The sequence below is a fragment of the Agromyces sp. NPDC056523 genome (assembly GCF_042794545.1).
Taxonomy (GTDB): domain Bacteria; phylum Actinomycetota; class Actinomycetes; order Actinomycetales; family Microbacteriaceae; genus Agromyces.
Window position 1 is genome coordinate 1 of the sequence record NZ_JBHTTM010000002.1, and the last position, 54647, is coordinate 54647.

At 71.9% G+C, this 54647-nt stretch carries 58 protein-coding genes, 1 tRNA gene and 1 rRNA gene (1 of these 60 running past the window's edge); 38 read left to right on the plus strand and 22 right to left on the minus strand.

Annotation, left to right across the window (positions count from 1 at the left end):
* Positions 1–124 precede the first annotated feature (124 nt).
* The 18 genes from rrf (at position 125) to ACFQ58_RS07015 (ending at position 17132) form a co-directional block, all read left to right on the plus strand.
* Positions 125–241 (plus strand): 5S ribosomal RNA (gene rrf, locus ACFQ58_RS06930).
* A gap of 935 nt (positions 242–1176) precedes the next feature.
* On the plus strand, positions 1177–2007 hold the full coding sequence (locus tag ACFQ58_RS06935) for a hypothetical protein (RefSeq protein WP_376950351.1): 831 nt from the start codon (positions 1177–1179) through the stop codon (positions 2005–2007).
* Positions 2007–3038: an HAD-IIA family hydrolase gene (locus ACFQ58_RS06940; RefSeq protein ID WP_376950352.1), complete on the plus strand. Its 1032-nt coding sequence runs from the start codon at positions 2007–2009 to the stop codon at positions 3036–3038. Before ACFQ58_RS06935 ends, ACFQ58_RS06940 begins: the two co-directional genes overlap by 1 nt.
* A 62-nt stretch (positions 3039–3100) precedes the next feature.
* The gene (locus ACFQ58_RS06945) at positions 3101–3289 is read left to right on the plus strand and encodes a hypothetical protein (protein WP_376950353.1); all 189 of its coding nucleotides are present in this window, start codon (positions 3101–3103) and stop codon (positions 3287–3289) included.
* Positions 3286–4101 (plus strand): TlyA family RNA methyltransferase, encoded by an 816-nt coding sequence (locus ACFQ58_RS06950; protein WP_376950354.1) that lies wholly within the window; start codon positions 3286–3288, stop codon positions 4099–4101. The genes ACFQ58_RS06945 and ACFQ58_RS06950 overlap by 4 nt, the downstream gene beginning before the upstream one ends.
* On the plus strand, positions 4056–5012 hold the full coding sequence (locus ACFQ58_RS06955; RefSeq protein WP_376950355.1) for an NAD kinase: 957 nt from the start codon (positions 4056–4058) through the stop codon (positions 5010–5012). Before ACFQ58_RS06950 ends, ACFQ58_RS06955 begins: the two co-directional genes overlap by 46 nt.
* Complete coding sequence (gene recN / locus ACFQ58_RS06960; protein ID WP_376950356.1) at positions 5005–6702, plus strand: DNA repair protein RecN; 1698 nt, start codon at positions 5005–5007, stop codon at positions 6700–6702. Before ACFQ58_RS06955 ends, recN begins: the two co-directional genes overlap by 8 nt.
* A gap of 154 nt (positions 6703–6856) precedes the next feature.
* Positions 6857–8515, plus strand: coding sequence for a CTP synthase (locus ACFQ58_RS06965; RefSeq protein ID WP_376950357.1), 1659 nt, complete (start codon positions 6857–6859; stop codon positions 8513–8515).
* Complete coding sequence (locus tag ACFQ58_RS06970) at positions 8508–9155, plus strand: NUDIX domain-containing protein (RefSeq protein WP_376950358.1); 648 nt, start codon at positions 8508–8510, stop codon at positions 9153–9155. The genes ACFQ58_RS06965 and ACFQ58_RS06970 overlap by 8 nt, the downstream gene beginning before the upstream one ends.
* Positions 9152–10057 carry a site-specific tyrosine recombinase XerD gene (gene xerD, locus ACFQ58_RS06975; RefSeq protein ID WP_376950359.1) on the plus strand — a complete coding sequence of 302 codons (906 nt, stop codon included), beginning with the start codon at positions 9152–9154 and terminating at the stop codon, positions 10055–10057. Before ACFQ58_RS06970 ends, xerD begins: the two co-directional genes overlap by 4 nt.
* A gap of 57 nt (positions 10058–10114) precedes the next feature.
* Complete coding sequence (locus ACFQ58_RS06980; RefSeq protein WP_376951098.1) at positions 10115–10990, plus strand: ParA family protein; 876 nt, start codon at positions 10115–10117, stop codon at positions 10988–10990.
* Positions 10991–11018: 28 nt separating this feature from the next.
* Positions 11019–11894: a segregation and condensation protein A gene (locus ACFQ58_RS06985; protein WP_376950360.1), complete on the plus strand. Its 876-nt coding sequence runs from the start codon at positions 11019–11021 to the stop codon at positions 11892–11894.
* A complete protein-coding gene (locus ACFQ58_RS06990) occupies positions 11884–12558 on the plus strand; it encodes an SMC-Scp complex subunit ScpB (protein ID WP_376950361.1) in 675 nt (224 codons plus the stop codon). Before ACFQ58_RS06985 ends, ACFQ58_RS06990 begins: the two co-directional genes overlap by 11 nt.
* On the plus strand, positions 12545–13354 hold the full coding sequence (locus tag ACFQ58_RS06995; protein WP_376950362.1) for a pseudouridine synthase: 810 nt from the start codon (positions 12545–12547) through the stop codon (positions 13352–13354). The genes ACFQ58_RS06990 and ACFQ58_RS06995 overlap by 14 nt, the downstream gene beginning before the upstream one ends.
* Position 13355: 1 nt before the next feature.
* Entirely contained in the window at positions 13356–14438 is a 1083-nt protein-coding gene (locus ACFQ58_RS07000) for a prephenate dehydrogenase (RefSeq protein ID WP_376950363.1), read from the plus strand.
* The gene (cmk, locus tag ACFQ58_RS07005; RefSeq protein ID WP_376950364.1) at positions 14435–15133 is read left to right on the plus strand and encodes a (d)CMP kinase; all 699 of its coding nucleotides are present in this window, start codon (positions 14435–14437) and stop codon (positions 15131–15133) included. The genes ACFQ58_RS07000 and cmk overlap by 4 nt, the downstream gene beginning before the upstream one ends.
* Before the next feature lie 215 nt (positions 15134–15348).
* Entirely contained in the window at positions 15349–16857 is a 1509-nt protein-coding gene (gene der / locus ACFQ58_RS07010; RefSeq protein WP_376950365.1) for a ribosome biogenesis GTPase Der, read from the plus strand.
* 38 nt (positions 16858–16895) lie between these two features.
* A complete protein-coding gene (locus tag ACFQ58_RS07015; protein ID WP_376950366.1) occupies positions 16896–17132 on the plus strand; it encodes a DUF167 domain-containing protein in 237 nt (78 codons plus the stop codon).
* Here ACFQ58_RS07015 and ACFQ58_RS07020 read toward each other — a convergent pair.
* Complete coding sequence (locus tag ACFQ58_RS07020) at positions 17104–17901, minus strand: YqjF family protein (protein WP_376950367.1); 798 nt, start codon at positions 17899–17901, stop codon at positions 17104–17106. The two genes, ACFQ58_RS07015 and ACFQ58_RS07020, sit on opposite strands and share 29 nt — an antisense overlap.
* A gap of 83 nt (positions 17902–17984) precedes the next feature.
* Between ACFQ58_RS07020 and ACFQ58_RS07025 the strand changes: the two genes are divergently transcribed.
* The gene (locus tag ACFQ58_RS07025; RefSeq protein ID WP_376950368.1) at positions 17985–18428 is read left to right on the plus strand and encodes a nitroreductase/quinone reductase family protein; all 444 of its coding nucleotides are present in this window, start codon (positions 17985–17987) and stop codon (positions 18426–18428) included.
* A gap of 29 nt (positions 18429–18457) precedes the next feature.
* A complete protein-coding gene (locus ACFQ58_RS07030; protein ID WP_376950369.1) occupies positions 18458–19414 on the plus strand; it encodes a CHAD domain-containing protein in 957 nt (318 codons plus the stop codon).
* A gap of 28 nt (positions 19415–19442) precedes the next feature.
* On the opposite strand, the gene ACFQ58_RS07035 is transcribed toward ACFQ58_RS07030, so the two are convergent.
* Positions 19443–20060, minus strand: coding sequence for a GNAT family N-acetyltransferase (locus tag ACFQ58_RS07035; protein WP_376950370.1), 618 nt, complete (start codon positions 20058–20060; stop codon positions 19443–19445).
* A 99-nt stretch (positions 20061–20159) separates the two neighbouring features.
* Between ACFQ58_RS07035 and ACFQ58_RS07040 the strand changes: the two genes are divergently transcribed.
* The 3 genes from ACFQ58_RS07040 (at position 20160) to ACFQ58_RS07050 (ending at position 21483) form a co-directional block, all read left to right on the plus strand.
* The gene (locus ACFQ58_RS07040) at positions 20160–20645 is read left to right on the plus strand and encodes a MarR family winged helix-turn-helix transcriptional regulator (protein WP_376950371.1); all 486 of its coding nucleotides are present in this window, start codon (positions 20160–20162) and stop codon (positions 20643–20645) included.
* Positions 20642–21298, plus strand: coding sequence for a hypothetical protein (locus ACFQ58_RS07045; RefSeq protein ID WP_376950372.1), 657 nt, complete (start codon positions 20642–20644; stop codon positions 21296–21298). The genes ACFQ58_RS07040 and ACFQ58_RS07045 overlap by 4 nt, the downstream gene beginning before the upstream one ends.
* A 108-nt stretch (positions 21299–21406) precedes the next feature.
* Positions 21407–21483 (plus strand) — tRNA-Pro (locus ACFQ58_RS07050).
* 211 nt (positions 21484–21694) lie between these two features.
* Here ACFQ58_RS07050 and ACFQ58_RS07055 read toward each other — a convergent pair.
* The 14 genes from ACFQ58_RS07055 to ACFQ58_RS07120 form a co-directional block, all read right to left on the minus strand.
* A complete protein-coding gene (locus tag ACFQ58_RS07055; protein WP_376950373.1) occupies positions 21695–24286 on the minus strand; it encodes a PEP/pyruvate-binding domain-containing protein in 2592 nt (863 codons plus the stop codon).
* A gap of 3 nt (positions 24287–24289) precedes the next feature.
* Positions 24290–24514 (minus strand): 2-oxo acid dehydrogenase subunit E2, encoded by a 225-nt coding sequence (locus ACFQ58_RS07060; protein WP_376951100.1) that lies wholly within the window; start codon positions 24512–24514, stop codon positions 24290–24292.
* A gap of 472 nt (positions 24515–24986) precedes the next feature.
* Positions 24987–27044 (minus strand): hypothetical protein, encoded by a 2058-nt coding sequence (locus ACFQ58_RS07065; protein ID WP_376950374.1) that lies wholly within the window; start codon positions 27042–27044, stop codon positions 24987–24989.
* A complete protein-coding gene (locus ACFQ58_RS07070) occupies positions 27041–28117 on the minus strand; it encodes a glycosidase (RefSeq protein WP_376950375.1) in 1077 nt (358 codons plus the stop codon). Before ACFQ58_RS07070 ends, ACFQ58_RS07065 begins: the two co-directional genes overlap by 4 nt.
* A gap of 2 nt (positions 28118–28119) precedes the next feature.
* Positions 28120–28929, minus strand: coding sequence for a carbohydrate ABC transporter permease (locus ACFQ58_RS07075; protein ID WP_376951101.1), 810 nt, complete (start codon positions 28927–28929; stop codon positions 28120–28122).
* Between the two features lie 113 nt (positions 28930–29042).
* Entirely contained in the window at positions 29043–29999 is a 957-nt protein-coding gene (locus ACFQ58_RS07080; RefSeq protein WP_376950376.1) for a carbohydrate ABC transporter permease, read from the minus strand.
* 10 nt (positions 30000–30009) lie between these two features.
* A complete protein-coding gene (locus tag ACFQ58_RS07085; RefSeq protein ID WP_376950377.1) occupies positions 30010–31293 on the minus strand; it encodes an extracellular solute-binding protein in 1284 nt (427 codons plus the stop codon).
* 41 nt (positions 31294–31334) lie between these two features.
* Positions 31335–32396 (minus strand): LacI family DNA-binding transcriptional regulator, encoded by a 1062-nt coding sequence (locus tag ACFQ58_RS07090; protein WP_376950378.1) that lies wholly within the window; start codon positions 32394–32396, stop codon positions 31335–31337.
* A 223-nt stretch (positions 32397–32619) separates the two neighbouring features.
* Positions 32620–33309 (minus strand): RibD family protein, encoded by a 690-nt coding sequence (locus ACFQ58_RS07095; protein WP_376950379.1) that lies wholly within the window; start codon positions 33307–33309, stop codon positions 32620–32622.
* Positions 33306–34310, minus strand: a complete 1005-nt coding sequence (locus ACFQ58_RS07100) for a YbhN family protein (protein WP_376950380.1) — start codon at positions 34308–34310, stop codon at positions 33306–33308. Before ACFQ58_RS07100 ends, ACFQ58_RS07095 begins: the two co-directional genes overlap by 4 nt.
* Complete coding sequence (locus ACFQ58_RS07105; RefSeq protein WP_376950381.1) at positions 34310–35125, minus strand: SAM-dependent methyltransferase; 816 nt, start codon at positions 35123–35125, stop codon at positions 34310–34312. Before ACFQ58_RS07105 ends, ACFQ58_RS07100 begins: the two co-directional genes overlap by 1 nt.
* On the minus strand, positions 35122–36201 hold the full coding sequence (locus ACFQ58_RS07110; protein WP_376950382.1) for a glycosyltransferase family 4 protein: 1080 nt from the start codon (positions 36199–36201) through the stop codon (positions 35122–35124). Before ACFQ58_RS07110 ends, ACFQ58_RS07105 begins: the two co-directional genes overlap by 4 nt.
* A gap of 5 nt (positions 36202–36206) precedes the next feature.
* Positions 36207–36608, minus strand: coding sequence for a 6-pyruvoyl tetrahydropterin synthase family protein (locus tag ACFQ58_RS07115; RefSeq protein WP_376950383.1), 402 nt, complete (start codon positions 36606–36608; stop codon positions 36207–36209).
* Complete coding sequence (locus ACFQ58_RS07120; protein WP_376950384.1) at positions 36605–37585, minus strand: zinc-binding alcohol dehydrogenase; 981 nt, start codon at positions 37583–37585, stop codon at positions 36605–36607. The genes ACFQ58_RS07115 and ACFQ58_RS07120 overlap by 4 nt, the downstream gene beginning before the upstream one ends.
* A gap of 87 nt (positions 37586–37672) precedes the next feature.
* Between ACFQ58_RS07120 and ACFQ58_RS07125 the strand changes: the two genes are divergently transcribed.
* A complete protein-coding gene (locus tag ACFQ58_RS07125) occupies positions 37673–38425 on the plus strand; it encodes a CDP-alcohol phosphatidyltransferase family protein (protein WP_376950385.1) in 753 nt (250 codons plus the stop codon).
* Positions 38426–38463: 38 nt separating this feature from the next.
* Here the strand turns inward: ACFQ58_RS07125 and ACFQ58_RS07130 are convergent, their stop codons facing one another.
* The gene (locus ACFQ58_RS07130) at positions 38464–38883 is read right to left on the minus strand and encodes a hypothetical protein (RefSeq protein ID WP_376950386.1); all 420 of its coding nucleotides are present in this window, start codon (positions 38881–38883) and stop codon (positions 38464–38466) included.
* A 93-nt stretch (positions 38884–38976) separates the two neighbouring features.
* On the opposite strand from ACFQ58_RS07130, the gene ACFQ58_RS07135 reads away from it, so the two are divergent.
* The 4 genes from ACFQ58_RS07135 to ACFQ58_RS07150 all read left to right on the plus strand — a co-directional run bounded on the left by ACFQ58_RS07135 (position 38977) and on the right by ACFQ58_RS07150 (position 42607).
* Entirely contained in the window at positions 38977–40572 is a 1596-nt protein-coding gene (locus tag ACFQ58_RS07135) for a sulfatase-like hydrolase/transferase (protein ID WP_376950387.1), read from the plus strand.
* Between the two features lie 91 nt (positions 40573–40663).
* The gene (gene lepB / locus ACFQ58_RS07140; protein ID WP_376950388.1) at positions 40664–41119 is read left to right on the plus strand and encodes a signal peptidase I; all 456 of its coding nucleotides are present in this window, start codon (positions 40664–40666) and stop codon (positions 41117–41119) included.
* 31 nt (positions 41120–41150) lie between these two features.
* Positions 41151–41990 (plus strand): NUDIX domain-containing protein, encoded by an 840-nt coding sequence (locus ACFQ58_RS07145; RefSeq protein WP_376950389.1) that lies wholly within the window; start codon positions 41151–41153, stop codon positions 41988–41990.
* A gap of 8 nt (positions 41991–41998) precedes the next feature.
* Positions 41999–42607, plus strand: coding sequence for a mismatch-specific DNA-glycosylase (locus tag ACFQ58_RS07150; protein WP_376950390.1), 609 nt, complete (start codon positions 41999–42001; stop codon positions 42605–42607).
* Here the strand turns inward: ACFQ58_RS07150 and ACFQ58_RS07155 are convergent.
* Complete coding sequence (locus ACFQ58_RS07155) at positions 42561–43283, minus strand: alpha/beta fold hydrolase (RefSeq protein WP_376950391.1); 723 nt, start codon at positions 43281–43283, stop codon at positions 42561–42563. The two genes, ACFQ58_RS07150 and ACFQ58_RS07155, sit on opposite strands and share 47 nt — an antisense overlap.
* Before the next feature lie 145 nt (positions 43284–43428).
* Positions 43429–44388 (minus strand): helix-turn-helix transcriptional regulator, encoded by a 960-nt coding sequence (locus ACFQ58_RS07160; protein WP_376950392.1) that lies wholly within the window; start codon positions 44386–44388, stop codon positions 43429–43431.
* A gap of 81 nt (positions 44389–44469) precedes the next feature.
* Between ACFQ58_RS07160 and ACFQ58_RS07165 the strand changes: the two genes are divergently transcribed.
* The 5 genes from ACFQ58_RS07165 (at position 44470) to ACFQ58_RS07185 (ending at position 48888) form a co-directional block, all read left to right on the plus strand.
* Entirely contained in the window at positions 44470–44886 is a 417-nt protein-coding gene (locus ACFQ58_RS07165; protein ID WP_376950393.1) for an ArsR/SmtB family transcription factor, read from the plus strand.
* Complete coding sequence (locus ACFQ58_RS07170; protein ID WP_376950394.1) at positions 44883–46568, plus strand: SulP family inorganic anion transporter; 1686 nt, start codon at positions 44883–44885, stop codon at positions 46566–46568. Before ACFQ58_RS07165 ends, ACFQ58_RS07170 begins: the two co-directional genes overlap by 4 nt.
* A gap of 86 nt (positions 46569–46654) precedes the next feature.
* Positions 46655–47446: a glycosyltransferase family A protein gene (locus tag ACFQ58_RS07175; protein ID WP_376950395.1), complete on the plus strand. Its 792-nt coding sequence runs from the start codon at positions 46655–46657 to the stop codon at positions 47444–47446.
* 16 nt (positions 47447–47462) lie between these two features.
* On the plus strand, positions 47463–47768 hold the full coding sequence (locus tag ACFQ58_RS07180; protein WP_376950396.1) for a hypothetical protein: 306 nt from the start codon (positions 47463–47465) through the stop codon (positions 47766–47768).
* A 277-nt stretch (positions 47769–48045) separates the two neighbouring features.
* Complete coding sequence (locus tag ACFQ58_RS07185) at positions 48046–48888, plus strand: hypothetical protein (protein WP_376950397.1); 843 nt, start codon at positions 48046–48048, stop codon at positions 48886–48888.
* Between the two features lie 25 nt (positions 48889–48913).
* On the opposite strand, the gene ACFQ58_RS07190 is transcribed toward ACFQ58_RS07185, so the two are convergent.
* Entirely contained in the window at positions 48914–49435 is a 522-nt protein-coding gene (locus ACFQ58_RS07190) for a MarR family winged helix-turn-helix transcriptional regulator (RefSeq protein ID WP_376950398.1), read from the minus strand.
* A 40-nt stretch (positions 49436–49475) separates the two neighbouring features.
* On the opposite strand from ACFQ58_RS07190, the gene ACFQ58_RS07195 reads away from it, so the two are divergent.
* From ACFQ58_RS07195 to ACFQ58_RS07205, 3 genes are read left to right on the plus strand one after another with little or no spacing between them, the layout of a single operon-like run.
* A complete protein-coding gene (locus tag ACFQ58_RS07195) occupies positions 49476–50483 on the plus strand; it encodes a DMT family transporter (RefSeq protein ID WP_376950399.1) in 1008 nt (335 codons plus the stop codon).
* A gap of 28 nt (positions 50484–50511) precedes the next feature.
* Positions 50512–51687, plus strand: a complete 1176-nt coding sequence (locus tag ACFQ58_RS07200; protein WP_376950400.1) for an AI-2E family transporter — start codon at positions 50512–50514, stop codon at positions 51685–51687.
* Positions 51688–51743: 56 nt separating this feature from the next.
* A complete protein-coding gene (locus tag ACFQ58_RS07205) occupies positions 51744–52865 on the plus strand; it encodes a YihY/virulence factor BrkB family protein (RefSeq protein WP_376950401.1) in 1122 nt (373 codons plus the stop codon).
* Here the strand turns inward: ACFQ58_RS07205 and ACFQ58_RS07210 are convergent.
* Entirely contained in the window at positions 52831–53028 is a 198-nt protein-coding gene (locus tag ACFQ58_RS07210) for a hypothetical protein (RefSeq protein WP_376950402.1), read from the minus strand. The two genes, ACFQ58_RS07205 and ACFQ58_RS07210, sit on opposite strands and share 35 nt — an antisense overlap.
* A gap of 171 nt (positions 53029–53199) precedes the next feature.
* On the opposite strand from ACFQ58_RS07210, the gene ACFQ58_RS07215 reads away from it, so the two are divergent.
* The gene (locus ACFQ58_RS07215) at positions 53200–53478 is read left to right on the plus strand and encodes a DUF2277 domain-containing protein (protein WP_376950403.1); all 279 of its coding nucleotides are present in this window, start codon (positions 53200–53202) and stop codon (positions 53476–53478) included.
* 36 nt (positions 53479–53514) lie between these two features.
* Positions 53515–54543, plus strand: coding sequence for a non-homologous end-joining DNA ligase (gene ligD / locus ACFQ58_RS07220; RefSeq protein WP_376950404.1), 1029 nt, complete (start codon positions 53515–53517; stop codon positions 54541–54543).
* 7 nt (positions 54544–54550) lie between these two features.
* On the opposite strand, the gene ACFQ58_RS07225 is transcribed toward ligD, so the two are convergent.
* A protein-coding gene (locus ACFQ58_RS07225) for a GTP pyrophosphokinase family protein (RefSeq protein ID WP_376951102.1) crosses the window boundary here: on the minus strand, positions 54551–54647 show its final stretch. It continues 545 nt past the right edge of the window; only the last 97 of its 642 coding nucleotides appear in the window; its start codon lies off the right edge, out of view; the stop codon is at positions 54551–54553.

Below are 54647 nucleotides of genomic sequence, written 5' to 3' on the forward strand. Positions count from 1 at the left end.
AACAGACGGAAACCCAACCACAACAGAACAGAGCAACACACCCACCACCCCGACCCACACGGGCGGGCCTGGTGGGCACCGAGACCACCAACCCCGAACCCCGTTCGGCCGTTGGTTCTAGAGTTTCGGCGGCCATAGCGCGAGGGAAACGCCCGGACACATTCCGAACCCGGAAGCTAAGACTCGCAGCGCCGATGGTACTGCAGGGGCGACCCTGTGGGAGAGTAGGACACCGCCGGACATTCATTGAGGAGTGGCCACCCGAGGACGGGTGGCCATTTCTCGTTAACGGGTTCGCCACGACGGCCCGACGGTACGGTTGAGTCCACGAGGACTCCCAGACGACACGACAGGAACACCGTGAGCGATTCGACGCAGGAGCCGACGGGCGAGGACCGCCCCAAGCGCAGCCAGGGAGCTCGGCGGGATGGCGACGGCAAAGCGCGCGGTGGAGCGCCGCGACGCGACGGTGAGCGGCGCGCGAGCGCGGACCGCGGCGCGTACGGGCGGTCCGATCGAGACCGTGGCACCGGTGATCGGAAGCCGTACGGCGGCGCATCTCGCGACGGCGAGCGGCGATCGTACGGCAGCGGCCCGCGCGACAGCGACCGCAAGCCCTACGGCGACCGTCCGCGCGACGGTGAGCGTCGATCGTACGGTGCGCCGAAGCGCGATGGTGAGCGGAAGCCGTACGGCGACCGGTCCCGCGATGGCGAGCGTCGGTCGTACGGTGCGCCGAAACGCGATGGTGAGCGGCCGTATGGCGACCGTCCCCGCGATGGTGAGCGGCGGCCGTATGGCGACCGGTCCCGCGACGGTGAGCGGAAGCCGTATGGCGACCGTCCCCGCGATGGTGAGCGGAAGCCGTATGGCGACCGTTCCCGCGACGGTGAGCGTCGGTCGTACGGTGCGCCGAAGCGCGAGGGCGAGCGGCGGCCGTATGGCGATCGTTCCCGCGATGGTGAGCGGAAGCCGTATGGCGACCGTTCCCGCGATGGTGAGCGGCGGCCGTATGGTGACCGTTCGCGCGATGGTGAGCGGAAGACCTACGGCCGTCCGCAGCGCGAGGGCGATCGACGGGGTCGCGACGCAGGTCGGGGAACCGAACGACCGCCGCGCATCGCCGGCCATGGCGCGGCCGACCTGCGGGTCCGTCCGCGGCACGACGACCCCGAGGTGCCCGAGCGCATCACCCCGCGCGACCTCGATTCGGCAGCGCGTTCCGAACTGAAGACGCTCTCCAAGGAGAACGCCGACTGGGTCGCGCGCCACCTCGTCGCCGCGGCCGAGGCCCTCGAAGACGACCCGCAGCTCGCGCATCGTCATGCGCTGTCTGCAGCGCGTCGGGCCGGCCGCATCGGCGTCGTCCGCGAGACGCTCGCGATCACCGCCTATGCGACCGGTGACTTCGCGCTCGCCCTGCGCGAGCTCCGGACGTACCGCCGCCTGACCGGTAGCGACGACCAGCTGCCGCTCATGGTCGACAGCGAGCGCGGTGTGGGCCGTGCCGATCGCGCGCTCGAGCTCGGCCGGTCCGTCGAGCGCTCGAGCCTGCCCGCGTCCGTCCAGGCCGCCCTGGCGATCGCGATGTCGGGCGCCCGGCTCGACCTCGGCCAGCCCGAGCTCGCGCTCGCGGAGCTCGAGGTGCCGCAACTGGATCCCGACCGTGCGTTCTCGTACAGTCCGGCGCTCTTCGCCGCGTATGCCGAGGTGCTCGAGGAGCTCGGTCGCGCTGACGAGGCCGGCCGGTGGCGCGGCCTCGCCGAGCGCGCGGAAGCCGCGCTTGAGGGAGCCCGGCCCGACTTCGTCGAGGTGTTCGAGCTGGAGGAGGACGACGCCCCGATCCAGCCGATCGCATCGGAGGTCGCTGAGATCGACGTCGTGCTCGTCGAGGCCGAGGGCGATCCCGCGGATGCGATCGAGCCCGAGGTGGCGGCGATCCTCGAGGAGACGGCGGGTCTCGACGACGCGCCCGCGCCGTCCGCCGACGGCGACGCCGAGCGCTGATGAGCCCGATCTTCGGTGCGCGAGGGCGCGCCTCGACGCCGCTCGACGGTGTCGACGCCGTGTTCGCGGACCTCGACGGAGTCGTCTACGCGGGCCCGCACGCCATCCCGCACGCGGTCGAGAGCCTGAACCGCGTGGCCGCCGATCGGCCGGTCGCGTACATCACCAACAACGCCTCCCGCAGCGACCAGCAGGTCGCGACCCACCTGACCTCACTCGGGCTGCGCGTGACGGCACGCGAGGTCGTCACCTCGCCGCAGGCCGCGATGCGGCTGCTCGCGGCATCCGTCGCCCCGGGCTCGCTCGTGCTGGTGGTGGGCGGGGACGGCATCGTGACCGAGCTCGAGCGCGGGGGCTACCGCGTCACCCGTTCCGCGGACGATGCGCCCGACGCGGTGATGCAGGGCTTCCACCCCGACGTCGGATGGCGCCAGCTCGCCGAGGCGGCATTCGCGCTCAACGCGCACGGCGGACCGGGCGAGCCGGGCGGCATCCCGTGGATCGCCACCAACATGGACTGGACGATCCCGGTCGAGCGCGGCATCGCGCCGGGCAACGGGACGCTCGTGTCGGCCGTGCACACGGCCGCGGGGCGATTCCCCGAGGTCGCGGGCAAGCCCGAGACGCCGATCTTCGACGAGGCACGTGACCGGTTCGGCGCGCAGCATCCGCTCATGGTGGGCGACCGCCTCGACACCGACATCCGAGGGGCCAACCGCGCCGGCATCGCCTCGGCCGTCGTGCTCACCGGCATCGACCGGGCCAAGCAGGTGCTGGCAGCGGATGTCGCGAGTCGCCCGAAGTTCATCCTGGGAGACCTGCGCGAACTGCACGGCCCGTATCCCGAGGCCCAGCGCAAGCGCGGCGCCGTGCACGTGGGTCGCGCGGCGGTGCGGGTCGACGGACGGACCGTCGTGATCGAACGCGACGGCGACGAGCCGCTCGACCTGCTGCGTGCGGCGTGCCTGGCGATCTGGGAGTGCGGCACCGCGATCCACTCCCTCGACGTGCCGGAACGGCTCTACCGCTGAGCCGAGCATCCGAGAAGGGCGCGTCCGCGGGCGATATCGGCGGCAGCCGGTACCGTGGAGTGGTGAGCACAGGAGACCTCGACGTGGACGACCCGGGTGAGATCACGACCGACCTGAGGGCGGCCGCGGCCGACGGGCTCGCGGCGATCGAGGCCGCACCGATCGAGCAGCGGGCAGCGGGGTACGACGGCCTGGCCGAGCAGCTCCGCGCCGAGCTCGAACGGTCGGATCCCGCCCGCGCCACGGGGTGACCGTGGCCGACCAGCGCCTCGACGCCGCGCTTGCGGCGCGCGGCCTCGCGCGATCGCGCACCCACGCCGCCTCGCTCATCGCCGACGGCCGCGTCACGGTCGACGGGCGTCCGGTCGTGAAGCCCTCGCATCGCGTGACCGAGGCCGCGGCGATCGAGGTCGCCGGGGCCGATCACTACGTCAGCCGTGCCGCGCACAAGCTCATCGCGGCGCTCGACGCGTTCGGCGTCGACCCGGTAGGGCGCGTCGTGCTCGATGCCGGGGCCTCCACCGGAGGCTTCACGCAGGTGCTGCTCGAGCGCGGCGCCCGCACGGTCCTCGCCGTCGACGTCGGGCACGGCCAGCTCGCCCCGCAGCTCGCCGGCGCCCCGGGGCTCGTGCTGGTCGAGGGCTGCAACGTCCGTCACCTCGATGCCGCCGGTCTCGCGCGCCTGAGCGGCGTCGACGAGCAGCCCACGCTCGTCGCCGCCGACCTGTCGTTCATCTCGCTGACCACCGTGCTCCCGGCGCTCCGGGCGACCGCGACGTCCGATGCCGAGTTCGTGCTGCTCGTCAAGCCGCAGTTCGAGCTCGGGCGCAGCGGCACGCGCGAGGGCGTCGTGCGCGACCCGGCGGCGCGAGCCGACGCGGTCATGAACGTGCTCTGGGCGGGCCACGACCTGGGACTGCGCGTGGCGGGCGTCCTGTCCTCCCCAATCGCGGGTACGCACGGGAATCGCGAGGCACTGGTCCTGCTCAGCGCGGGCCGGGGCGCCGATCCGTCAGAATGGTCGGGTCGGGTCCGAGAAGCGACGGGAGGCGTCACGGCGTGAGCGAAGCACGGCATTTCCTCGTGGTCTCCCACACCGGTCGCGCCGCCGCCCTCGAGGCGACGGCCGATGTCTGCGGCCAGCTCGTCGAGGCCGGTGCGGTGCCCGTCGTCGCGCACGAGCAGTGGCATGACGTGCTGACGGCGCTGCCCGAGCTCGAGAACGTCGTCAAGCGCTTCGAAGAGGTCCCGCCCCAGCACCTCGAGCTCGCAATCGTGCTCGGCGGCGACGGCACGATCCTCCGGGCCGCCGAGCTCACGCGCGAGCATCCCGTGCCGCTCCTCGGCGTGAACCTGGGGCACGTGGGCTTCCTCGCCGAGAGCGAGCGCGACGACCTCGGCTACACGGTGGGCCGCGCGCTCGCGCGCGACTACACGGTCGAAGAGCGCATGACGCTCTCGGTGCGCGCCAAGGTGGGTGACGAGGTCGTCTACGAGAGCTGGGCCCTCAACGAGGCCACCGTCGAGAAGGCCGAGCGCGAGCGCATGCTCGAAGTCGTCGTCGAGGTCGACCGTCGGCCGCTGTCGTCGTTCGGCTGCGACGGCATCGTCATGTCCACGCCCACCGGGTCGACCGCCTACTCCTTCTCCGCAGGCGGGCCGGTCGTGTGGCCCGCGGTCGAGGCGCTCCTGCTCGTGCCGCTGAGCGCGCACGCGCTGTTCGCGCGTCCGCTCGTCGTCGGGCCCGACTCCTCGCTCGCCATCGAGGTGCTGCAGCGCACCGAGGCGGCGGCGGTGATCTGGTGCGACGGGCGACGCATGTTCGAACTGCCTCCGGGCGCGCGAGTCATCGTGCGCCGCTCGCCGACCCCGGTGCGCCTCGCGCGCCTGCACCAGGCGCCGTTCACCGATCGGCTCGTGAACAAGTTCCAGCTGCCCGTCACGGGCTGGAGGGGGCCGGTCGCCGGTGATTGAGGAGCTCGGAATCCGCGACCTCGGCGTGATCGCCGAGGCGAGCCTGCCACTCGGTCCCGGCTTCACCGCCGTGACCGGTGAGACCGGCGCCGGCAAGACGATGGTCGTCACCGCGCTCGGGCTGCTGCTCGGAGCACGCGCCGACGCCGGCACCGTTCGCTCCGGGGCGAAGCAGGCCTGGGTCGAAGGCCGTTGGCTGCTCGACGACGTCGAGCCCGTCGCCGAACGCGTCGCCGACGCGGGCGGCGAGATCGACGGCGGCGAGCTGCTGCTCGGGCGGTCGGTCTCGACCGAGGGCCGCAGTCGTGCGATCGTCGGCGGCCGCAGCGCGCCCGTCGGGGTGCTCGCCGAGCTCGCCGACCACCTCGTCGTCGTGCACGGGCAGGCCGACCAGCAGCGACTGCGTTCCAGCACGGCGCAGCGCGAGGCGCTCGACCGGTTCGGCGGGGCCCAGCTGGCCGCTGCGTTGGGGGAGTACCGCACCGCCTACCGTGCCTGGCGCGCCGAGGCCGATGAACTCCGCCGGCTCCGCGAGCATCACGACGAGCGCGCTCGCGAGGCCGAGGAACTCCGGCTCGCTCTCGACGAGGTCGAGGCCGCCGACCCGCAGCCGGGCGAGGATGCCGCACTGCAGGAGCGCGCCGAGCGTCTGACCAACCTGGAAGACCTGCGGCTCGCGGCCGCGCAGGCGCGTGAGCTGATCTCGGCCGAGACGGCCGCCGACGACGCTCCCGACGCCATCACCCTGGTCGAGGCGGCGCGTCGGCACGTCGACCGCGTCGTCGCGCACGATCCGGCGCTCGCGCCGATCGCGGAGTCCGTCGCGGGCGCGGGATTCGCCCTCGCGGATGCCGCGGCCGAGCTCTCGAGCTACCTGGCCGGTCTCGACGCCGACGGCGCGGCCGAGCTCGAAGGCGTCCAGGAGCGGCTCGCCGTCATCGGGCAGCTCGTCCGGCGCCACGGAAGCCTCGACGACGCCCTCGCCTTCCGTCACGACGGCGGGCTCCGGCTCGTCGAGCTCGACGGCGACGACGACCGGATCGTCGAACTCGAGGCCGACGTCGAGCGGCTCGGCGCCGAGGTCGCCGAGCTCGCCGACCGACTGAGCGGGCTCCGCGCCACAGCAGCGGAGCGCCTCGCGCGCGAGGTGACCGCAGAGCTCGCCGTCCTCGCGATGCCCGACGCCGAGCTCACGGTCCTCGTCGAACGGGCGGCCGAGCCCGGATCCCATGGACAGGATCACGTGGGCATCCTGCTGCGTCCGCATCCCGGCGCCGAGCCGCGCCCGGTCTCCAAGGGCGCCTCCGGCGGCGAGCTCTCACGCGTCATGCTCGCGATCGAGGTCGTCATCGCCGGCGCCGACCCCGTGCCCACCTTCGTGTTCGACGAGGTCGACGCCGGCGTCGGCGGCGCGGCCGCGATCGAGATCGGGCGCCGGCTCGCGCGGCTCGCCGAACGTTCGCAGGTCATCGTCGTCACGCACCTCGCCCAGGTCGCTGCGTTCGCGTCGAACCACCTGAGCGTCGTGAAGGGCACCGATGGCCGGGTCACGGCGTCCAGCGTCCGGCAGCTCACGGGCGCCGACCGCGAGGCCGAGATGGCGCGCCTGCTCTCAGGGCTCGCCGACTCCGAGAGCGGACTCGCGCACGCCCGCGAACTGCTCGAGATCGCCGACTCCGCGGCGGCATGACCGCCGTCCGACCTGCGCGGCCCCGCGACATCCGCTCGGCCGTTCGACATGCCCGCCGAGTGTCGGGGTGTTCCCAGCCGAGAGTCGGATAGACTACAAGCCCGTGGTGGATGATCGCGGAGCTCACATTTCGAACACTGAACTGACCAACGGCGTGACCAAGCACATCTTCGTGACTGGTGGCGTCGTTTCCTCGTTGGGCAAGGGGCTCACGGCGGCCAGCCTGGGCAACCTCCTCACGGCCCGGGGCCTGCGGGTGGTGATGCAGAAGCTCGACCCGTACCTCAACGTCGACCCCGGCACGATGAACCCGTTCCAGCACGGCGAGGTCTTCGTCACCGACGACGGCGCCGAGACCGACCTCGACATCGGCCACTACGAGCGGTTTCTCGACATCAACCTGTCGCAGGCCGCGAACGTCACGACCGGCCAGATCTACTCCACCGTCATCGCCAAGGAGCGTCGCGGCGAGTACCTCGGCGACACGGTCCAGGTCATCCCGCACATCACCGACGAGATCAAGCGCCGCATGCGGCTGCAGGCCTCCGAGTCGCCCAAGCCCGACGTGATCATCACCGAGATCGGCGGCACCGTCGGTGACATCGAGTCGCAGCCCTTCATCGAGTCGGCCCGCCAGGTGCGCCACGAGCTCGGCCGCAAGAACGTCTTCTTCGTGCACGTCTCGCTCGTGCCGTACATGGGTGCGTCGGGCGAGCAGAAGACGAAGCCGACGCAGCACTCCGTCGCCGCGCTCCGCTCCATCGGCATCCAGCCCGACGCGCTCGTGCTGCGCAGCGATCGTCCGGTGACGGACGCGAACAAGCGCAAGATCGCGCTCATGTGCGACGTCGACGAGGCCGCCGTCGTGAACGCGGTCGACGTGCCGTCGATCTACGACATCCCCACGATGCTGCACGACCAGGGCCTCGACGCCTACCTCATCGAGGCGCTCGGTCTCGACGCCAAGGCGAGCGACGTCGACTGGTCGGGATGGTCCGACCTGCTCCGCGTCGTCCACGAGCCCAAGCACGAGGTGACCATCGGGCTCGTCGGCAAGTACATCGACCTGCCCGACGCCTACCTCTCGGTCACCGAGGCGCTTCGCGCCGGCGGCTTCGCCAACGACACCAAAGTCAACATCGAGTGGATCGCCTCCGACGAGGCCCGCACGCCCGAGGGGGCGAAGGAGAAGCTCGCGCACCTCGACGGCATCCTGGTGCCCGGCGGCTTCGGCGTCCGCGGCATCGAGGGCAAGCTCGGCGCGCTGCACTTCGCGCGCGAGAACGGCATCCCGACGCTCGGCCTCTGCCTCGGCCTGCAGTGCATGGTCATCGAGTACTCCCGCAACGTCGTCGGGCTGCCCGGCGCCTCCTCGAGCGAGTTCGATCCCGACACCGAGTTCCCCGTCATCGCGACCATGGAGGAGCAGGTCGAGATCATCGCGGGCGGCGACCTCGGCGGCACCATGCGCCTCGGCCTCTACCCGGCCAGGCTCGACGAGGGCTCGATCGTCGCCGAGCTGTACGGCGAGACCGAGGTCTCCGAGCGCCACCGGCACCGCTACGAGGTCAACAACGCGTATCGCGACCGCATCGCCGAGGCCGGCCTGGTCTTCTCGGGCATGTCGCCGAGCCGGCACCTCGTCGAGTTCGTCGAGCTGCCGCGCGACGTGCACCCGTTCTACGTCGCCACGCAGGCGCACCCCGAGCTGCGCAGCCGTCCGAACGACGCGCACCCGTTGTTCCGGGGCCTCGTCGGCGCGGCGCTCGAACGCCAGCAGGCGAGCCTGCTCTTCGACGTGAGCAATGCCTGACGGGCGTGAGCCGGTCGACGAGTACGTCGACCTGCCCGTCGCCGAACGGGAGACGGTCTTCGAGGGCCGGATCTGGGACGTGCGCCGCGACACGCTCGGCTACGGCGACCAGGGCGCACGCATCGTACGCGAGTACGTCGACCACCCCGGCGCCGTCGCGGTGCTCGTGCTCGACGATGACGACCGGGTCCTGCTGATCAAGCAGTACCGCCACCCGGTCCGCGCCCGCGACTGGGAGATCCCCGCCGGCCTGCTCGACGTCGCGCACGAATCGCCGCTCGAGGCGGCGAAGCGCGAACTGGCCGAAGAGGCCGACCTGGTCGCATCCGACTGGTCGGTGCTCGCCGACTACTTCACGACGCCCGGCGGCAGCAGAGAGGCGATCCGCATCTACCTCGCGCGCGGACTCGCCGACGCCCCCGAGGTGCATGCCCGCGTCGACGAGGAGGCCGACATGGAGGTGCGGTGGGTTCCGCTCGACGCGTGCGTCGACGCCGTGCTCGAGCGTCGCGTCGGCAACCCGTCGCTCACCATCGGCGCGCTGGCCGCGCACGTCGCACGCGGGCGCGGCTGGCCGGACCTCGCGCCCGCCGACGCGCCGTGGCCGGCGCATCCGTCGCAGAGGCCGGCCGCCGGGTGAGCTCGCGCGCGGTCGACGACTACCTGCGGCACCTCACCGTGGAACGAGGCCTCGCGCGCAACACCCTCGCCTCGTACCGACGAGACCTCGCCATGTACGAGGCATGGCTCGAACGGGAGGCGATCGGCGGCCCGGAACGCGTGAGCGAGGCCGACCTCTCGGCGTTCGCCCGGTACCTCGGCGCCGAACGCGAACCCGCGCTCGCCGTGTCATCCGTCGCCCGAGTGCTCTCGTCGGTGCGCGGCCTGCACCGATTCCTGGCCGAGGAGGGTCGCACCGCGACCGATCCGGCGAGAAACCTGCGCCCGCCGAAGCTGCCCATGCGGCTCCCGAAGGCCATCCCGGTCGAGCAGGTCGCGGCGATCATCGAGGCGGCCGGGATCGGCGAGGAGGTCGTAGCGCTCCGCGACGTCGCGCTGCTCGAACTGCTCTACGCGACCGGCGCGCGGGTCTCCGAGGCGACCGCGCTGAACGTTGACGACCTCGTCGACGACGAGGTGGTGCGGCTGTTCGGCAAGGGCGGAAAGCAGCGCATCGTGCCGGTCGGCAGTTACGCGCGCCGGGCCCTCGACGCCTACCTCGTGCGATCGCGTCCGGTGCTCTCCGTGCGGGGGAGTGCGACGCCCGCGCTGTTCCTCGGCGTCCGAGGGCGACGGATGTCGCGCCAGGCCGTCTGGCAGGTGCTGCAGGATGCCGCCGAGCGCGCCGGCGTCGCGGCATCCGTGTCACCCCACACCCTGCGGCACTCGTTCGCGACCCACCTGCTCTCGGGCGGCGCCGACGTGCGCGTCGTGCAGGAGCTGCTCGGACACGCGTCGGTCGCGACGACCCAGATCTACACGCTGGTCACAGCCGATACACTCCGCGAGATGTACACGGCCGCACACCCCCGCGCTCGCTAGAATCGACCAAGCCATCGCAGCCGACGACCGGAGAGAGACCGAACCGTGACCCACGAGATGCACGACCCGGCGGACGGCACCGCCACGCTGGAGTCGGATCTCGGTCCCACCGGTCGTCCCGCGCGCGAGTTCCCCGAACCGCCCGAGCTGCGCTCGCACGGCCCCGCCCGCATCATCGCGCTGTGCAACCAGAAGGGCGGCGTCGGCAAGACCACGACGACCATCAACCTCGGCGCGGCGCTCGCCGACTACGGTCGCCGGGTGCTCGCGGTCGACTTCGACCCGCAGGGCGCGCTCTCGGCGGGGCTCGGCGTGCAGACGCACGACGTGCCGACGATCTACGACCTCCTGCTCTCGCGCAGCGTCACCCCGGCAGACGCGATCCAGTCGACCGCGGTGCCGAACCTCGACGTGATCCCGGCGAACATCGACCTGTCGGCCGCCGAGGTGCACCTCGTCACCGAGGTGGCTCGCGAGCAGATCCTCGGCAGCGTGCTGCGCAAGGTCTCCGGTGACTACGACGTGATCCTCATCGACTGCCAGCCGTCGCTCGGGCTCCTGACCGTGAACGCCCTCACCGCGAGCCACGGCGTGGTGATCCCGCTCGAGTGCGAGTACTTCGCGCTGCGCGGCGTGGCCCTGCTGATCGAGACGATCGACAAGGTGCGCGACCGGCTCAACCCGGCGATCACGCTCGACGGCATCCTCGCGACGATGTACGACGCGCGCACGCTGCATTCGCGCGAGGTCCTCGAGCGCGTGGTCGACGCGTTCGGCGAGCAGGTGCTCGAGACGGTCATCACGCGCACCGTGAAGTTCCCCGATGCCACGGTGGCCGCGACGCCCATCACCGAGTTCGCGCCCGACCACCCGGCGTCGCGGGCGTATCGGCAGCTCGCCAGGGAGCTGGTCGACCGTGGCGCGGTCGCCTGAGCCGAGGGCGGCGGCAGGGGGCCATCCGATGGCCGACGAGACCGATGACCTGAGCGTTCCGATCGACGCACCAGGGCAGGGAGCGGATGGTGCGGCGGCCGAGCCCGACTCCGATGCCGGTCCCGAGTTCCGCGTCGCGCTCTCGAACTTCGAGGGCCCGTTCGACCTGCTGCTCTCGCTGATCACCAAGCACGAGCTCGACATCACCGAGGTGTCGCTCTCGGCCGTGACCGACGACTTCATCTCGTACCTGCGCGGCATCGAGACGAACGAGGACCTCGACCGCGCGAGCGAGTTCCTCGTCGTCGCGGCGACCCTGCTCGACCTGAAGGTGGCGGGTCTGCTGCCGCAGGGCGAGCTCGTCGACGCCGAGGATGTCGCGCTGCTCGAGGCCCGGGACCTGCTGTTCGCACGGCTGCTGCAGTACCGCGCGTTCAAGGAGGCTGCACGCTGGTTCGGCGGCCGCATCGAGGCCGAGTCCGCGCGACACGCTCGCACGGTCCGCCTCGAGGAGCGGTTCCGCCAGCGGGTCCCGGAGCTGCGCTGGACGCTCGACGCCGAGGACTTCGGCGCGCTCGCGCTGCTGGCCCTGACGCCGCGCGAGATCCCGGTCGTCGGCCTCGATCACCTGCATGCGCCGCTCGTGTCCATCCGCGAGCAGGCGGCGCACGTGGTCGCAGTGCTCCGCCGGGGCGACCCCGTCACGTTCCGCCAGCTCATCGCGGGCGTCGACCGGACGGGTATCGTCGTGGCGCGGTTCCTCGCGGTGCTCGAGCTGTACCGCCATTCCGCGATCGGATTCGAGCAACTCGAGCCGCTCGGCGAGCTGACCCTGCGGTGGGCCGCGAACGAGCACTGGTCCGACGACAGCCTCGAGAGCCTGGGAGCCGACTATGACGAGTGAGACGGATGCCGCGGTGGAGCCGGAGGTGTCGGTCGCCACGCCGCTCGACGTGCCCGGGCAGCCGCGACTCGACCTCGACCGCGCGCTCGAGGCGCTGCTCTTCGTCGCCGACGAGCCGCAGAGCCTCGTGCACCTCGCGGCGGCCGTCGCCCGGCCCATCGCCGAGGTGAAGGCCGCGATCGCGCGACTGCGGGCGGACTACGACGGCGGCGCGCCCTCGGGTGAGCCGCGCACCGATGCGGGCGAGCAGTCGGCGGCCGGAGGCATCCGCCGGGCCTTCGAACTGCGCGAGGTCGGCGGCGGCTGGCGGTTCTACGCGCGCGAGGAGTACGACGCGCTCATCACGAGCGCGGTGCTCGCCCAGACCTCGACCAGGCTGTCGCAGCCGGCACTCGAGACGCTCGCCGTGATCACGTACAAGCAGCCGATCTCGCGGTCGTCGATCGCGTCGATCCGCGCGGTGAACGTCGACTCGGTCGTGCGCACGCTGCTCGGCCGCGGCTTGATCACCGAGGTCGACACCGACGAGGAGACCGGCGCGATCCTCTACGGCACGACGGACCTGCTGCTGACCAACCTCGGCATCGCGTCGCTCGACGACCTGCCGCCGATCTCGCCGCTGCTCGACGGCGGCCAGGAGGGATTCGAACGTGACCACCTCTGATGCGCCCGAGGGCCCCGGCGGCCCCACGGGCGACCTGCCCGCGGGCGTCCGCCTGCAGAAGGCGCTCGCGGCAGCGGGTGTCGCCAGCCGCCGCGTCGCGGAGGACCTCATCGTCGCGGGCCGCGTCGAGGTGAACGGCCGCGTCGTGACCGAGCTCGGCACGCGCATCGACCCGGTGGCCGACAAGGTCGCAGTCGACGGCACCGCGGTGCAGCTTGACCAGGACAAGCGCTACTTCATGCTGAACAAGCCGCGCGGCGTGGTCTCGTCCATGCGCGACGAGCAGGACCGGCCCGACCTGCGCCGGTTCACCGACGACCTCGATGTCCGCGTGTTCAACGTCGGCCGGCTCGACGGCGACACGAGCGGCCTGCTGCTCCTCACGAACGACGGCGAGCTGGCGCACGTGCTCGCCCACCCGTCGTTCGGCGTCGAGAAGACGTACATCGCGAAGGTGCGAGGGCGGATGACGCCGCAGACGCTCCAGCAGCTCAAGCGCGGCGTCGAGCTCGAGGACGGCCCCATCCGCGTCGATCGCGCGAAGATCCTGCAGGCGCAGGGCGACTCCGGCCACACGATGGTCGAGGTCACGCTGCACTCGGGGCGCAACCGCATCGTGCGCCGCATGCTCGACGCGGTCGGCCACCCCGTGGTCGAACTGGTGCGCCGCCAGTTCGGCCCCCTGCACCTCGGCACGCTCAGGTCCGGTGCCGTGCGCGAGTTGTCTAAGATCGAACTCGGCCAGCTCCTGACCATCGCCCGGGCGGCGGACGCCGGCCGGAAGGGAACGCGCTGACGTGGTCGAATCACGGCTCATCGGGCCGGTCCGCGTCGTCGGTGCCGGCCTGCTCGGCACGAGCGTCGCGCTCGGCCTGCGGGCACGCGGCATCGACGTGATCCTCGCCGACGCGTCGCCCACGCACGTCGCGATCGCGGTCGACCTCGGCGCCGGCCGCGCGGCGCAGCCCGGCGACGCGCCCCAGCTCATCGTGGTGGCCGTGCCGCCGGATGTCACGGCCCGCGTCATCGCCGAGGAGCTCGCCGCGTTCCCCGATGCCATCGTCACCGACGTCGCGAGCGTCAAGGCCGGGATCCTCGCCGAGCTCGTCGAGGCGGGCGCCGAAGTCTCCCGGTACATCGGCTCCCACCCGCTCGCGGGCCGCGAACGCGGCGGGCCGCTCGCGGCACGAGCCGACCTCTTCGCGGGCCGGCCGTGGGTCGTGGCCGCGCACGACGAGATCAGCTACCAGCGCGCGAGCGCGATCGACGACCTCATCCTCGACCTCGGTGCGACGCTCGTCGAGATGACCCCCGAGGAGCACGACCGCGGCGTCGCGCTCATCTCGCACGTGCCGCAGGTGGTCGCGAGCATCATGGCCCGCCGCTTCATCGACGCGCCGAGCGCCGCGCTGGGGCTGGCCGGCCAGGGCGTTCGGGATGTCACGCGCATCGCGGCGAGCGACCCCGACCTGTGGGTGCAGATCCTCGGCGCCAACGCGACGCCCGTCCGCGACATCCTGCTCGCCTACCGGGAGGACCTCGACCGGTTCATCGGCGCGCTCGCCGATCCGGCCGCGCCGGGCGCACGGCGCCGCGTCGCCGAGGAGCTCACGGGCGGCAACACGGGCGTCGAGCGGCTGCCCGGCAAGCACGGCACCGACAAGCGCTTCACGACCGTCATCGTGATGGTCGACGACCGCCCGGGCCAGCTCGCGCGCCTGCTCGCCGAGGTCGGCGAGATCGGCGTGAACCTCGAGGACCTCCGCCTCGAGCACTCGCCCGGCCGCCAGGTCGGGCTCGCCGAGATCGCCGTGCTGCCCGAGGCGGCCGACCGACTCACCACCGAGCTGGCCGAACGCGGCTGGCGGATCGCAGGATGATGCAGCACGAATCCCACCCCATCGCGTACCCGTTCGTCGTGGCCGTCGACGGCCCCGCCGGCAGCGGCAAGTCGAGCGTCTCGAAGGAGGCCGCCCGCCGGCTCGGCTGGGGCTTCCTCGACACCGGCGCCGCCTATCGGGCGCTCGCCTGGCACGCGGCCGCCTCGCACGTCGACACCGACGACGCGGCATCCGTCATCGCCTCGCTCGACTCGTTCGAGTACCGGATCGGCACCGACCCGTACGGCTACGCCGTGCACGTCGGCGACGTGAACGTCACCGAGGCTATCCGCACGCCGTCGGTCACGGCGATCGTGAGCGCGGTCGCGCGCGTGCCCGAGGTGCGCGCCCACCTCATCGAGGTGTTCCGCGCGATCATCGCGGCCGAGCGGCGCGAGGGCATCGTCGTCGAGGGCCGTGACATCACGACCGTCGTGGCGCCCGAGGCGCCGGTTCGCATCCTCCTGACCGCCTCCGAGGAGGCGCGGATGGCGCGGCGCTCGCGTGAGCTCGTCGGCCATTCCGCCGAGACGACAGGGGCGCAGCTCCAGGCCCGCGACCGCGCCGACTCGAAGGTCGTCGACTTCATGAACGCCGCCGAGGGCGTCACCACCGTGGACTCGACCGAACTCGACTTCGACCAGACCGTGCGGGCGGTCCTCGATGTCATCCGCGATAGGAGGGCGCGCGGATAGCCGGCGCCGTCGCGAGGATGCGCCGTGGTGGAGACGGGCAAGGCGGAGGAGGAGAGCCTCACTGGAGGTGAGGCCGACGCCGACAACGCAGCCCGTCACCACCACGGCACACCGCAGTAGGTGCCGGCTGTCCGTGCTCCCTCTAAGGTTCGTGCTGGTTGAATAGACAGGTTGTGCACTCGCGTGCGCGACCCCGAGACCTTCCAGGAGACGCCATGACCGACCGCGACGACGAGTACGACGCGACCGACGACGACCTGGCCGAGCGCCTCGCCGGCGTCGACGAGGACCTCGCCGAACAGCGCGCCGCCGCCCTGCGCTCCGGCCTCGAGGACTACGAGCTCGACGACGAGGACCTGGGCCTGCTCGAGCTCTCCGAGGAGGGTGAGGAGGGCATCCGCTACCTGCCTGCCCTTCCGGTCATCGCGATCGTCGGGCGCCCGAACGTCGGCAAGTCCGCCCTCGTGAACCGCATCCTCGGTCGGCGCGAGGCCGTCGTCGAGGACACGCCCGGCGTCACGCGCGACCGCGTGTCGTACAAGGGCGAGTGGCTCGACCGTCGGTTCACGCTCGTCGACACCGGCGGGTGGGAGCCCGACGCGCGCGGCATCGACGCGTCGGTGGCCGCCCAGGCCGAGGTCGCCATCGACCTCTCCGACGTGGTGCTGTTCGTCGTCGACGCGACCGTCGGCGCGACGGCGACCGACGAGCACGTCGTGCGGTTGCTCCGCAAGACGAAGAAGCCCGTGTTCCTGGTCGCGAACAAGGTCGACGATGCGCGCCAGGAGCCCGAGGCCGCAGCGCTCTGGAACCTCGGACTGGGGGAGCCCCACCCGGTCTCCGCGCTGCACGGGCGCGGCGTCGCCGACCTGCTCGACGAGGTCTTCAAGGTCCTCCCGCAGGTCTCCGCGGTGGCGAAGGAGGAGTTCGGCGGCCCGCGTCGCGTTGCGATCCTCGGCCGTCCGAACGTGGGCAAGTCCAGCCTGCTGAACAAGGCCGCTCGCGAGGAGCGGGTGGTCGTGAACGAGCTCGCGGGCACCACGCGCGACCCCGTCGACGAGCAGATCGAGCTCGGCGGCAAGGTGTGGCGCTTCGTCGACACCGCCGGCATCCGTCGTCGCGTGCACCTGCAGCAGGGTGCCGACTTCTACGCGTCGCTGCGCACGCAGGCGGCCCTCGAGAAGGCCGAGGTCGCGGTCGTGCTGCTGGATGTCTCGCAGCCGATCTCCGAGCAGGACGTGCGCATCATCGACCTCGTGCTCGAGTCGGGCCGAGCGCTCGTGCTCGCGTACAACAAGTGGGACCTGCTCGACGACGACCGCCGCCGCTACCTCGAGCGCGAGATCGAGCAGGACCTGCACCACGTGGCGTGGGCGCCCCGCGTGAACATCTCGGCGAAGACGGGCCGCCACCTCGAGAAGCTCGTCCCAGCCCTCGAGACCGCCCTCGACTCGTGGGACACCCGCATCCCCACGGGCAAGTTCAACGCCTTTCTCACCGAGCTCGTGCAGGCGCACCCGCACCCGCTGCGCGGGGGCAAGCAGCCGCGCATCCTGTTCGGCACGCAGGCCTCCACGCGCCCGCCGACGTTCGTGCTGTTCACGACCGGGTTCCTCGACCCGGGCTACCGCCGGTTCATCCAGCGGCGCCTGCGCGAGATCTACGGCTTCGTCGGCACGCCGATCGTCACCAACATGCGGGTTCGAGAGCGCCGGCAGCGCTAGCCGACGGTGAAGCGGATGTCGCGGGCGAGGTTCGGCCGATGGAGCTGACCGTGCGCGTCAAGCCGGGCAGCCGCCGCGGCCCGCTCGTCGAGGCGACGCCTGACGACCCGGCCTCGTCGCTGACGGTGCACGTGCGCGAGCGGGCGGTCGACGGTGCGGCGAACGCGGGCGTCGTCGCGGCGCTGGCCGCGCACTTCGACGTGCCGCGGCGCGACGTGGAGATCATCCGTGGACACACGGCGCGGATCAAGCGCGTGCGGGTCGGCGGATCCTGATCGTCGGGAGCGCCCAGCTGCGCGCCTCGAGCGGCCGCGGCCGGCTGAACGCCGTGCGCACCCCCGACGAGGCGAGCACCGAGTCGGGCAGGCGACCGGCGAGCTCCGGGAAGCCGGATGACGCGAGCAGCTCGTCGTCGAGGTGGAGCAGCTCCGCCCGGAGGAGCGGCCAGGGCGCGTGCGTGTTCCGCGCCCACATCGTCCGCCCGAGATGCTGCTCGTGGTATCCCCAGCGGGCGGTGAGGAACGCCGCCAGCTCGGCGTCGGGGGCGTCCCTCGGCACGGGCGCGCCGATGCGGGCCCGGATGCGCGTCGACGGTCCGCGGAATCCGTGCCGGCGGCTTCGGAACTCGAGTTCGAGGCCCGCGGCATCCGCTCGCCTCGTGACGCTCGCCCGGGCCCAGTGGTAGGGCAGTCCGAAGGCGACTCGCGCCGCGACGACCGGGAGAAGCCGGCCCGCCTCGAGCGTGCGGAAGACGACGCCACGACGCCCCAGATGGTCGCGTGCGTAGAGCCGCACGTTGACCTCGACGAAGGTGCCGAGCCGGTGCAGCGCCGGCAGCGGCGGGAAGCGCGTGTCCGAGAGCACGAACGGGATGAGGCCCACCCACGTCGCACCGTCGATCACGTCGGGTCGGGTGCCCTTCGGCAGGTAGGGCGTGACCCGCTCGGGGTCGACGCGCCAGTGCAGGAACACGACGTCGCGCCAGTGCTGCTCGACGAGGACCCGGCCGGGCAGCGGCGGCGCGATCGTCGGGGGTGCGTCCACGGCCCCATCCTGCACTGCCGAGCGGTCCCACGGCGAGGACGTGCCGCGGGGTGCGCGCCTCTGGGCAGGAATAGGCTCGACGTATGGCCTCGCGTGGCGGGATCCTGGGCGATCGGACGATCGCGGCGCTCTCCCGGTTCCACCGATGGGTGCTCCGCGTCACCCGCGGGCGGGTCGGTTGGCGCATCGGGGGCATGCCGACCGTGCGACTGCACACGACCGGACGGCATTCGGGCCTGCCGCGCACGACGATGCTCTCGGCACCCATCCTGGAGCCCGAGCGCGTCGTCCTCGTGGCCTCGAACGGTGGCTCGGACCGCCATCCGGCGTGGTACCTCAACCTCGTCGCGTTCCCGGACGCCGCGCTCGACCTGCGCGACGGGACGCGTCAGGTGCGGGTGCGGACGGCGAGCCCGGAGGAGAAGGCGGTGCTCTGGCCCCGGATCGTCGCCGCGTTCCCCGGATACGCGCGCTACCAGCATCGCACCCGACGCGATATCCCGGTGGTGATCTGCGAGCCGCGGTGAGGCCGCGCGTCCGGCCGTAGCATGGGCGCATGGTGGACGCCGAGCCCGAGCCCGTCGCATCCGTCGCCTCGGATGCCGACGCCGGCACGGCCGCGGTCGCGGCGCTGCGCGCGATCGGCGAGCGGATGGCGCAGCTCGAGCCCGAGGCCATGGCCGACGAACCCGACGCGGTCCACCAGCTGCGCACGAACGTCCGACGGCTTCGCAGCCTCCTCGCGGCCTTCAGACCGCTCTTCGATCCCTCCGCGGCGGTCGCCCTGCGCCGGCGGTACGGCGAGTACGGGCGTGAGCTCGGCACGGTGCGGGACATCGAGGTGCGCATCCAGGTCGCCGAGCGCACGCTCGAGGTCGCGTCCGAGCACGACCCGCAGCGCGATGTCGTCGCCGAGCCCGAGCAGGCGGCCGAGGTGCGGCAGCGCCTCATCGACGACGAGATGGATGCGCACCGGCTCGCGCACGCACGGTTCGTCGAGCGGCAGGCGATGCCGCGCGCTGAGGCGCGCCGGGAACTGCTCGCCGCGTTCCTCGCCTCGCCGACCTTCACGCCCCTCGCGTCGAACGACGCGAAGCCGGTGCTCGGCGACCTCATCGAACATGAGGCGCGGCGGGCATTGAAGCGCGTCGACCGGCTCGGGAAGCACCGGCAGCCCGAGGCGCTGCACGAGGTGCGGAAGGCCGGGCGTCGACTGCGCTACGCGGCCGAGGCGGTCGTCGACGAGCCGCTCGCGTTGTTCGGCGATCGCGCGACGTGGCTCGCGGAGGCGGGGGAGTCGCTGCACGACGTGCTGGGCGATCACCGCGACGAGGTGCTGTTCGCCGAGCACGTGCGTCGCGCCGGGGCGCATGCCGCGCACGCGGGTGAGCCGTCGGCGGCGTTCGAGGCGGTGGCGGCAGCGGCCGACGACCGGGCTCGGTCTCGCCTGAAGGACCTGGACGACGCCATCGACGAGTTGCGCGACGCCGTCGACGCGTGGCGGAAGCGCTGACCCGCTCGATTCAGTCGCCTCGGTCGCCTCAGTCGTCGACCTCGAGCTGCATCACCGCTCGGTGGGGCTTGGGCCGCGCGACCTCGTGGAACCCGGCGGCCAGGTACATCGAGACCGTGCCGGGGAACAGGTCGGCCGCGGGTGGCTTCGTCTCTCGCGCGGCGGGATCAACGGCATAGGCCTCGAGCACGCGCGCGCCGTGGTCGCGGGCGTAGTCGGCCGCGGCACGGGCGAGCGCGCCCGCGACACCGCGGCGCCGGAACGCGCGCGGGATCACGAAGCACGACACCGACCAGACGCCGGCGTCGTCGAAGTCGTCGTCGGGTGATGCTGAGCCGACCGGACTGTGCGCGAGCCGGGAGAGCGCCGGGCGCGGTTCGACCGCGCACCAGCCGACGGGCGTGTCGCCATCGTAGGCCAGCAATCCGGGGCCGGGAGTCGGCTCGGCCAGCTGGGCGGCGAGCCGCTCGCGCAGCTCGTCGCGCCCGGCCGCCTGGAAGTCGGCGCGGCCCAGCTTGTACCACTGGCACCAGCACCCGGCGGGGTCGCCCCGAGTGCCGAACACCGACTCGACATCGGCGAAGGGCGCCTCGCCCGCCGGGATGATCCGCAGCGCCGTCGGAGCGGCGGTCGTTTCGTTCGCCATACGCCGACGTTACCGCCGGGGTGCGACATCCGGGCCGAATGGCGCCACGCGTGAGTGGCACTGTCGTGAATGAAGGTAACGATGAAGTATCATCAGAATATGACGCCTGAACCGAACGTGCTCGATCGACTCCTCGAGATCAGCGAGCTGTTCCAGCGCGACCTGGCCCGCGAATTCGCCGGCACCTCGCTCTCCGCCGCGCGCACCCGCGTGCTGTGGGACCTCGCGCATGAGGGGCCCTCGACGCAGCAGGCGCTCGCGCGCCGCCTCGAGGTGAGCCCGCGCAACATCACCGGCCTCGTCGACGCCCTCGAGGCGGCGGGCTACGTCGCCCGCGCCCCGCACCCGACCGATCGCCGCGCGGTCCTGGTCTCGCTCACGCCGTCAGCGGCCCGACTCATGCGCGAGATGCAGCGCGACCACGAGGAGCTCTCCCAGACGCTGCTCGACGCGGTCGCGCCATCCGACCGCGAGGCGTTCGTGCGGGGCGCCGAGGCGATCGCAGCCCGGCTCGGCGAGCTCGTCGCCGCCGCGGAGACGGGCCGCGCGACCGCGCACCGCACGGCGGAGGGCGAGCCGGCATGAGCCTCGACCTGCGCGAGCGAGCCGCGCCATCCGTCGCCCGCCGGCTCGGCGCCTTCCTGCTCCGGGCGCTTCGCGTCGAGCTGAGGATCTACGCGAACATCGGACGATTCGTCGCCCGCCGGCCCGCGATCGCCCCCGGCGCGGCGGGCTTCGGCTACCACCGCCCGGTGCTGACCATCCTTTGGATCTTCATCGTGCTCTCCGCGATCGAGATCCCGATCCTCGACCTCATCGTCCATCGCTGGCCGGCCGTGCGCATCGCCGTGCTCGCGCTCGGCATCTGGGGGCTCACCTGGATGCTCGGCCTGCTGTTCGGCTACCTCATGCGCCCGCACACCGTCGGCCCCGACGGCATCCGAGTGCGCGAAGGGCTCGAGACCGACATCCTGCTCTCGTGGGACGACATCGCCTCCGTCGCCCGCGAGCGTCGGGTCGATGAGCCCAAGACCGCGAAGGTCACCGAGAAGGATGGCGCGCGCACGCTGTCGCTGCGCATGCAGGACGAGACCGTCATCCGGATCGAGCTCGAGCGGCCGACCCCCGTGCGACTGCCCGGCACCGCGCCGAAGGGCGGCGAGCAGCTCGTCGACGACGTGCGGATCTGGGTCGACGATCCCACCGGCTTCATGGCGGCGGTGCGCACGCACATCTGATCCGGTTGTCTGCTGGGCGACGGATGCCGCGCGGCGGGTGCGTGCACGAGGGCCGCCGCGGATGCCGCTATGATGGTCGAGTTGCCTTCGGCGGGAACGTGGAAGCAACGGGATGTGGCGCAGCTTGGTAGCGCACCTGACTGGGGGTCAGGGGGTCGCAGGTTCAAATCCTGTCATCCCGACCATGTGATGTGTCGGGACATCGTTCACGGATGTCTGGGGTCATCGTTGACATGAAGCCCTTCCTTCGGGAGGGGCTTCTGTCGTTTCTCAGGGCGATTCAGGTGGTTCCCTCCATCGCTGATAGCGGAGTCTCGGCGATCGCGGGGTTGCAGGGAGTCCCGATCTCGAGGCAGTGTGGCGCTCGACCACTCCGGCCGACTCCGTCACCTTGGACTAGGCATCGGGAAGGGTCACCACGCCGCTGGCTCCGTCGACGGTCACCTCGGCGCCGGTAGTGATGGCCTCCGTCGCGCGCGGCACCCCGACGACCGCGGGGATGCCGTACTCGCGCGCGACGACGGCGCCGTGGCTGTTGGCGCCGCCCATCTCCATCACGAGCCCCCCGGCGGTGAGGAACAGCGGCGTCCAGCCCGGATCGGTGGAGGGTGCCACCAGGATCTCGCCCGGTTCCAAGTGGGCTCCCACCGGGTCCAAGATGACGCGCGCCGGCGCCGTGACGGTCCCGGCCGACGCCGGCGTTCCGTGAAGCGCCCCCGCATCGGTCGCGGCCGAGGGTGAAGCGACCGCCTCGGGTTCCGTCCCGTCGGAGAGCAGGACCCGCGGAACGTGCCGTCGCCGCAACTCGCCGTCGTACCGTTCCCTTCGCTCACTGACGATCGTGCGCAGGTCGGCCCCCGCGGCGGCGCGCTTCACCTCGTCGAAGTCGAGGAAGAAGACGTCCTCGGGCTTCGCGATCCGGCCCGCATCGGCCAGCTCGGCCCCGATCTGCCGCATCGCCGCGCGCGCCCCGCTCATCGCCGTGATGATGAGGAACTTCGGCATCTCGCGCATCCCGACCAGCGCCCGCGCGCGTCGCAGGCAGAACCGCACGGCAGCAGCGCGAAGGCGCCCGCGCCGGAGGGCCCGGCGGTTCAGCGTGAGCATCATGGCCCTGGCGTCGCGCGCGCCATCCGCGAAATGCTGTTCGGGCGTCGTCGCGTCTGGGCCGAGGCGCAGGTACCCCGACAGCACGCCGAACAAGTGTGCCGGGTCTTCCGACCACCGCGGCATGCCGAAGTCGATCTCCGCGACGACCCGGTGACCGTAGCGGCCGAGGAAGTCCGTCATGGCGCGCTGCAGCACCGTGGGGAGGCTGCCGGCGCGGTAGGCGTCGGCGAGGTCGCGTGCGGTCTTCGTGCCCAGCGCGGCCGCCGAGTCGGCGTCGTCGCGTACGCGCACGGCGACGCGCCACAGGTCGAGATCCATCTGCGTGGTCACGTTGTTCGGCGCGCTGCGAAGGACCGTCTGCAGATCGCCCGGCTCGGTCGACCCGCGCAGCAGGCGTCCGGTGAGGCCGAGCATGCCGAAGCCGACCACCGCACCGGGCAGGCTGCGCGGTGCGAGCGGCATCGCGCGGAAGAGCAGGTCGGCGATGCCGTCGACGCGCGTCGCGACGTCCCCGCCCGCCGGGACGGCGGCCCCGCGGACCTCGTCCGCGAGCCGCCGCACGCGGCGTTGCGCGGCCTTCGGGCTGACGAGCGCCTGCCCGACGAGGAACGGCAGGCGAATCCGGGTGGCGAGTCGAAGCGCGGGCCCCGCGAACCGGCGCCGCGACCCCGGCAGCACCGAGAATCTCCGGTCGTCGAACAACCCTCGAAGCACGATGGCCGACCGCGCCTCCATCACGTCGAGGGCGCGGGGGAAGATCTCGCGACCCACGGCCGATCGGACGATCGGCGTGGCATCCACGAACATCCGGCCGCCGGCGACGGCGAACCCGCCCGGTCCGTCGACGGTGCGCTCTGATGGGCGACCGACGAGGTCCAGGAATCCCGAGCCGATCACCCGGAGCGCGGCGATGCCCATCGGCGTGATGGGCCGGTGGAGGCCCTGCGCGAGGGTGATGCAGAAGTAGACGCGGATCTCCCCGCTGGGCGGCGGCGCGGCGCGCATCAGGATCGGATACAGCGTCGTGATCGGCCGGGACTGCGTCAGCCACGCGTGTCCCTCGGCGTCGACAGCCCATTCGATGTCCTGCGGACTGCCGAACACGCGCTCCACGCGGTCGCCGAGCGCGGTCAGCACTCGCACCTGTTCGTCCGTCAGACTCGGCGCCCCACGGTCGGCCGCGCCGCCGAGCCGCCGGTCGAGGATCCGCCCGGTTCCGGTGTCGACGACGAAGTGGTCGGGGTCCACGGCGCCGGACACCACGGCATCGCCGAGGCCGCGCGCGGCGTCGAGGACGGCCTGACGTCGCCGCCCCGTCACCGGGTCGGCGGTGAACAGCACGCCCGCCGACTGCGCGTCCACCATTCGCTGCACGACCACGGCCAGCGCGACGCCGGCGCCGTCGATCCGATGGGCGGCGCGGTAGGCGACCGCCCGGTCGTTCCAGAGCGACGCCCAGCAGCGCTGCACCGCAGCGAGCACGTCGTCGATGCCGGCGACGCCGAGGTAGGTGTCCTGCTGGCCGGCGAAGCTCGCGCCCGGCAGGTCCTCGGCGGTGGCCGACGACCGCACCGCGACCGGCCCGTCGGCGCCTGCCTCCAACCGCGCGTAGGCCTCGCGCACGGCGTCGGCCACGGATTCGGGCATCGGTGCACCGAGCACGACCGCGCGCGCCGCCGCCGCATCCGTGATCGTTCCGGCCTCGACCGTCGTTCCCCGGACCGCCCGTCGGTAGGCCTCCGTCGTGATGCAGAAGCCGGACGGCACATCGAAGCCGCCTCGGATCAGCTCGCCGAGATTCGCGGCCTTGCCGCCGACCGCTCCGATGTCGCCGGACGACAGCTGCGCGAGATCGAGGATGAGCGGGTCGTCGACCATCTGCTATCCCACTCCCTCGTCACTCACTGCGACCGTCGGTGCCTCCTCCACGGGCAGCCCGTGGCCGCTCTCGATCAATTCCTTGAGCCGCGTCGTGAAGCGGGCGGCGGGCGCGGTATCCACCATGTCGTGGTCGATGCTGACCGTGAGGTTGAGGGTGTCTCGCGTGAGCACCCGGCCATGGACGTCCTCCCTCTGGCCGATCCCGCCGACCGTGATCCAGCAGATCGACGGCGACGACGGCGGGACGCCCCATCCGGGTAGACGCCCGCAGCCGCGACGACCGCCCCGATCAGCACGGTGGGGACCGTCAGGATGGCGCGAGTCGACGGAGCGCGGGTGGTCATCTCACTTCCCTTCCCACGTCAACCGATCCTGGCCCGGAGCGGCCGGCGGGGAAGGAGGACAAGGTCCTCCCGACTCACGACGCGACGCGGGTCAGCCGCCCGTCTGCCCGGCGCGACGCCGACTGACGGCATGCATGGTCATTCCCTCCCCTGAGGCGAGCGGACACCCGGCCTCCACGACGGGCCTCCGCGCTCGCGGCCAGTGAACTGCGGTGCGGGGCGTGCCGCAAGGGGCGGTCCGTCCCCAAGCCAGGGGGCATCACCGCTCTGCCGAGAGCCGTCTCGTGCGACTGGTCGGCCCGAGTCCTCCTTGCGAGCCGCACAGTCCGAGGGGCGGAGGGGCAGCCTGCGCGTCAGTCCGCCACGTCGGTGGACACCACTGCGAAGCCGCCGGTGGACAGGTGTACCGTCGCCATGCCGCTGAGCTGCACCTCCGCTCGGAGGTCGCCGTCAGGTCCGTAAACGCGTGCGGTCGACGCCTGCCCGTCGAAGCCGACGGTCACCGCCTGCGGCGACCGAGCCGACGAGTGCACCAGCTCGGTCGCACCGCCCTCGCCCGCGAGTTGCAGGCTCGACACGACGGGGCGCACGAGCAGTGCGTCGAGCGTCACCTCATCCTTCACGACGCGCGCCGTCAGTGCGGACTCCGAGTCGTCGACGACGCCCTGGAGCACGCGCGGCAGCAGCACGCCTGGCACGGGGCTGATGCCCTGCGGCTCGCCCCGTCCGTCCAGCGCGCCGACACCCGTGCGGTCACTGCTCCAGATGGACCGGGCGGCTCCGTCGTCGGGGATCCAGGCGACCGGCTCGACCCATCGGTCGACTCCGTCGACGCCGAGGTCGAACGTCGCGGTGTCGCCGCGCTCGAGCACGAGCGTCGACCCGGAGTACAGGGATTCACCCGTCCACGCGGATTCCGGCGCGACGACCGTTCCGGTCGTGGACGCGGCATGCTCCGCCTCGAGCGTCGTGAGGCCGCGCACGGACACGATGCCGGCCACGCCGGTCGCGCGTTCGGCGAGCTCGGGCCGCGCGTCGAGCGCGAGCATCGTGAGCAGGCCGTGGATCGTGCTCTCGGCGCCGCTGTTGCGGTTGATCGTGCCGTCGGGCTGGATCCCGTCGTACGTCACGCCCGTCGCCGGGTCGTACATGGCCTCGTCCGCGCGGTTGGCGCCGAAGAACCAGGCGGCCTGGATGGCGGCCATGTCGGCGAATCCGGTCGAGCCGGTCGCATCGGCGACGGCGACGAGCGACTGCACTCGCGAGTCGGCGCCGTACGCGATCTGCACGCGGTCGGCCGGTGTCGGGAACCAGCCGTTGTCGGGCCCGCCGGCCGTCAGCAGCGTCGGCGTGAACGACGAGGAGTCGAGCACCGCGGGTTCGAGCAACGACCCGTCGCCGAGCACCTCGGATGCCTCGGCGAGCGCCGCGGGCATCTGAGAGCCCCACGCGTGCCACATGGACCTCGACTGCGCCCAGGGCAGGATGGCGCCGTACGGCCACTCGCCGACGTCGCCCGCGGACATCAGGGCGATCCCTTCCGCGAGCTTCGCGAGTGAGTCCGCGGCGGCCGAATCGTCCGGAGCCGCCTCGACGTAGGCGGTGAGGCCGAGCACCGCCTCGGCGCTGGCGTCGGCGCCGTCGACGATCAGCCAGAGGGGCACGCGCATCCCGTCGGCGGTTCCGAACTCGCCGTAGCGCGTGAGCACCTGCCGGTCCACGGCATCGCGGGCCAGCGACATCCGCTCGCCGAGGAATGCCGTGAAGGCCGGATCGGCGCCGTCCGCGGCGAACGCCGCGTACCCCTCGCCGAAGGCCCACAGGGTGCGGGCCAGCCAGTAGCTCGGACCGGAGTCGGAGGGATCGGGCAGCTCGACGGGCTCCGCGCTCGGGTTGAGCTCGCCATCGGGCTGCATCCAGAGCACGACGTTGCCGGCGTTCGGCCCGTCAGCGGTCTGCAGGTAGGCGAGCGAGCGCAACAGTTCGTAGGCCGTCTGGCGACTCGTCGCGTCATCCGTGAGCTGCCAATGGCGCAGGTACACGACGGCCGCGCGGGAGATGTCGTCGGCGTTGTACGCGCCCTGGCCCCAGTGACCGGTCACCGGGTCGGGCGGTCCACCGCCGCCGACGCGCTCGAACGTGCCGCCGGGACGCGCGTCGGCGTAGGTCCACGGCATCGTGAGGTCGGGCTCCTCGTCGAGCCGGTACGTCGTGTGCCCTGCCACCTCGGACGGCGACACGGTGTCCATGAGGAAATCGAGGTGTGCGAGATTGGTGAGCGGGGCCGTCGCCGCGTCGTCTGCGACGGCCGGCGCCGCGACGCCGAGCGAACCCGCCGCCAGCGCGACGGCCGCGGCCCACGCCGCCATCCGCGTGCGCCGAGGCGCGTCGGTGGACTTCCTGCTGATCATGCCGCTCCTCCTTCGGTGCGGTCGAGGCGAGCGGCCCCGATCTTCGAATCGGCCATGCCGTAGAACACGTAGTGCACGCCGTCGATCTCCTCGATCGCGGTGGGGAAGACGACGTTCGGCACGATGCCGCTGCGCTCCTCCTCGGTCTCGGGGGCGAGCAGCGGCTCGGGGGTGCGCGCGAGCACCGTGCTCGGGTCCTCCGCGTCGAGGACCATCGCGCCGGCCGCGTAATTCACGTGCTGCTGCTGGGCGAACGCGCTGTCGAGCACGCCGGTCACGCCGTGGTGCAGCAGCAGCCACCCCTCAGGGACCCTGAGGGGCGGGGGCCCGCCCCCGATCTTGAGCTCCTCGAAGGCGAACTCCGGGCCGGCCACGAACCGATGCTGGCGCCAGAGGGTGATGGCGGACACGTCGTCGAGCACGGCGTCGAGCGGCACGTAGCTGATCCAGATCGACTGGCGGGCGTCGCTGACGCCGGCGGGCACGCGCACGCCCTGGCCGGGCTTCGTCTCGCCGAGGTCCCACATCGGGCGATGCAGCACCGCGAGGCTCGGCGTGCCGTCGGGCGCGGTGACGGGCTCGGGGAAGAACGTCGTGTCCTTGTTGTGGAAGAGGTTGAGGTCCATGTCGAGGGCGTCGTCGTACGCGAACAGGGCCGGCCCGAGCCGCCGCCACTCGCGCAGGTCCTCGGAGACCGCGATCGCGGTGCGCGGGCCCAGCGGCCCGTACGCGACGTAGGTCATCACGTGGAGCCCGAGCACATCGATCCAGGTCGTGCGCGGGTCCTCGACGCCGGCGTTGCCGACTCCGCGCTCCCAGCCCCGGTCGGGCTCGAGCACGATGCCCTCGCGCTCGACGCCGACGGGCGCGCCCGCCTCGACCACCACCCGCGCCAGGCCCACGCGTGAGACGTTGCCTTCGGCGACGAGCCGGGGAAGCAGGTACAGGGTCCCGTCGGGCGAGCGGCCCGACGCGGGGTTCAGCACGCCCTCGGCCTCGAGCGGCTCATCGGGCAATGGGGTCATCACGACGCCGGCCCGGGTCAGCGTGTACGGAACGGTTGCGGTGACCATGGTCATCCCTTCACGCTCGAGCCGAGGTCGGTCGAGACGAAGTACCGCTGGAAGAACAGGAAGAGCACGATCGCCGGGATGGAGAGCACCACGGCGCCGGCCATCATCGCCCCGAACGGGTTCGCCACCGACGCGGCGATGTTCGAGATGAAGTTGGCCAGCGACACCGCGAGCGGCTGAAGCGCGGCCTCCTTCGTGATGAGGAACGGCCACAGGAACTCGTTCCACGGACCGATGAACGTGAGGATGATCGTCGTGAGCACCGCCGGACGCACGAGCGGCAGGGCGACACTCCACAACACGCGGAGTTCGCTCGCACCGTCGATGCGGGCGGCCTCCCAGAGCTCCTTGGGCAGTTGCACGAAGTACTGCCGGAAGATGATCACCGCCGTCGAGTTGATGAAGAACGGCAGGATCATGCCGCCGTACGAGTCGGCGAGCCCGAAATCGCGCGCGATCATCACGTACAGCGGGATCATCAGGAGCTGGAACGGCACGACCTGCACGAGCAGGGCGAGGGCGAACACCACCCCGCGGCCGCGCCAGTGCAGGATCGCCAGTGCGTACCCGGCGAGCACGCCGAACACGACCGTGCCGAGGAGCACGCCGCCCGTGAAGATGCCCGAGTTCAGGAGTCCCTGGGCCAGGTTGATCCGCTCATTGATCGCCGCGTAGTTCTGGAACGTCAGGTTCCCGGGACTGGGGAACGCTCCGGCCACGGTGGGATCGACCTTCGTCTGCAGTGAGCCGATCAGCATGTAGTAGAACGGGAACAGGAATGCGAACGCGCCGAGGCCGAGCACGACGTACATCAGCACCTTCGACGCACGGCCCGACGGGTGGGGCGTTCTCGATCGGCGGGACTGGCGACCGCTGGTCACGCTGGCGACGGTGTCCGTCGGCAGCGCCATGCCTCGCTGTGACATCAGTCTTCCTTTCCTACGAACGTGCGCTGGATCCAGGCGATCACCAGCACGAGTGCGATCAGGATCACGCCGATCGCCGCGGCGACGTCGGGATTGCCCTGCTCGATGCCCTTCTGGTACATCAGCAGCACGGGCGAGGAGGACGCGCCGTTCGGGCCACCGCCGTTGGTGAGCAGGTACGGCTCCGTGAACAGGTTGGCGCCCGTGATCGTGGCGAGCAGCAGCACCAGGAAGGTCGCCGGCCGCACGCCCGGCACCGTGACCGAGAAGAACTTCCGGATCGGGCCCGCGCCGTCGACGGATGCCGCCTCGTAGAGCTCCTTCGACACGTTCTGCAGCGCCGCCAGGTACAGCAGGATGTAGAACGCCATGCCCTTCCACGTGACGAAGAGGGCGATCGTCGGCATCGCGAGCGCCGAGTTGACCAGCCACGACGGATCGGGTGCGAGCGGACCGAGCAGCTGGTTCACGAGTCCGTTCTGGCTGAACAGGAACAGCCAGACGGCGACGACGGCGACCGATGCCGTCACGTACGGCACGTAGTAGCTGACCCGGAAGAAGATGCCCGCGTGCACGATCGTGTTCAGCCCGTACGCGAGCAGCAGCGAGAGCACGACCGTCAGCGGCACGTTGATCAGCAGGAAGATCCCGACGTTGCCGAACGACTGCCACACCTTCGGGTCCTGCAGCACCGTCGCGTAGTTGGCGAAGCCCGCGAACGGCCGCTCGACGACGGCGCCGGGGGCCGCGAAGAAGTAGTCCTGGAACGACATCCAGACGACGAAGACGATCGGGTAGGCGAAGACGACGAGCACGAACACGATGTAGGGCGCGCTGAACAGGAGGCCCAGCGGGTTCTCGCCGAGCCATCGGCGTCGGCGTCGGCGCCGGGACGGCGGGGCCTCCGCCGTCCCGGTGCGGGCCGCCACGCCGGGGGCGGAGCCGACCGCGGTCATGAGCAGCCTCCTAGCCCTCGGACGCGAGCGAGTCGGCCTTGTCGGCCGCATCCTGCAGGAACGTCGAGACCTCCTCCTCGCCGAAGATCACGGACTTGGAGTAGCCGTCACGGAACTCCTGCCAGATCTCGACCGAGTTCGGCACGTTCGGCACCTCGACGGTGCGGGACGCCTGGTCGCCGAACTGCTCGTAGGCGGGGTTCGCCGAGAAGTAGTCGGGATAGGTGTCCGTGAGGTCCTGGCGGAGCGGCATCTGGCCGGTCGCCTCGAGCCAGGCGCCGTCCTGGTCCTCGCTCGTGGAGAACTTCAGCACGTCCCAGGCGGTCGCCTGGTTCTCGCACGCGGTGAACATGCCGATGTTCTTGGCGTCGCTGAACGTGTACACCTCGGACGGGTCCACGCCGTCCTGCGTCGGAACCGGGACGGAGCCCCAGTTGACGCTGTCGCCGTAGACCGCGATCGCCCAGGGCCCCACGATCGACATCGCCGACTGCTGGTCGGCGAACGCGTCTCCGTTGTAGGCCTCCTTGCCCGCGAGCCCCTCGGAGTAGATCGTCGCCCAGAAGTCGGCGACGGCCGTCCCGTTCTCGTCGTTGAACGTCGCCTTCCCGTCCTCGAGCAGCTGGGTGCCGCCGGTCTGGGCCGCGTACAGCGGATAGAAGTCGAACCAGCTCTGGAAGAACTCGCTCGTCGGTGCCGGCCAGATCGCATACTGCGCCGCACCGGATGACACGAGCGTGCGTGACGTCTCGAGGAACTCGTCGTACGTGGCGAGCGGCGGGTTCTCAGGATCCAGGCCCGCCTGCGTGAACATGTCCTTGTTGTAGAAGATCATCACGGGATTCGACTTCCACGGCATCTGGTAGAAGTCGCCGTCGCTCGACCGGTACTGGTCGGCCACGTCGCCGGAGCGACCGGTGATGTAATCGTCGCCGTCCTCGAACCCCGAGAGGTTCACGAGGCCGCCCTGCTTCTGGAATCCCGGCACCGCGGCCGGTGAGGTGTTGTAGACGAGGCAGGGAGCGTTGCCGGCGGTGATCGCCGCGCCGATGGTCTCCTCGCTGGATGCACCGGCCGGGATCTCCTGCGCCTTGATCTGCTCGTCGGGATGGTCGGCGTTCCAGGCCTCGACCATCTGCTTGCCCCATTCGATCTCGGCCTCGTTGTTCGAGTACCAGATCGTGATGTCGCCGCGGCTCTCGTTGCCTCCCTCGTCCCCGCCGGCGCTGCAGGCGGAGAGCGCGAGGAGGCCGATCGCCCCGAGCGCGGTCGTCGTGATGATGCGTCGTCGCATGATCGTTCCTTTCCGGGTGCGGCGGTCGCCGCGTTGGGCTGTCAGGTCGGTGGTCTCGCCGTCGACTCCCTGACCACGAGTCGCGGTGCATCGAGTTGCACGTCGCCGGGCGCTTGGCCGGCGATCGAGGAGAGCAGCGTGCGGGCGGCCACGGCGCCCCACGCGACGGCATCCGTGGCGACCGAGGTCAGCGAGGGGAAGACGTGGTCGGCCAGCTCGGTGTTGTCGAAGCCGGTGATCGAGAGCTCCTCGGGCACGGCGATGCCGGCGCGGCGGGCGACGGCGATCCCGGCGAGCGCCATGTGATCGTTGGAGTACACGATCGCCGACGGCCGATCCGAGCGTTCGAGGAGGTCGCGCGTCGCACGCGCCCCCTCGCTGGCGCTGAAGTCGGTCGTTACGACGACCGGATCGTCGAGTCCGGCCTCGTGCATCGCGGACTCGAATGCGACGGTCCGCCGATGGCCGTGGAGCATCGTGTCGGGTCCCGCGACGTGCGCGATGCGGCGATGTCCGAGGGAGACGAGGTGGTCGACGGCGGTGCGGATGCCCGCGCCGTCGTCGACGGAGACCGCCGGGAAGGGGGAGGCCTGATCGGGCCGGCCGAGCGTGACCGCGGCGAGCCCGAGCTCCACGACGAGCGGCACCCGCTCGTCGCTGGCCCGCAGGTCGGTGAGGATGACGCCGTCGACGCGCTTGTCGGCGGCGAGGCCGCGGTAGGTCTCGGCCTCCTCGCGTCCGGGGGTCGCTGCGGCGAGTACGAGCACCTGTCCCGACGTGGAGAACTCGCTCTCGACGCCGGCGATGAACGCGTGGAAGAAGGGGTCGGCGGCGATGACGTCGGCGTTGCGTCCGATGACGAGGCCCAGCGCGAAGGACCGGTCGACGCTGAGCGAGCGTGCCCGCACGCTCGGACGCCATCCGAGCTCCTCGGCCGCCGCGAAGATGCGCTCCCTGGTTTCGGCGCTGACGCCGGGACGGTCGTTGAGCGCGAACGAGACCAGGCCCTTGCTGACTCCCGCGTGCGCCGCGACGTCGGAGATGGTCGGTCGCCCGCGCTTCGCGGCGCCCGCCGACTCGGCTCCCGTCGTCGCTGCCGTCATGCTGCCCATGTCCCTCCGCCCCGAGGTCCCTCGGTGCTAAACCGGTTTAGGCGCGACGGTACGCCGTAACCATCGAGCAGGCAACGGCCTTGACAGGGGTGGGTTGGGGTTGCTAGCCCGGTCCTATCGATCGTGCGTCGGAAGGGTCACCACGCCAGGGTCACCACGCCGCCGGCCCCGTCGACCTCGACCTCCGCACCGGTCGCGATCGCCCCGAGCCGCCTCAGCGATCGCAGCGCTCGGACAGTGCATACCTCAGCAGCACCATGTCGCCGACTCGACGGCTCTCGGCGAGGGGCGCGCGGCGGTCGGCGTTCCACGGGAACGTGCCGTCGCCGATCAGACGGGGGGCGTGCCGGTCGCCCACGAAGAAGGGGGCGATGGCCAACTGGAGTTCATCGGCGAGGTCGGACGCCAGGAACTGCGTGATCGTGGTTCCGCCGCCTTCGACGAGGAGCGAGCGCACCCCCCGGTCGTGCAGGTCGCCGACGAGCGCCGCCACGGTGACCTCGTCGCCCAGGGGGACCACCGTGGCGTGTTCGCCCAGCCGGTTCCGGAGCTCGTCGGAGGTCGATCGGGGGCAGTAGACGAGCTTCGTCGAGTGTCCGGAGGTGAAGAAGTCGGCGCCCGGGTCGAGGTCGCCGGTCGCCGTCAATGTCACCTTCCACGGCGATGACGACAGGCCTTCGGCCTCGCGTCGCCGCCGTCGCTCCTCGCTCCGCACGAGCAGCCTCGGATTGTCGAGGCGCACGGTCCGCGCACCGACGAGGATGGCGTCGCTCTGCGCGCGCACCTCGTCGACGCGATCGAAGTCCTCCGCGTTCGAGAGCGCGAGGCGCGGAGGGACGGCGGTGTCGAGGAACCCGTCGATGGACATCGCGGCGCTGAGGATCACGTACGGACGGTCGATCACGATCCCATCCTCCGCTCCGCGCCGGCCAAGAGCGGTACGTGCGACGGCGGGTGGGCATGGGATCGGTGCACCGCCGACCCCACCACGAGGACGAGACCCGGTGCGACGGCGATCATCACGAGGACGCCGAACAGGGCGGATGCGGCGACGCCGGTGGACGCGCCGAGCCCGGCGCCGGCGAACGCCCAGGCCGCGATGCCTTCGCGCGGACCCCATCCGCCCACGTTCAGCGGAATGGATCCGGCGAGCAGGATGACGAGCGTGAGGGCGGCGAGGCGGTGCGGCGGCACGCTCGCCCCGACCGCCGTCACAGCGACCGCGAGTGTCGCGGCGTGGCATCCCACCACGACGATCGAAGCGAGGATGACGCGAAGGAACGCACCGGGCGACCCGACGCCCGCTGCGAGCTCGTCGAGTTCGCGGCGCAGCGCACGTCGCGCCCGACCGCTCCACGCGACCGCCGCGAGCGCCGCCGCGAGGAGCACGGCGAGGCCGATGCCGAGCACCGGGAAGAGGACGCCCTGGAACTCCGAGCGGAGGTAGACGAGCACGATGACCGCGAGCGCGACCTGCACGATCTGCCCCATGGTGCGCTCGATCACGACGGCGCGAGCGGCCTGCGGGACGTTCCCCGCGCTGCGCCCCTGCGCGACAGCACGGTCGATGTCGCCGACGACGCCGCCGCCGGGGACCACGGTGTTGAGGAATTGGGAGCGGTAGTACCTGCCGACGGCCTCGGCGACGCCCAGGCCGACGCCGAGTCGACCCGCGATGATGCTCCAGCGCCACGCCGCCGCGACCGTGGCGACGGCCGAGAGCGCGAGGGCGACGACGATCAGCCCGGGATCGATCCTCGACAGGCCGCGCAGGAACGGTTCCGAGCCGACGTGGGCGACGACGGCGATCAGCACTCCGACGCCGACGAGCGTCCGTGCCGCCAGCCGGAACCACGGCGATGAGAGGATCGCGCGGATCCGGGGTGCGTTCCTCGTCAGGGACATCAGGGCCACGCCAGGAGGTCGGTGTGCACGACGAGGGCGGAGAGCGCACCGCGCCGCCACTGCGCAGAACGCAGCTCGCGGTACGCCACGCCGTCGACTCGGAGGTCGGCGCGCTGCTCGAGCGCCGCGTCGAGCCATCCGTCGAACCACTGTTCGAGCAGGCGAGGATCGTGATCGCCGAGCCGCCACGGGCTGCCGGCCGTGCGGACGTTCCAGCCGGCCTCGAGGAACAGGCGGTGCGCGAGTGCGATGCCGGACGGCCCGGCGAGCCGGCGTCGGCCGGCATCGCGCTCCTGGTGTGCGTTGAAGGCGGACCCGACCGCGTCGTCGAGCGGATCCCGGGGGTCGAGGCGTACCTCGCCGGTCACGCTCAGGCTCAGCAGCACGGGACATCCGATGCCGACGCACGCCCGGATGACCGCGCGGATCTCCTCCGACGTGAGCACGTCGAGCAGGGCCGACGCGGTCACGAGGGACGCTCCCGCGAGATCCTGGGCATCGAGATCCGCGAGCGTCCCGGTGCGCGTCAGCATCGCCACCGGCCGGCCGTCGAAATCGCGCGGGACGACGCCGTTCACGGCACGGTCGACGAGGTCGGTGTTCCAGTCGTGCAGGACCCACGTCTGCGGACCGGGCAGGAGCGGCGCCAGCCATCGCATCATCGAGCCCGTCCCACTCCCCAGGTCATGGATGGCGGTCGGACCCGGTCCGAGCCGGCGGGCGGCGGCACGGGCGAGCCGTTCCGACCTGGCTCGGGCGTCCTCGGGCTCGCGCAGTGCCAGCCACTCGCCGCTGACCTCGATGATCTCGCTCATCCGGCGGCCCGCCGTTCGGGTCCGATGACGTTCGCGGGTCCGCTGACTTCGCCGAGCACGGTGGCGGCGATGCCTGCGGCCTCATCCCACGTGCGCCTCTCCGTGCGCGATTGCAGCGCGTCCGCCTTGAGTTCGGCACGCCAGCCGGTGTCCTCCCGCCATCGACGCAGGACCGCGCGCAGGGCCCCGGGATCGTCGGGCGGGACGAGGACGCCGCCTGGTCGCCCTGCGATGGCCTCCCGCACGCCGCCGACGCGTGAGGCCACGACCGGGATGCCACGCGCCAGCGCCTCGGCGACGACCATGCCGTAGCTCTCCACCCGCGCCGGCGCGACGACGAGGTCGGCCGTGCGGTACGCGTCCTCCAGCTCCCGACCGGTGAGCACGCCGGTGAGCGCGACTCGCGGTCCGAGCGCGGCGGATCGGATCGCGGCCGTCGTCCGGCGGGCGAAGTCGCGGTCGGCGTCGCGGGATCCGACGATCGCGCAGGTCCAGTCGGGCAGGTCGGTCATGCCCGCCAGCGCAGCGACGAGGACGTCCTGTCCCTTGTGGGGTGCGACGGCGCCGACGCAGAGCAGCCGGGCGCCGGATTCGGAGCCCGGCGCCGCCGGAACCGCATCCGTGCCCGGATGGGCGACTGCGATCCGACCCGGCTCCGCCAGACCCCGGGCGATGAGCTCCGAGCGGGTCCACTCGCTCGTCGCGATCACGGCTCGCGCGGCGTGCAGCGCCTCGCGCTCCCGTTCGTCGCTCCGCGCGCCGCGCGACTCGGACAGCGCACCGGCGACCATGTGCGCGAGCACCACGATCCGAAGGCCGGCCGACTGCGCGTGCAGGACGTCGGATGCCGCGACGGCGAGCAGCCCGTCGATCAGCACGACGGCGTCGCGCGGCAGGTTCGCCATCGCGTGCGCGACATCCGTCCCGGCGCCTGCGGCGATGCGCGACATCCGCACGTCGATGCCCCGTGCTCGCAGGCCTTCCGCGATGCGCCGGTCGTAGACGTTGCCGCCGCTGACGCGCGCGTCATCGTCGATGCCGTCGGGCACGAGGAAGTGCACGGTCGCGTCCGTCATGCCGCTCACAACCTCCGCTCGTAGCTCGCCCACGCGATGTGGGACTCGTGGAGGGTGACCTCGATCGACGACAGCCGCCCGCGGGCGGAACCGAGCCGTCCGTCTACTGCGCGCTCGGCGAGGCGATCGGCGATGACCTGGCACAGCCGCTCGGTCGTGGTGTTCATGCCGGCGAACTCCGGTTCGTCGTCCAGATTGCGGTAAGTCAGCGCACCCGTGATCTCGCCCAACGCCTCAGCGGCGCGTCCGATGTCGATGACCACGCCGTCCGAGTCCAGCTCGCTCGCCCGGAACGACGCGTCCACGATGAAGGTCGCACCGTGCAGGCGCTGCGCCGGTCCGAACGTCTCGCCCGAGAAGCTGTGGGCGATCATCATGTGGTCCCGGACGGTCAGGGTGAAGGTCACGGGGCGTCCGTCCAATCGATCGTGTGGCAGAGCTCCGTGCTCCGCCCGGTTGCGAGCTCCGCCATCACGGCGGGAAGGTCGGTCCACGGAGAGCGTCCCGTGAGCAGCGCGTCGAACGCCTCGTCGTGCAGGAGGTCGAGTGCGAGCGTCAGCCGGTCGCGCGTCGTCCGGGTGCCGCGTCGGCGTCGGGCGACCGCACCCACCTGGCTCGACCGGATCGTCAGGCGACGCGAGTGGAAGTCGGCGCCCAGCGCGAGGGTCACGGGGCGGTCGCCGTACCAGCTGGCCTCGACCACCTCGCCGTCGGTCACGACGGACTCGAGGGCGAGCTGCAGTCCCGCCTGCGATCCGCTCGTGTTGACGACGAGATCGCGATCGGGCGGGGCGTCGCCCGGTTCGGCGAAGCCCACGCCGAGCCGATCGGCGATCGCGCGGCGCGAGGTATCCACGTCGACCAGCACCACGTCGACCCCGGGGATGCCGCGGGCGACCCGCGCCACGCAGCATCCGATCATGCCGGCGCCCACGACCGTGATCCGGTCGCCGACCAGCGGGCCCGCGTCCCACAGCACGTTGACCGCCGTCTCCACCGCCCCGGCGAGCACCGCCCGGCGGGCGGGCACGCCGTCGGGGACGGGAACCACGGCATCGGAAGGAACGACGAACGCGGATTGGTGGGGGAACAGCGTGAAGACCGTGCGGCCCCGGAGCGGCTCCGGCCCGTCCTCCACCACGCCGACGTTGAGATAGCCGTACTTCACCGGTCCCGGGAAGTCGCCCTCCTGGAACGGCGCGCGCATGCGCTCGTGCTCGCTGGTCGGCACGTGCCCCCCGAAGACCGAGGCCTCGGTGCCGCGGCTGATCCCCGTCCAGCTGGTGCGCACGAGCACATCGTCGTCGCCCCGCTGGGCGAGCTGCCCCCGGCGAAGCGCCCCGACGCCCGGCTCGTCGATCCAGAACGCCACGGCCTCTCCCACCCGCACGCTCCCTTCGGTGAACCTTCCGGGGATCCTCTCCGTATTCATGAATATGCTCCGTGAGATGCTCCTGGACAAGGGCACGTGATGGCGAGCCCGGAGGTTCAGCTCGTGCCGGTCGGGCTGGCGGCGCTCGGTGCGGCGGTCATCTCCGCGATCTGGACCGTCGCGCAGCTGCCTGCGATCGGCTGGATGGCGGCGCTCGCGTACCTGACGGCGAGCACCGCGATCCTCCTCAGGGCGCTGCGACGCCGCCGCACGGCTCGCTTCGGCGCCGCGAATGTCATCACGGCGACCAGATCGGCGCTGGTCGGCATCATCACCGGCCTGGTCGCCGCGTCCTTCGTCGAGCCGGTCTCCGTTCCGCTGCTGATCGGCCTGGTCGTCCCGGCCCTCGTGCTGGACGCCGTGGACGGCCGGGTCGCGCGTCGAACGGATTCCATCACCGAGCTCGGCGCTCGGTTCGACATGGAGGTGGACGCGTTCCTGCTGTTCGGGCTCAGCGCCTACGTGGCGCAGGACCTCGGGCCATGGGTGCTGGCGATCGGCCTGATGCGCTACGCCTTCGTCGTGGCGGGATGGCTGCTGCCGTGGCTGCGCGGACAACTCCCGCCCAGGTACTGGCGCAAGGTCGTGACGGCAGTGCAGGGCATCGCCCTGACGCTGGCGGCGTCCGGCGTGGTGGTCCCGGGCATCGCCGGCGTGCTCGTGGGCGTTGCGCTGGCGCTGCTCGTCGAGTCCTTCGGCCGCGACGTCCTGTGGCTCGCGCTCCACGGTCGCCGCAGCGGCGCTCGACCCGGCGCGCGCCGCACTCGGCCGGCGGAGGTGGACGCGTCGTGATCGACGCGCCCGCCGGCCCGGGTGCGGAGCGGCCTCGGTCACGCGGTCCGCGGGGCGCGGAGCACGACGGCCGTGGCGATGGCGAGCACCACGATGCCGATCGACTCGATGACGACCGTCTCGGGGACGAGGGTGAAGTCCCACGTCTCGGTGATGCCGAAGAACCCGACCGTGAGCGCGAGCAGCAGCGCCGCGAGCGTGGCGATGACGAAGAGCAGGCTCAGCACGGTGGTGATGCTGAGGAGTCGACCGTGCAGCACGAGCATCCCGATCGCCAGGACGAGCCCCGCGATCGCGTTCAGGACGAACAGCACGCCGAGCACGCCGCCGACACCGACGAAGACCAGGTAGAGGTGGATCCCGCCGACGATGAGGAGCACGATCGCACTGAGGATCCGCATGGTCCACAGAAGGGTCGTGTTGGGGCTTCGGGTCATGGCACCCGTGTTCGCAGTCATGGTCGAACCCGCTTCCGATCGAGGCCTCCGGCGGAGACGCTAGCGATGACACGAGACAGCACGGCAAAGAGTTCACGCGCGTGGGGACCCCAGGTGCGCGGACGGGTCTCGCTCGCGCTCGCGATCCTGCTCCTCGTCCTGGTTCCGCTCCTGCCCGGAGCGCTCGCCGACGGCGATGCGGCCGCGCTCATCGGCCTGCCCGGCGAGTCGATCCTCGTGCTGGCCCTGCTCTGCCTGCTTCCCTGGCGTCTCGCACGCGGCGTCGTCGCGATCGGCTTCGGGATCGTCGTCGTGCTCGCGATCGTCTTCGCCGCGATCGACGCCGGGTACGAGTCGGTGCTCGACATCCCCTTCGATCCGCTCGACTGGCAGCAGCTGGGTGACGCCTTCGGGGTCCTCGAGGGATCGATCGGCGTCGGCGCCGCGAGGGGGGTGGTCGTGCTCCTCGCCGTCATCGCGGTCGGGCTGGTGCTTGCGCTCTCATGGGCGGCGCTGAGCGCGGGGGCCGCCCTGCGGCGTCGCGCGACGGGGACGGCGGTGATCTCGGCCGTGACCGCCGCATGGATCGTCGCCGCCATGGCGGCCGCGCCGCTCGCCGCGAGGCAGCCGGCGGCGGCAGCGTCCGTCCAGGCGATCAGCGCGTCAGTCTCCCACGCCGCCGACGGGCTCGTGGCCGCCGCGGAACTCTCGCGCCAGATCGCGACGGACCCCTTTCGCGACACGCCGCGTTCCGAGCTGCTGACGTCGCTCGAGGGCAAGGACGTCGTGTTCGTCTTCATCGAGAGCTACGGCAGGGTGGCCGTGGAGGGCCCCGGCGTGTCGGAGGGCGTGGGCCGCGTGCTGCGCGACGGCGAGGCGCAGCTCCGTGCCGACGGTTACTCCTCGCAGAGCGGCTTCCTCACCTCGCCGACGTTCGGGGGCCTCAGCTGGCTCGCGCACTCGTCGCTGCACACCGGGCTCTGGGTCGACCGGCAGGCGCTCTACAGCAGGGTGATCCGAAGCGATCGGTTCACGCTGAGCGACGCATTCGGGCGAGCCGGATGGCGCACGGTCGGCGTCATCCCGTCGAACACGAAACCGTGGCCGTTCGGCACCTCGTTCTACCACTGGGACTCGATGGTCGACGCGAACGACGTGGGCTACGGAGGGCCGAGGTTCGGGTATGCACGAGTTCCCGATCAGTACACCCTGAAGTACTTCGACGACCATGAGCTCGCGGACCATGCCCGGCCGGTCATGGCCGAGATCGACCTCGTCTCCTCGCACTCGCCGTGGGCACCGCTCCCGGAGCTCGTGCCGTGGTCCGAGGCCGACGACAGCGCCGTGTTCGAGCGCCAGTTCGCCCGGGGGGAGTCCGCGACCGAGGTCTGGCAGGACCCCGACCGGGTGCGGCGGGCGTACGCGCAGTCCATCGAGTACTCGCTCGGCGCGCTGTTCGCGTTCCTCGACGAATGCGAGGACCCCGACCTCGTGCTGGTGGTGCTGGGCGACCACCAGCCCGCGACGATCGTGAGCGGGCAGGAGGCCGGTCACGACGTGCCGATCAGCATCATCTCGAAGGACGCGGCCGTCTTCGAGTCTATCGAGGCTTGGCGGTGGCAGGACGGGATGCTGCCGTCGCCGGATGCGCCCGTCTGGCCGATGAGCGCATTCCGCGATCGGTTCCTCGACGCCTTCAGTGCGCGATGACCTGGCCTGTGGACAGTCGTGCGAGGGCGATCCCGAGGAGCCCTAGTCTGGCGCGTGGCGCCGCTGCCCTCGCGGGCCGGAGGGAGCATCGGTGGACATCCGTCCTGCGGCATTCATGACGGTGGTGCGGTCCGATGCGATGCGCCCGGCACTCGAGGAGGGCGACGTGCTGCTGGCCAGCCGCGTGCGCGGCGTCAGGCGGCTGCGCCGCGGCGAGATCCTCGTGTTCCGGGTCCCGGATGATCCGAAGCCCCGCATCAGGCGGATGATCGCGTTGCCGGGCGACCACGTCCGGTTCGCCGAGGACGGCGTGGTGGTGCTCAACGGAGAGCCGCTGTTCGAGCCGTACGCACGCCGCTCCCGGGCGTTCCGCGGTTCGTTCACGGTGCCGGGCGATCGGGTGTTCGTGCTCGGCGACCGGCGCGACGATTCGCATGACGCTCGCCAGTGGCGCGAGTCGTTCGTGCCGGCGAGCGAGATCCTCGGCGTCGCCCGCACCCGCCTCTTCCCGTGGCCCGTCACGCCGACCCGGGTGCTGGCGCGCTGAGGTGCCGCGCCGAGCCGCCTACGGTGGTGGCATGGAGGTCGTTCCGGGCGCGAGCGCAGTGATCGTCGACGACGTCGGCCGGGTGCTGCTGGTCAAGCGCGGGCGCTCGCCGCAGCGGGGTCGCTGGTCGGTCCCGGGTGGGCGGGTCGAGCGCGGCGAATCGTTCGAGGCAGCTGCGGCCAGGGAAGCGCGCGAGGAGACGGGTCTCGAGGTCGAGGTCGGGCGTGAGCTGTGGACCGTACGCGTGCCGACCGGTGACGGGCGGGAGTTCGAGGTCCACGACTTCGCCGCGAGCGTCACGGGCGGGGTGCTCCGCCACGGCGACGACGCGGATGACGCGCGGTGGGTCGGCGCGGACGAGCTCCACAGGATGCACCTGACCACCCATCTCGTCGACCACCTCCGCCGGGCCGGCCTCGTGCTGGAGCTGCCGTACGTCGACGAGCACGCGGTCGAGGTCGCCGCAGATCGCGAGGCGGTGTGGTCGGCGCTCGAGCGCGTGGTCGAATCGGTCGGCAGTCCGTGGTTCGCACGCCTGCTCGGCTGCGAGGACACCACCCGATCCGGCCCGCGACCGCTCGCGCCATGGTCCGCCGTGCCGGGATTCCACGTCGTGACCGTCGAGCGCCCGTCGATGCTGGTGCTCTCCGGCTTGCACCGCTACTCCGACTACGAGCTCGTGTTCCGCATCGACGAGGTCGGCGCCGGCCGCAGCCGGCTGCGCGCCGAGACGCGCGCGATCTTCCCGGGCCTGCGAGGTGCGGTGTACCGCGCCCTGCTCATGGGCACCGGCGCGCACGTGCGCGCCACGCGTGCGCTGATCGCGCGCGTCGCCAGGGCGGCCGAGGTCGTCGGGACCGGTTCGAAGTAGGGATGTCGATGGGATTCACGCGCGCCGAGCTCCAGTCGTTCCGCGACCGGAGCGTCGACGACCTCATGCCCGCCCACCCGCGACTCGTCTTCGTCGGCATCAACCCGGGGCTCTGGACGGCCGCCACCGGCACGCATTTCGCGCACCCCGGGAACCGGTTCTACCCCGCGCTCGTCGTGGCAGGCGTGATTCCCCGACTGCCCGCCTTCGCCGACGGCCTGACCGAGGACGACCGGCGCATGTTCCTCGACGCCGGGATCGGCATCTCCAACCTCGTGCACCGCGCGACGGCCCGAGCCGACGAGCTCGACCGGGCCGAGCTGCGCGCCGGTGCCGTGCGCCTCGCCGACGACGTGGCGCGGTGGCATCCGCGGGTCGTCGCGGTCGTCGGCCTCACGGCCTACCGGCAGGGATTCGACCGGCCGAAGGCGCGCGCCGGACGCCAGGACGAGACGCTCGGCGGGGCCGAGCTCTGGGTGGTGCCGAATCCCAGCGGGCTCAACGCGCACGCGACGGTCGCCGACCTCGCGCGGGCGTACAGCGAACCCGCCCGCGCGGCCGGGATCCCGGTCAGCCCACCGGCGCCGGCACCGTTGCCGCCACCGCGTCGCGGATGAGCGAGGCGACCTCGTCGGGATGGCTGATCATGGCGACATGCGAGCTCTCGATCTCGACGGTCGTCGCTCCGGCCCGTTCGGCCATCACGCGCTCGGCTGCCGGCGGGATGACCCGATCGGACGACGCGACGAGGTACCAGCTCGGGATGCTCCGCCACGCCGGCGGCCCCGACGGCTGCACGAGCGAGGCGAGCGCCGCGGGGCGCTGGGCCGCGGCCATCGCCGTCGCGAGCTCCGGTGCGAGGTCCTGGCAGAACACCTGCGGGAAGACGTCGGGGTTCAGGTAGGCGTCGCCGTCGCGCTCGGCGGCGCCGGGGAACGGGCGGATGACCGTGACGGCGAGCAGGTCGGGCGCGTCGCCGCCGAGCGCCGTCGCCTGCCCGACCGCCTCGCCCTCGTCGAGGGCGAACGCCGCGATGTAGACGAGGGCGGCGATGTGCTCCAGGCCGGTCGCCGCGTTGGTGATCACCGCGCCGCCGTACGAGTGGCCGACGAGCACGACGGGACCCTCGAGGGTCTCGAGGAACGCGCGGAGGTATGCGGCGTCGGACTGGAGGCCGCGGAGCGGGTTGGCGGGCGCGATCACGGTGTGGCCGTCGCCCTGCAGGCGGGTGATGACGTCGTTCCATCCGGATGCGTCGGCGAAGGCGCCGTGGACGAGGACGATGGTGGACATGCGGGGTTCCTTCCGGGAGGTGGCGTCGATGCCGGTCGGGTCCCGGCGAACCTACGTCGTCCGCGCACCGGTCGCTCGGCACAGCTCGCACTCGCACTGTGCCGAGTCCGCACAATCCCGCCGTCGTGCGCGGCCCCCGGCCGACTCACGACCAGCGCCGGCGCCACTCGCTCGGGGTGACGCCGTACGACCGGTGGAACGCACGCGAGAACGCGGAGTGGTCGCGGAATCCCCAGCGGAACGCGATGTCCGACACCGTGAGCGCGCGCGACGACGGATCGGAGAGCATCGCCGCGCACTCCTCGAGGCGACGCCCGCGCACCCAGTCGCCGAAGACGATGCCCATCGACTGCAGGATCGCGTAGACGTACCGATCGGAGATGTGGTGGGCGCGCGCGACGACGCCGACGTTCAACGATGGGTCGGCGAGCCCGTCCTCCATGAACCGCAGGATGCGCTCGCCGAGCGTCGCACGCATCGGCTCGCGCGCGCGGAACTCGTCGCCCGCCGTGACCGTCAGCAGCGTCCGCACGAGTTCGATCACCGGCCGCGTCAGCGGAGACGCATCGACCGCGCGCTCGCCGAATCGGAGGTCGGCGATCGCCAGCAGCGAGGTCGCGACGACGTTGGGGATGCCGCTCCGCGCGTCGATCGGCCTATGGAGGCGTGCTTCGACGATCCGAGCGGGCAGCCGCAGGTCGTCGTAGTCCACCGACACGAACGTGCGTCGGACACCGTCGAGTCGCGCCACGTAGCTGCGGCGCGACGAGTACAGCATGAGCTCGGTGGGTCGGCCGGCGGCCCCATCCGGGGCGCCGCCGCGCTCGGCGATGCCCACGATGAGCCGAGCATGCGGCGCACGTCGGGACATCCGCTCGTTCCTCGACACGCTCGCGCCGACACCCTGGTTGCGGAGGAGGGAGATGGTCCCGAGGCGGTGAGTCGCGACGCGGAGCCGGAACCGGTCCGGTTCGGGCGCGACCAGGTCGACCGGCGTCGGCAGGCCGCGCGCGATCTCCCGGGTCAGCGCGATGCGATCGCGCGGCGCGGTTCCGCGCGTGTCGAACACGAGCGGAGGTGACGGGGGCGCGGCCGGCTCGCCCATGGCGGACAGTCTGCTGGGGGAAAACGCATTCGGCAACCGTCGTGCGGGATCACGACTGGTCAGCTGGCGCATAATGGATTGATGGATTCATCAATCCATGAAGGAGTCGCCGTGTTCACCGACGCCAGTCGTCCGCTCTACGAGGTCAAGGCCAACCTGTTCAAGGGCCTCGCACACCCGGTGCGCGTGCGCGTGCTCGAGGTGCTCGCCGTCTCACCCGATGACGAGACGCCTGTCGCAGACCTGCTCGACGCGACGGGTCTCGAGGCATCCCACCTCTCGCAGCATCTCGCCGTGCTCAGGAACTACGGCCTGGTCACTGCGGAGCGACGCGGCAACCAGGTCGCCTACCGGCTCGCGTACCCGCAGGTCGCCGACCTGCTGCGCGTCGCGCGCGTCCTCCTCGGCGAGATCCTCGAGGACACCGAGCGCCAGCTCGTCGCGCAGTCGGGCCTGCCCGAGCTGCGGGCCGCGACGGGCCCGGCGGCCCGCGCATGACCGACACCGCCGCGCGACGCGCCGCACGCGGCATCCGCTCGCTGCTGCCCTCGACTGCGGACTACCGCGACCTGCGGCGCACGTGGAAGGGCGACCTCGTCGCAGGTGTCACGGTCGGCATCGTGGCGCTCCCGCTCGCGCTCGCGTTCGGGGTGAGTTCGGGCGCGGGCGCCGCCAGCGGGCTCGTCACCGCGATCGTCGCCGGGCTCGTGGCGGCCGTCTTCGGCGGCTCGAACGTCCAGGTGTCCGGGCCGACCGGCGCCATGGTCGTCGTGCTCGCCCCGATCATCGCGACGCACGGGACCAGCGCGCTCGCGGTCGTCGGGCTGCTCGCCGGCCTCATGGTGCTCGCGGCCGGCGTGCTCCGGCTCGGGCGGGCGGTCACCTTCATCCCCTGGCCGGTGATCGAGGGGTTCACGCTCGGCATCGCGGTCATCATCTTCCTGCAGCAGGTGCCCGCCGCCGTCGGGGTGCCCGCCACCGAGGGCGCGAACGCCGTCGTCGGAGCGATCGACGCGATCCTGCGTGCGTCGTGGCCGGATGCCGCGTGGTCGCTGGCGGTCGTCGCGGCCGTCGCGGCGATCATGCTCGTGGCCCCGCGCGTGCACCGGCTCGTCCCCGGCTCGATCCTCGGCATCATCGTCGTGACCGCGATCACCGCGCTCGCCGGGCTTCCCGTGGCCACGATCGGCGCCCTGCCGAGCGGGCTGCCCATGCCCGCGATCCCGGTGGTCGCTCCCGACACGCTCACCTCCCTGCTCCTGCCCGCCGCGACGGTCGCCGCGCTCGCCGCGATCGAGTCGCTGCTGTCGGCACGCGTCGCTGCCTCGATCTCCGACACCGGGCCGTACGACGCCGACCGCGAGCTCGTCGGCCAGGGCCTCGCGTCGATCGCCTCCGCCGCCTTCGGCGGCATGCCGGCGACTGGGGCCATCGCGCGCACCGCGGTGAACGTACGCACCGGTGGGCGCACCCGGCTCGCGGCGATCGTGCACGCGGTCCTGCTGGCGGGCATGGTCGCGCTCGGGGCGACGGTCGTCGGCGCCATCCCGCTCGCGGCGCTCGCGGGCGTGCTCATGGTGACCGCCGCGCGCATGATCCCGCTCGCCACCGTGCGCACCGTCGTGGGGTCGACGCGCGCCGACGCGGCCGTGTTCGTCGGGACCGCGATCATCACGGTGAGCGTCGACCTCATCACGGCCGTCCTCGTCGGCGTCGCCGTCGCCGCGTTCCTCGCGCTCCGGTCGGTCGCGCGCTCGAGCGGCGTGCACCGGGAGGAGCTGCCTGCACCGGCCGAGCCGGGCGACGAGCGGGTCGCGCTGTTCCGACTCGAGGGCGCCCTGTTCTTCGGCGCGGCCGAGCGCATGCTCGAGCGGGTCGCGGCGCTCCGCGACGTCGACGTCGTGATCATCCGGATGTCGCAGCTGCAGCTGCTCGACGCCACCGGCGCGCAGGTGATCACCGAGCTGATCCACGCGCTCGAGCGGCGTGGCGTCACCGTGCTCGTGAAGGGCATCCAGGGTCGTCACCTCGAACTGGCGCGCCGCGTCGGGGTGATCGACTCGCTGCGGGATCGCCGGCACCTGTTCGACGAACTGCCCGCCGCCGTCGAGCACGCCCGCAGCCACGTGCGCCGCGCGGCGGTCCCGGGCGGATCGGGAGCGGGAACGGGGATCGCGTAACGCGTCCCGTTCGCGCCGCGCTGCGCCGTCCCGGCGTGCCGCGCAAGCCCTCCCGGCGCGTCGCGTCGATCCGGCACGATGGGCGCATGCACCCGGCGCCGACGATCTCGGTCGTGATCCCCGTCAAGGACGACGCGGTGCTGCTCCGGCGTTGCCTGGCCGCGCTCGCAGACCAGCGTGATTCGCCCGACGAGGTGATCGTGGTCGACAACGGGTCGACGGATGGCTCGGCCGACGTCGCACGAGAGCGCGGCGCCCGGGTCGTGTCCGAGTCCCGGCCCGGCATCCCCGCCGCGTCGGCGCGCGGCTTCGACGAGGCGGTCGGCGAGGTGATCGCTCGGCTCGATGCGGACTGCGTGCCGCCGGCCGACTGGATCCGGCGCATCCGCTCCGCGTTCACGGACGATGCCGTGCTCGACGCGATCACGGGTCCGGCGCGCTTCATCGACGGACCGCGCGCGCTCCGCCCGCTGCTGTCCGCCATCTACCTCGGGAGCTACGTGGCGACGGTCGCTCCCGCTCTCGGGCATGTGCCGCTGTTCGGCTCGAACCTGGCGCTCCGCCGCGACGCGTGGCGCGCGGTGCGCGAGGACGTGCATCGTGACGACCTGCTCATGCACGACGACATGGACCTCTCGGTGCACCTGGGACCCTGCCGTCGGTTCCGGTACGACTCCGGCCTCGGGATGGGCATCTCGATGCGCGCGCTCGGCGGGGACGTGCGACTGCGGTTCCGCCGCGGCGTGCACTCCATCGTCGCCCACTGGCCGGAGGAGTTCCCCGCGCGACGATGGCGACGACGGGCGGCATGGATGGCGTCGCACACGTCGGGGGAGCGGGAGGCCCGCGATCCGGGGCGGCGAGGTCGTCGCGCGTGAACGGAGCGACGTACGATTGAGGCACGTCGGCCGGGGCGCTCTGGAGGGAGCAGCACTGGCCACGTGGCATCCGATTCTCGCCGCCGACGAACCCGAACCGGGCCGGTGGCGGCTGGTCGACTCGATCGGGCACGAGTACGGCCGGGTGACGATCGTCCGCGTCGACGGCGAGGTCCGGTACCGCGCGGAATTCGAGGGCGCGCTGCTCGGCTGGGGCACCACGCTCCGCGGCGCGTGCGAGCGCGTGCATCGGGCGTTCGTGCGCTCCCACGGGCCGGGGGACTGGCAGGGATATCCGGATTTCTCGCACGGCCGGAAGTGAGGCGCCGGGCCGACGTCCGACCGCGAATCCGGTACCCGAATGCGTGGGAGACCGTCCTCCGTTTGGATGACTTTCACAGGAAAAGGGCACGACTCATGGAGGAAAGGTCTGCAGACTAGCGACTTCGCCGCGGCGACCCCCCATCTGCACCGAGACGAGAGAACGCTCGGCCGTACTGACAGCACGTGCGGGCCGGCCTACGAGATCTATGCGCAACTTGAAGAGTTCCCCCAGTACCACCACGCCCACCCGCCCCCTCGACGCGAACCGTGCTCGAGTGCGTCGCGTCCGCCGCAACCGCAAGTCGATGGTGATCGGCGCCAGCGCGGTCGTCGCGGTCGGGGCCGTCGTCGGCTCCGGCTTCGCGGTCCAGTCGGCGGTCGCCGACCAGAACCTCCGCGTCACCGAGACGGCGGCGCTCGCCGAGGCCCGAGACCGCGGCATCGACCAGCTCGATGCGCAGGGCAGCCTCCTCGAGGCCCACGCCGTGAAGCAGGCCGAGGACACGCTCGCCGTCGCAACCGACACCATCGCCGCGGCGAAGGGCAAGGCGGATGCCGCCGACCTCGCGTCCACGGTCGCGAGCCTCGAGGATTACACCTACCTCGCCCCCGAGCGCGTGTTCGAGCTGGCGGACGCCGCCGCCTCGGGCGTCGACGACGTGAAGGCCGACATCGCCGCGTTCGACAAGAAGGCCGCCGAGAAGGCGGCTGCTGCGAAGGCCGCGGCCGAGAAGGCCGCCGCCGAGAAGGCCGCCGCCGATGCCGCCGCGCAGGAGTCCTCGTCGCCGTCGTACCCGAGCGGTCCGGCCAACCCGAGCGGCGCGCAGGCGATCGCCCGCGACCTCATGTCCTCGATGTACGGCTGGGGCTCCGACCAGTTCGGCTGCCTCGTCTCGCTCTGGGACCGTGAGTCGGGCTGGAACGTCTACGCCCAGAACCCCTCGAGCGGCGCGTACGGCATCCCGCAGGCCCTGCCCGGCGACAAGATGGCCACGGCCGGTGCCGACTGGGCCACCAACGCGGCCACCCAGATCAAGTGGGGCCTCGGCTATATCGCCGGCCGCTACGGCACCCCGTGCGGCGCCTGGTCGCACTCGGAGTCGGTCGGCTGGTACTGATCCAGCCCCCATCCCGAACCATCGCTCACCCGGTGGCCGGCGCCTCGAAGGCTGCCAGCCACCGGGTGAGCGCGTCTTCCAGGGCATGACGGTCGGCGTCGCCGATCGCGGCGAGCAGTCGGTGCTCGTTGGCGATGTGCGCCGTCATGACGGCGTCGATGAGCTCGCGCCCCCCGGGCGTGAGCGCGATGACCCGCCCGCGGCCGTCGGTCTCGCTCGCGCGTCGCGTGACGAGCCCGCGCTGCTCGAGTCGGTCGATCCGCTTCGTCATCGCGCCGCTCGTGACCATGGTCGATGCGGCCAGGTCGCTCGGCGTCCGTTCGTAGGGGGCGCCCGCGCGTCGGAGCGTCGCGAGGACATCGAACTCGCCCTCCGCGAGCCCGAATCGTCCGTACACGGCGACGAGTTCCTCGGTGAGCGCGTTCGCCAGCCGGTGCAGGCGGCCGATCACGCCCTGCGGTGAGACATCGAGGTCGGGCCGTTCGCGGCGCCACTCCGACATGATGCGGGCAACGTGATCGGGGTGCTCGGCGACGCGATCGGTCATGAGGTGGATTCTATCTTCCATGGAAGATATAGTGCCTTCCATGGAAACTATCTGGCGTTGGGTGCTGGTGACCGCGATCGCGCCGATCGCGTGGGGGAGCACCTACTACGTGACGCGCGAGTTCCTGCCGTCCGACGCTCCGCTGTGGGGCGCGGTGCTGCGGGCACTGCCCGCGGCGGTGCTCCTGCTCGTCGTGCGACCGATCCGCCCGCGTGGCGCATGGTGGTGGCGAGCCCCGATCCTCGGGGCGCTCAACGTCGGGATCTTCTTCGCGCTGGTCTACGTCGTCGCGCAACTGCTCCCGACGAGCGTCGCCTCGACCGTCATGGCCACCTCGCCCGCCGTCATGATGCTGCTCGCCTGGCTGCTCGCCGATGAGCGGCTCCGCGTCGTGCCGCTCATCGGCGCGGCGATCGGGCTCGCCGGGGTCGTGCTCCTGCTGTCGGCCGACGCGGGCGCCATCGACCCCGTCGGCGTGGTGGCATCCGTCACCGCCATGCTGCTCTCGTCGCTGGGCTACGTGCTCGCCAAGCGCTGGAAGGACGACACCGACGTGCTGGCGGTGACCTGGTGGCAGCTGCTCACGGGCGGCGCGATGCTCGTCCCGGCGGCGCTCGTGGTCGAAGGAGCGCCACCCGCGCTCGACGGCGCCGGCGTCGCCGCGTTCGCCTACGTCAGCATCGTCGCGACGGCCGTCGCCTTCGTCGCCTGGTTCGGCGGACTCGCGCACCTTCCCGCCGGAACGGTCGGGCTCGTCGGCCTGCTCAACCCGGTCACCGGCGTGCTGCTCGGCGTGCTGCTCGCCGGCGAGGTGCTCGGCGCATTGCAGGTCGCGGGGCTCGTCCTCGTCCTCGCCGGCATCCTGCTGGGCCGGGGCCGCCTCCTCCCGCTTCGAGGAACGCGTGCGTCGACGGGGACCGAAGTCCCGAACGCCCCGGTCGCTCCGGTGCTAGCGTCCGCGGAAGGAGCCGCCGCCGCTGCTCCACGACCCGATGATCGGGGGACGCATGGTCCGTCGCTGGTGGCACCGCGAGAAGTCCACGCCTGAGCCGGCTCCGAAGGCCGTGGACGGCAGCGTGAGCACGATCGATGCATCGACGCAGTGGGCGCTGCCGCGGGCGACGGTGATCCTGCTCGGGCTCGCCGCCTTCGTCGTCGTCACGTTCGGGATCGGAGCGATGCGCGGGGTGGTCGGCCCCGTCTTCTTCGCCCTCGTGCTCACGATCTGCGTGCATCCGGCCCGCCGATGGATGGAGGGCCGCGGAGTCCCGCGCGGGCTCGCGACCGTCATCGCGATCCTCGCCGTGTTCGGTCTGCTCGCCGGCTTCTTCGCCGCGCTCCTGTTCGCGCTCGCGCAGTTCACCACCCTGCTGCCGCAGTTCGCCCCCCAGATCGAGGATGCCGCGGCACAGCTCGGATCGTTCCTGACCTCGATCGGCTTCGGGCCCGAGCAGGTCACCACGATCATCGACGGATTCGAGCCCTCGCGCGCCGCCGACCTCATCACGGCCGTGCTGGGCGGCATCTCGGGGATCGTGTTCGGTCTCGTGGTGCTGCTCACGCTGCTCATCCTCATGGCGCTGGACGCCACGTTCGTCCCCGCGATCCTCCGCCAGATGCAGATGCGCCGCCCCACGCTCGTGGTCGCGCTCGCCTCGTTCGGCAGCAGCGTCCGCCGTTACATGGTCATGACCACGCTGCTCGGCATCGCCCAGGGCGTGCTGAACTGGCTCGCGCTCCTGGTGCTCCAGGTCCCCGGCGCCGCACTATGGGGCCTGCTGTCCTTCATCTGCAGCTTCATCCCGAACATCGGCTACTTCATCGCGATCATCCCGCCGCTCGTGTTCGGCTACCTCGTCGGCGGGATCCCGACCGTCATCGCCGTGATCGTCATCTACGGCATCGTCAACGCGGTCGTGCAGTCCATCGTCCAGCCCAGGGTCATCGGCAACGCCGTCCAGCTGAGCCAGAGCATCACGTTCGCCTCGGTGCTGTTCTGGGCGGCCGTGCTGGGCGCAGTGGGCGCCATCCTCGCGGTGCCGCTGACCCTCCTGGGGCGCACGATCCTGGTCGACGCCGATCCCAGGATGTCGTGGTGGCGGCCGGTCACGGGCGACGTCGGCGAGGCGAAGCTCCTCGCCGCCGAGCTCGTCGCCGAGAACCGGGCACAGTCGAAGGCGCAGCGCGCCGAGAACCGGGCACAGTCGAAGGCGCAGCGCGCTGAGAAGGCCGCGAGGAAGAACGGCGGCTGACGGCCCGCCCGTGTCAAGGCGATGTCCGACGCGGCATCCATCGCTACCCTGACGGCATGAACGAGCAGACCCGAGGCCCGGCGCCGCGAGGCGGCGGATTCCGGGCACGGGTGACGCGCCTCGTGGAGTGGGTGCTCAGCACGAAGCCGGCCAGGGCGTTCCTGCTCTACCAGGAGCAGCACGGCGCGATGCTGGCCGACAGCGTGACCTATCGCACGCTCTTCTCGGTCTTCGCGGGCACGTTCCTCGGCTTCGCCATCGCCGGGATCTGGCTGTCCGGCAATCCCGACGCGATCGAGGCGATCGTCGCCACCGTGAGCGACCTCATCCCCGGGCTCGTCGGCGAGGGTGCCGTCATCGATCCCGACGACCTCATCCAGCCGATCACGCTCAGCATCGCCGGCGCGATCGCCCTCGTCGGCACGGTCGGCGCCGCCATCGGCGCGATCGGATCGCTGCGGGTCGCGCTGCGCACGCTCGCCGGGATCCCGGATGACACGACGTTCTTCGTGTGGCAGCTGCTGCGCGACCTGGTCATCGCCGTCGCCTTCGGGCTGCTCCTCGTCGCGGGCGCCGCGATCACGGTCATCGGCACGAGCGCGATCAGGACCGCGCTCGGCTGGCTGGGCCTGTCATCGGTCGGATGGCTCCCCGAAGGCGGTTCGCAAGCGGTCTCGATCCTCGTCGCCTTCGTCATCGACACGGTCGTCATCGCCGGGCTGTTCCGGTTGCTGTCGGGGCTGCGGCCGCGCGCGCGTGCGCTGTGGTCGGGCGCGATGCTCGGCGGTCTCGGACTGACCGTGCTGCAGGTGCTCTCGGGGCTGTTCGTCGGCGGCGCGCGCAGCAACCCGCTGCTCGCCTCGTTCGGATCGCTCATCGCCCTGCTGATCTGGCTCAACCTCTCGAGCCAGGTGGTCCTCATCGCGAGCGCGTACGTGATCACGGGCGTCGACGAGGAACGCGATCGCGTCGCCGCCAGGTACGGCGCCACCTCGATGGCGTTGCGCCGTCTCAGGCGAGCCGAACGCCGGGCAGCGGATGCCGCCGCGGAGGTCGCCGCGGCACGTGACGCGCTGCCCGGGGTCGTCGATCCGGTGCGAGCCGGCGCGACCCGTCGTGATCGCGCCGGCTCGCGACTCGGCGCTAGCGGAGCGGCCGGTCGCCGCGGTCGTCGGTGAACTCGATCACCTCGACCTCTTCGACGACCACGTCGTCATCGCCCCAGTCGCCGTCGTCGTCGACGGTGTCGGTGCCGGCGACGGCCTCCTTCGGCACCTCTGCGTCCAGCGGCAGCTCCGAGTCCGTGTACTCGCCCTCGATCGGGTCGTGCGGCTGCATCATGCTCACTCTCCGTTCGTCGGACCGTGATCCGCGCGGTGCGGCGGCCGCTGCCCACCGTAGGCCCGGGCACCGCCGTCCGGCAGGGGATTGACGGCGCATCCGGCCCTCGGTACGCCCCTCGCTGCCGCCCCCGCCCTCGACGGAGTCGGCGCCCGGGGTTAGGCTCCCCGCATGTGCAGGAACATCCACACCCTCCACAACTTCGAGCCCGCCGCCACCAGCGAGGAGGTGCGCGCCGCGGCCCTCCAGTACGTCCGCAAGGTCAGCGGGTCGACGCATCCGTCGAGGGTCAACCAGGCGGCGTTCGACCTCGCCGTCGAGGAGATCGCGCACGCCACGCAGCACCTGCTCGACCACCTCACGACGTCGGCACCCCCGAAGGACCGCGAGGTCGAGGCCGCGAAGGCCCGCGCTCGCGCCGCGCAGCGCTACGCCACGATGAGCGCCTGACGCACGGCGTCGGCGGCGAGCGGTAGCGTCGTGCCCATGGCCGGCGACGCGGTGACCCTGCACATCCCCGGACCCGACGGCGAGCGCGCCGTGCGGGTCTCCAGTCCCACACGGGTGCTCTGGCCCGAGGCGGGCATCACCAAGGTCGAGCTCGCCGAGTACCTCGTCGCCGTGGGGCCGGCGTTCGTCGAGGCGAACGGCGGCCGGCCGGTGTCGCTCGAGCGGTTCCCCGAGGGCGTCGAGGGCGAACGGTTCTTCTCCAAGAATCCGCCGCGCGGAGCGCCCGAGTGGATGCGCGACGTCACGGTCGCCTATCCGAGCGGCCGGCGGCATCCGCAACTCGTCGTCGACGAACCGGCGGGTGCGGTGTGGGCCGCCCAGATGAACACCGTGGTGTTCCATCCGTGGGCCTCGCGCGCCGACGCGACCGACCTCCCCGACCAGCTGCGAGTCGACCTCGACCCGCAACCCGGCACGGGCTTCGCCGAGGCGGTCCCGGCCGCGCTGGCCCTGCGCGAGCTGCTGGCCGAGGTCGGGCTCACCGGGTTCGTGAAGACCTCGGGCAATCGCGGCATCCACGTGTTCGCGCCCATCGAGCCCGAGCACGAGTTCCTCGACGTCCGTCACGCCGTCATCGCGCTCGCGCGTGAGCTCGAACGTCGCATGCCCGAGCAGGTGACGACCGCGTGGTGGAAGGAGGAGCGCGGCGAGCGCATCTTCCTCGACTTCAACCAGGCCAACCGGGATCGCACGATGGCGGGTGCGTACAGTCCGCGTGCCCTCGCGAACGCGGCCGTCTCGTGCCCGCTGGAGTGGAGCGAGCTCGAGCACACCGAGCCGGCCGACCACACGGTCCGGACCGTGCCCGCCCGCCTCGCGGAGCGCGGTGACCCGTGGCAGGGCATGCACGATGCGCCCGGCCGCATCGACACGCTCCTGGAGTGGTGGCAGCGCGACCTCGACGACGGTCTGACCGAGCTGCCGTTCCCGCCCGACTTCCCGAAGATGCCCGGCGAGCCGACTCGCGTGCAGCCGAGCCGGGCGAAGAAGCCCGAGGGGGAGTGACCGGGGCTCAGGCGAGCGTCGGCCCGGTGCGGGCGTGCGGCGGCGCGCCGTGCACGGTGCGGTGCAGCCGTTCCATCCGGGCGTCGAGCTCGGCCGCCGTGCGG

What these genes read in the sequence shown, in the direction of transcription:
- ACFQ58_RS07195 (WP_376950399.1), top strand. Translation starts at nt 49,476, where the DNA reads ATGGAAACTATCTGGCGTTGGGTGCTGGTGACCGCGATCGCGCCGATC.
- ACFQ58_RS07145 (WP_376950389.1), top strand. Translation starts at nt 41,151, where the DNA reads ATGGAGGTCGTTCCGGGCGCGAGCGCAGTGATCGTCGACGACGTCGGC.
- ACFQ58_RS07105 (WP_376950381.1), bottom strand. Translation starts at nt 35,125, where the DNA reads ATGAGCGAGATCATCGAGGTCAGCGGCGAGTGGCTGGCACTGCGCGAG.
- ACFQ58_RS07035 (WP_376950370.1), bottom strand. Translation starts at nt 20,060, where the DNA reads ATGGCGAACGAAACGACCGCCGCTCCGACGGCGCTGCGGATCATCCCG.
- ACFQ58_RS07175 (WP_376950395.1), top strand. Translation starts at nt 46,655, where the DNA reads ATGCACCCGGCGCCGACGATCTCGGTCGTGATCCCCGTCAAGGACGAC.
- ACFQ58_RS07100 (WP_376950380.1), bottom strand. Translation starts at nt 34,310, where the DNA reads ATGTCCCTGACGAGGAACGCACCCCGGATCCGCGCGATCCTCTCATCG.
- ACFQ58_RS07080 (WP_376950376.1), bottom strand. Translation starts at nt 29,999, where the DNA reads ATGACCGCGGTCGGCTCCGCCCCCGGCGTGGCGGCCCGCACCGGGACG.
- ACFQ58_RS07190 (WP_376950398.1), bottom strand. Translation starts at nt 49,435, where the DNA reads ATGACCGATCGCGTCGCCGAGCACCCCGATCACGTTGCCCGCATCATG.
- ACFQ58_RS06985 (WP_376950360.1), top strand. Translation starts at nt 11,019, where the DNA reads ATGGCCGACGAGACCGATGACCTGAGCGTTCCGATCGACGCACCAGGG.
- ACFQ58_RS07165 (WP_376950393.1), top strand. Translation starts at nt 44,470, where the DNA reads ATGGATTCATCAATCCATGAAGGAGTCGCCGTGTTCACCGACGCCAGT.
- ACFQ58_RS07025 (WP_376950368.1), top strand. Translation starts at nt 17,985, where the DNA reads ATGGCCTCGCGTGGCGGGATCCTGGGCGATCGGACGATCGCGGCGCTC.
- ACFQ58_RS06990 (WP_376950361.1), top strand. Translation starts at nt 11,884, where the DNA reads ATGACGAGTGAGACGGATGCCGCGGTGGAGCCGGAGGTGTCGGTCGCC.
- ACFQ58_RS07170 (WP_376950394.1), top strand. Translation starts at nt 44,883, where the DNA reads ATGACCGACACCGCCGCGCGACGCGCCGCACGCGGCATCCGCTCGCTG.
- ACFQ58_RS07040 (WP_376950371.1), top strand. Translation starts at nt 20,160, where the DNA reads ATGACGCCTGAACCGAACGTGCTCGATCGACTCCTCGAGATCAGCGAG.
- ACFQ58_RS07030 (WP_376950369.1), top strand. Translation starts at nt 18,458, where the DNA reads ATGGTGGACGCCGAGCCCGAGCCCGTCGCATCCGTCGCCTCGGATGCC.
- ACFQ58_RS07070 (WP_376950375.1), bottom strand. Translation starts at nt 28,117, where the DNA reads ATGGTCACCGCAACCGTTCCGTACACGCTGACCCGGGCCGGCGTCGTG.
- ACFQ58_RS07215 (WP_376950403.1), top strand. Translation starts at nt 53,200, where the DNA reads ATGTGCAGGAACATCCACACCCTCCACAACTTCGAGCCCGCCGCCACC.
- ACFQ58_RS07055 (WP_376950373.1), bottom strand. Translation starts at nt 24,286, where the DNA reads ATGGTCGACGACCCGCTCATCCTCGATCTCGCGCAGCTGTCGTCCGGC.
- ACFQ58_RS07160 (WP_376950392.1), bottom strand. Translation starts at nt 44,388, where the DNA reads ATGGGCGAGCCGGCCGCGCCCCCGTCACCTCCGCTCGTGTTCGACACG.
- ACFQ58_RS07110 (WP_376950382.1), bottom strand. Translation starts at nt 36,201, where the DNA reads ATGACGGACGCGACCGTGCACTTCCTCGTGCCCGACGGCATCGACGAT.
- ACFQ58_RS06955 (WP_376950355.1), top strand. Translation starts at nt 4,056, where the DNA reads ATGGTCGGGTCGGGTCCGAGAAGCGACGGGAGGCGTCACGGCGTGAGC.
- ACFQ58_RS07065 (WP_376950374.1), bottom strand. Translation starts at nt 27,044, where the DNA reads ATGATCAGCAGGAAGTCCACCGACGCGCCTCGGCGCACGCGGATGGCG.
- ACFQ58_RS07015 (WP_376950366.1), top strand. Translation starts at nt 16,896, where the DNA reads ATGGAGCTGACCGTGCGCGTCAAGCCGGGCAGCCGCCGCGGCCCGCTC.
- ACFQ58_RS07155 (WP_376950391.1), bottom strand. Translation starts at nt 43,283, where the DNA reads ATGTCCACCATCGTCCTCGTCCACGGCGCCTTCGCCGACGCATCCGGA.
- cmk (WP_376950364.1), top strand. Translation starts at nt 14,435, where the DNA reads ATGATGCAGCACGAATCCCACCCCATCGCGTACCCGTTCGTCGTGGCC.
- ACFQ58_RS07090 (WP_376950378.1), bottom strand. Translation starts at nt 32,396, where the DNA reads ATGACGGCAGCGACGACGGGAGCCGAGTCGGCGGGCGCCGCGAAGCGC.
- ACFQ58_RS07205 (WP_376950401.1), top strand. Translation starts at nt 51,744, where the DNA reads ATGAACGAGCAGACCCGAGGCCCGGCGCCGCGAGGCGGCGGATTCCGG.
- ACFQ58_RS07075 (WP_376951101.1), bottom strand. Translation starts at nt 28,929, where the DNA reads ATGTACGTCGTGCTCGGCCTCGGCGCGTTCGCATTCCTGTTCCCGTTC.
- ACFQ58_RS07125 (WP_376950385.1), top strand. Translation starts at nt 37,673, where the DNA reads ATGGCGAGCCCGGAGGTTCAGCTCGTGCCGGTCGGGCTGGCGGCGCTC.
- ligD (WP_376950404.1), top strand. Translation starts at nt 53,515, where the DNA reads ATGGCCGGCGACGCGGTGACCCTGCACATCCCCGGACCCGACGGCGAG.
- ACFQ58_RS07210 (WP_376950402.1), bottom strand. Translation starts at nt 53,028, where the DNA reads ATGATGCAGCCGCACGACCCGATCGAGGGCGAGTACACGGACTCGGAG.
- ACFQ58_RS07150 (WP_376950390.1), top strand. Translation starts at nt 41,999, where the DNA reads ATGGGATTCACGCGCGCCGAGCTCCAGTCGTTCCGCGACCGGAGCGTC.
- ACFQ58_RS06980 (WP_376951098.1), top strand. Translation starts at nt 10,115, where the DNA reads ATGCACGACCCGGCGGACGGCACCGCCACGCTGGAGTCGGATCTCGGT.
- ACFQ58_RS07045 (WP_376950372.1), top strand. Translation starts at nt 20,642, where the DNA reads ATGAGCCTCGACCTGCGCGAGCGAGCCGCGCCATCCGTCGCCCGCCGG.
- ACFQ58_RS07085 (WP_376950377.1), bottom strand. Translation starts at nt 31,293, where the DNA reads ATGCGACGACGCATCATCACGACGACCGCGCTCGGGGCGATCGGCCTC.
- ACFQ58_RS06940 (WP_376950352.1), top strand. Translation starts at nt 2,007, where the DNA reads ATGAGCCCGATCTTCGGTGCGCGAGGGCGCGCCTCGACGCCGCTCGAC.
- ACFQ58_RS06970 (WP_376950358.1), top strand. Translation starts at nt 8,508, where the DNA reads ATGCCTGACGGGCGTGAGCCGGTCGACGAGTACGTCGACCTGCCCGTC.
- der (WP_376950365.1), top strand. Translation starts at nt 15,349, where the DNA reads ATGACCGACCGCGACGACGAGTACGACGCGACCGACGACGACCTGGCC.
- ACFQ58_RS07130 (WP_376950386.1), bottom strand. Translation starts at nt 38,883, where the DNA reads ATGACTGCGAACACGGGTGCCATGACCCGAAGCCCCAACACGACCCTT.